Here is a 55,765-nt window from a genome sequence, read left to right on the forward strand (position 1 = left end):
CCGAACGTGATGCGCCCGTACGTTGAGCGCGGCACGGTGAAGGCCTTCGGCCTGTGGGACGTGGTGCAACAGGGCAAAATTGCGGTCAATGTCGCCGATCGTTTGCTTAAAAAAGGCGATCTTAACGTCGGCGACAGCGTGGACGTAAAAAACATCGGGGCGCTGAAGGTCGAGCCGAACAGCGTGCAGGGCTACCAGTATGAGGCGAAGGGCAACGGCATCGTGCTGCTGCCGGAGCGGGTGGTGTTCACCAAAGAGAACATCAGCAAATACGATTTCTGACGGGGGAGCAAATGGCTGATTTAGACGACATCAAAGACGGCAAGGATTTTGGCATCGGCACGCCGCAGCAGAATGTGCCGTTCACGCTGAAGGGCTGCGGCTCGCTGGACTGGGGTATGCAGTCGCGGCTGGCGCGCATCTTTAACCCAAACAGCAACCGCACGGTGATGCTGGCCTTTGACCACGGCTATTTTCAGGGGCCAACCACTGGCCTTGAGCGTATCGATCTCTCCATCGCGCCGCTGTTTGGTGAAACCGACGTGCTGATGTGCACCCGCGGCATCCTCAGGAGCCAGGTACCCGCCGCGACGAACAAACCGGTGGTTCTGCGCGCCTCCGGCGGTAACTCGATTCTGGGCGAACTCTCCAACGAGTGCGTGGCGGTGGCGATGGAAGACGCGTTGCGCCTGAACGTCTGCGCGGTGGCGGCGCAGGTGTACATCGGAAGCGAGTTTGAGCATCAGTCGATCAACAACATCATCAAGCTTGTCGATGCAGGGGCGCGCTACGGCATGCCGACGCTGGCGGTAACGGGCGTGGGGAAAGAGATGGCGCGTGACGCTCGGTATTTCTCGCTGGCAAGCCGCATCGCCGCCGAAATGGGGGCGCAGTTCGTTAAAACCTACTACGTGGACGAGGGCTTTGAAAAAGTGACCGCCAGCTGCCCGGTGCCGATCGTCATCGCCGGGGGCAAAAAGCTGCCGGAGCACGAGGCGCTGGAGATGTGCTGGCGCGCGATCGACCAGGGGGCATCCGGCGTGGACATGGGGCGCAACATCTTCCAGTCCAGTGCGCCGCTCGCCATGCTGAAGGCGGTGAAGAAAGTGGTGCACGATAACTGGAATGCCCGTGATGCGTTCCAGTTCTGGCAGGAAGAGAAACAGGGAGAAGCAAAATGAACGTGACGCTGGTAGAGATCAACATTAAGCCCGAGCGGGTGGACGAGTTTCTGGAGGTGTTTCGCGCCAACCACGAGGGCGCAATCCAGGAGCCGGGGAACCTGCGTTTTGACGTATTGCAGGACCCGAGGGTGAAAACCCGGTTCTTTATCTACGAAGCCTATAAAGACGAAGAGGCGGTGCTGGCGCACAAGCAAACCCCGCACTATCTGGCGTGCGTGGACAAGCTTGAGGAGCTGATGTCGGAGCCGCGTAAAAAGCGCAGCTTTGTTGGGCTGTTGCCGGAGTAACAGGCGTTATAAAAGTGTTGTAGGCCGGGTAAGCGCAGCGCCACCCGGCATTTTTCAAACCAGCTCCAGATGGGCAAGTAATCTCGCGAGCGCTTCACGTGGCTCACCCTGAACCGTCTGCAACGGGAACGGCAACGCGGGTGCAGCCACTTTTCCCATCATCTCTGCCGCCGCCGCGATAACCCGTAAGCTGCCATAGCGACGGAACAATTCCCACAGTGGCTCTAACCGCTCGGATTGGGCAGTCTCTTTCGAACGCGCAATCGCCAGCGCTGTTTGCGGGAACAATCCGCCGAGCACCGAGTACCAGACGTCAAACCCGGCCTGCAGGGCAGAGGCCGCTCGCCAGTCGCCGGCGATGCCCAGCGTGACTGTCTCAGGAAGACGGTCGCGTACCTGCGACAGGTCTTCCGGCACGCGACCAAGCTTAATGGATCCTACATTCGGCAGGCCCGCGACGGCAAATAACAATTCATCGCTAAACGCAAACCCGGTGGTGGCCGGATTATCGTAAATGCACAACGGTATGGAGAGCTGGCGGGTCACCGTTTCATAGAGATTAAACACTTCGTCTTCCGTTAATCGCTGGTAGGACACGGGGGCCATCAGCACGCCGGAGACACCTGCCGCCTGCGCGTCGTCAGCCAGACGCAGTATATCGTCCCGCCGGAGTGCGCCAATGCTGACGATGACCGGAATATTATCAGCATGCGCCACCGCGCAGCGTGCGATCCGACCGCGCTCTTCTACAGTCAGATAGGCATAGCTTCCCGTTGAGCCGAGAATGCCCAGAGAATCCACGCCAGCGTCGACCACGGGGCGCAGAAGATTGATGAAGGATTGCTCGTCAAACGTCCCCTCTTTCAGGGGCGTTAACGGAAAAGCGCTTAACCCGTAAAACATCGTGTTGTCCTCTTACAGCGTCAGCATCTGAACCTGAGCCGTGGCCCCCGGCATCAGCCGCTGCAGGTTGTTGACCAGCTCATCTCCTGCCTCTTCCAGCGCCGCAAGCGGCATCGACGGCAGGCTTTCAAGAATAAACCACATGGATTGCGCCTGGCTATCAAGGCGCGTCCGTATCCCCTGGCGCCAGTTCCAGCGGCGGCAGGTAACGCCAGTATCGTCGCGCCAGATAACCTCGCCCGGTTCCGGATGTTCCACCACCGGTTGTCCCTCTTTGAAGGTATCAAATGGCTCGCTGCCGTCGGCAAGCGTCAGACGCGGCGTGCCCGAATAAGCCGCGAGATTTTCTCCGCCGACCGGAATGGCGTAGCGAATACTCACCGCGTTATAGATATCCACCACCGGATCCAGCGGCGGCAGCGAGCCATCTTTCAGGACCCGCTTACGCAGGGCGGATGCCGAGCAGGGCGTGCGTTTCGGTTTCGCGCCGAAGGCTTTAAACACTTCATCCCAGCCTGAAAGGTGTGCATCAGCCCAGGGCACATCATCATTAATCATCTGCTGGCAGGCCTGCGCCAGCGCGGCAGCCGCCACCTCCGGGTGGGTAATTGGCGCAGCTTCAACCAGAATGCTCAGCGCCCGAAAGCCTGGGGCAATCCCGGCAAGACGTGAGTCTATTGACGGCGTAACGAGAGACATAAATAATCCTGTATTGACTGTTTTATACCATGGTAGTGACCAATGACTGATAAAGTCAATATAATGACTGCGCACGGGGCCGATGTTGCCCAGGTAAGCCTGGCCGTGGCGAACCGCATACGCAACTGGCGCAAAGAGAAAAAGCTATCTCTGGACGAGCTGTCCCGCCGCGCAAGCGTCAGCAAAGGCATGCTGGTAGAGATCGAAAAGGGCGCAGCCAACCCCAGTATCGCCATCTTGTGCAAACTGGCTGCCGCGCTCGGTATCTCAGTGGCGGATATCGTTAACGTCTCCAGCGAGCCGCTGGTGCATGTTATCGAAGAAGAGACTATTCCGGTGCTGTGGCAGGGCGCACAGGGTGGACGCGCCAGACTGCTGGCGGGAACGGCAGGCCCGGATATGATTGAGTTATGGCAATGGGAGATGCAGCCAGGGGAGCGTTTTACCTCTCCGGGGCACCCGGCGGGAACCTTTGAGCTGTTGCACGTGAACGAAGGCGTTTTAACGCTGACGGTGGATGAGACGGTAACCCAGGTTAACGCTGGCGCATCGGCTGTGGCGAAAACGGAAGCGGCGCACGGCTACGCCAATGAGGGCGATACCGTGCTTCGCTTCACCATGACGGTGGCGGAATTTCACCGCTAAAAAACCGGGCCTACAAACGCCTGTAGGCCCGGTGATTTTTTACGCCTCTTCCACGCTCACCCGCAGCGCTGCCAGCGCTTTACGCGCCGCTTTCAGCACCTGCTCGCACTGCTCAATCGTCAGAGTCAGCGGCGGTTCAATGCGGATGGTTTTCGAGTTGTTGAGCGTTCCGGCCACCAGCACCCGCTGGCGGAACATCTCGCTCGCAAAGCTGTAGCCGATTTCGTTGTCGACAAACTCAATCGCCATCAGCATCCCTTTGCCGCGCGCCTCCTGTACAAGGTCAGGGTATTCCCGGCCCAGCTGGCGGAAGCCGTCCAGCAGCATGTCGCCTTTTTGCTCCGCCTGCGCGGGCAGGTTTTGTTCCAGCAGCACGTTGATGGTCGCAAGCGCCGCCGCGCAGGCCAGCGGGTTACCGCCAAAGGTGGTGGTATGCAGGAACGGGTTGTCGAACAGCACCGAGAACACCTCTTCAGTAGCAACCGTCGCGCCAATCGGCATCACGCCGCCGCCAAGCGCCTTCGCCAGGCACAGTATGTCCGGCTGCACGTTCTCGTGCTCGCAGGCAAACATCTTGCCGGTGCGCCCCATCCCGGTCTGAACTTCGTCGAGGATCAGCAAAGCGCCAAACTCATCGCACAGCTGACGCACGGCAGGCAGATAGCCCTGAGGAGGGAGGATCACGCCGCCTTCACCCTGAATCGGCTCCAGGATCACCGCCGCCACGTCATCGCCGGTTTTACGGCATTCACTGAGCACGGTGCGCATGGCGTTAATGTCGCCGAACGGCACGTGGCGGAAGCCCGGCAGCAGCGGCATAAACGGTTTGCGGAACGTGGATTTCGCGGTCGCCGACAGTGCGCCCAGGGATTTACCGTGGAACGCGCCGCTGGTAGCGATAAAGGTGAATTTCCCGCGCGGCGACTGGTACGCTTTGGCGAGCTTAATCGCCGCTTCGACCGATTCCGTGCCGCTGTTGCTAAAGAAGCTGTATTTCAGTTTGCCGGGCGTTAAGGCCGCCAGCGTTTTCGCGAGCATGGCGCGAAGCGGGTCGAGCAGTTCCTGACTATGGAGAGGTTGTTTCGCAAGTTGATTCTGTACGGCGGAAACCACAACTGGATTACGGTGCCCCACGTTGAAGATACCAAAACCACCAAGGCAATCGATAAACTCCTGTCCCTGGGTGTCGACAAGCGTGTTAAGACTCCCCGCTTGCCACTCTACGGCTCCGTAATCCCCGCCGGCGGTAACAGATTTGCGATACTCCAGAAACCCTGGATTGACGTGTTCTTTAAAGTAATCGATGACCTCTCGGTTAAGTTGTTTCATCTCCTCATGATCAAGCGTTCGCTTCTCAATGAGATTCAGTGCGTGCGCGGTACAGGCAAGAGCCGAGGCGCTGGAAGGTAACCTGTTCAAAATGTGCTCCCGGGGATCGCGTATCACATGATACTGGTTTAAGTATTGCAGGGATTACGCCACTTCAGATGCCTTAACGAAAATCGGGATAAACGCCAGGTTAAAATAATGTTGCACAATATTTAATCATGCCGAAGCAACCGAAACGGGATTTAGCGGTACAGGACAGATAAAGATAATTGGGGGCGAAAAAGCGCAACTGCACTAAAGAAGTGCATTCGGTGCAACTTAAGTGGGCGTTAACTGGTCATGCTTTATAGGTAATTTCTTTGCGAAAGTATTTGAAATCAATGAATTATAAAATCGTACAAAAAGTATGGTTTAAGTGAAATCTGCGATCTTCATCAAGTTTAACAACTAAAGATAAATTGTTTACCGCCGAAAAAACATTGACCCACAAAATTAACATTCAAATAACCTGCAAGGGATGCCCACGATGTCCTCTCCAACCTATGTCACCCAGAATGAATATCCTCTGGACGATGACACCACCTTAATGTCTACCACAGACGTCCACAGCTACATCACTCACGCCAACGACACTTTTGTGCAGGTGAGCGGCTACCAGCTTGATGAGCTGACGGGCCAGCCGCACAACCTGGTACGCCACCCCGACATGCCAAAAGCCGCGTTTGCCGATATGTGGTACACGCTGCAGCAGGGCGAACCGTGGAGTGGGATTGTCAAAAACCGGCGCAAAAACGGCGATCACTACTGGGTGCGTGCTAACGCAGTGCCGATGGTGCGCCACGGGCAGGTCACGGGCTATATGTCCATTCGCACCAAAGCCACGGCGGAAGAGATTGCCACCGTGGAACCGCTCTACCGGGCGCTCAACGACGGGAGCTGTAAGAAACGTGTGCACAAGGGGCTGGTGGTTGGAAAAGGCTGGCTGGGCAAACTGCCAGCCATGCCGCTGCGCTGGCGCGTGCGCAGCGTGATGGCGGTGCTCTTTGCCCTACTCGCCTCCACCCTGGCGGTGACCTCCGCCGGGTGGATGCCGCTCGTTGCTGCTGCGGTGGTGATGCTGCTGGGGACGCTGCTCTTTGAGCAACAGATTGTCCGCCCGGTAGAGAATGTGGCGCGACAGGCGCTGAAGGTCGCAACCGGTGAGCGCAACAGCGTGCAGCATCTGAACCGCAGCGACGAGCTGGGGCTGACGCTGCGCGCGGTAGGGCAGCTTGGCCTGATGTGCCGCTGGTTGATTAATGACGTGTCGAGCCAGGTGGTTAGCGTCCGCGACGGCAGCGACAGGCTGGCGCAGGGAAATGAAGATCTGAACGATCGGACGCGTCAGACCGTAGCGAACGTGCAGCAGACCGTCGCGACAATGAACCAGATGGCCGCATCCGTTCAGAGTAACTCCGAAACCGCCGCCGAGGTGGACAAACTCTCCGTGGCCGCGAGCAGCGCGGCGACAAAAGGAGGCAATGCGATGCAGACCGTCGTTAAAACGATGGATGATATTGCCGACAGCACGCAGCGAATTGGCTCAATTACCTCCCTGATTAACGACATCGCTTTCCAGACCAATATTCTGGCGCTGAACGCGGCGGTTGAAGCGGCTAGGGCAGGCGAGCAGGGCAAAGGTTTTGCCGTGGTCGCGGGCGAAGTCCGCCATCTCGCCAGCCGCAGCGCCAGTGCCGCGAATGATATTCGTAAACTCATTGATGCCAGCGCCAGCAAGGTGCAGTCCGGCTCTGAGCAGGTGCATGCCGCAGGCCGTACGATGGATGATATTGTGGTACAGGTGAAAAACGTGACGCAGCTTATCGCCCAGATCAGCCACGCGACCTCCGAGCAGGCAACCGGACTCTCTGAGCTGACCCGCGCGGTGGCTGAACTCGACAGCATTACGCAGAAAAACGCCGACCTGGTCGAGGAGAGCGCACACATTTCTGCGATGGTGAAGCATCGCGCCGGACGTCTCAAGGATGCGGTGACTGTGCTTCATTGAGCCAGTAATGTTCCAAAAAAAGCCGTTTATTTCGTAAGGAATAAACGGCTTTTTATTTTCTGCTTGTGACTATTAATGTATTTTATTGTTAATCTAATATTAAATAACTAAAGAAAGTACCTCAGTTATTTATCCCTGCCTAAGTCAATTATCCAGAAGGCTATTTTGAAAAATGCCTCTCTGGTGGTCTGGTAACGATCAATGGGGCAATATTAATAGTCTCTACCTATCCATTGTGTGGGTTATGAAATAAAAAAACGATCAAACTCATAAAGTTAGCGAAATCGTTACCGATAACAGCGATCGTCTGAGAAATAATCACATCGATGGAGAAAATATGTTCTTACATGACGTAAAGATCGGCACGAAATTATTTCTGGCGTTTGGGTTCTTTATTGTCCTGATGGCGATCAGCGCGAGCCTGTCTCTGCTGAGTCTGAACCGGGCTAATAACGGGATGCAATCCATTATTACCAGTGATTATCCGACCACGGTAAAAGCGAACCAGTTAATTGATAACTTCCAGGAATTTATTAGCACTCAACAGCTGATGCTGCTGGACGAGCAGGGCACCTACACTGGGCAATCTCAGCAGCGCCTGAAAGAGATCAGCGAGCATATCACGGTGATCCTGGGAGAGCTGAACACCGCGTTGCAGGATCAAAAGTCTCAGCAGGTGCTGGCGGAGATCCGCAGCGTGCGTCAGCAGTATCTGGACTCGCGCTACCGCATTTTGCAGGCGGTGCAGAACAACAATCGTGCGGGCGCCATTCAGGAGATGATGACCACCACCCTCGCCGTGCAGCAGGCTTATAAAGCGAAGGTGAAGGAGCTGATTACCATTCAAAACAGCGAGATGCAGAGCGCTGGCGCGCAGGTGGAAGGGGATTTCCGGTCTAACCGCCTGCTGCTGATACTGATCACCCTCTTTAGCGTCGCGGTCGGCAGCCTGATTGGCTGGTTCATCGTGCGTGCTATCACCCGCCCGCTCGGCGAGGCGGTGCATTTTGCTAAAGCGATTTCAGAGGGCGACCTGACCGGCAGCATCACGCCGCACGGCAAAGACGAAACGGGTCTGCTGCTGCACGCGCTAATGGAGATGAAAACGCGACTGCTGGACATCGTGCAGCAGGTGCAAACCGGCTCGGAGAATATCTCCAGCGCCGCCGCGCAGATTGTCGCCGGGAATCAGGATCTGGCTGCGCGCACGGAAGAGCAGGCAAGTTCCGTTGAACAGACCGCCGCCTCGATGGAGCAGATTACCGCGACGGTGAAAAATACCGCCTCGCATACCGGGGAAGCGACCAACCTCTCGGCTGATGCCGCCACGGTGGTCAAAAACAACGGTGAGATGATGAAGCAGGTGACCAGCAAAATGCGCCTGATTAACGAGACGTCCAACCGGATGTCCGACATTATCGACCTGATCGACGCCATTGCTTTCCAGACCAACATTCTGGCGCTCAACGCGGCGGTGGAAGCGGCGCGCGCCGGTGAGCACGGTCGCGGTTTTGCGGTGGTGGCCGGTGAAGTGCGTCAGCTTGCCCAGAAGAGCGCGTCGTCTGCCAGCGAAATCCGCGAGCTGATTGAGAGCTCTACCAGCCAGACCCAGGACGGGATGAACCTGGTTGAAAAAGCGAGTGCGTTGATCAACGGGATGGTCGGCAACGTAGAAGAGATGGACGTGATTCTGAGGGAAATCCGCCAGGCTAGCCACGAGCAGACGGAAGGTATCTCGCAGATTAACAGCGCGATTGGCCTGATTGATGCCACCACCCAGCAGAACTCCGCGCTGGTGGAGGAGTCCGTCGCGGCGGCGGCATCGCTTAATGAACAGGCGATGCACCTGAAAGAGCTGGTACGCGTCTTCCGCGTGAGCGAGCACGCTCCGGCTTAATCCAGCTGGGAGATCTCCAGCGCCGCGCGGTCAATCACGCCGATAATCTGCTTGAGCTGCGCGTCGCTGAGCTCTCCCTGATTCACCTTCAGGTCTAACACCGCTTTGAAGTTATCCAGCGCCCGCTTCATCTGCGGGTTTTTGCGTAGCTGAAAACCGACAGAACGCGCTTTGATACGCACCTGGATCTGTTCCAGCTGTTCCCGGTTTTCGTCCAGCCAGCGTTGTCCTTCAGCGGTAATCGCAATCTTCTTACGACCGTTCTCTTCTTCCGTAATGGTGATAAACGTCTGATCCTGAAGATAATCCAGGGTTGGATAGATGACCCCTGGGCTCGGGGTGTAATTCCCTTGGGTCAGGTTCTCAATCTCTTTGATCAGCTCGTAGCCGTGGCTCGCGTTGCGGGTCAGGATATCCAGAATCACCAGCCGCAGATCGCCGTGGCCGAAAAAGCGCGGCCGCCGCCCGCCGCCCTCATGTTCGTGTCGCATAGTATGCCCTTCATTTTGATATATCTAAAGTGTATCTAAGATATATTCAGATGCAATCTAAAAGATCTTGCATTTTTACTTATTAGTAATCATTATCATTTGAAAATTGATTTAGATATATCGTATTCACCAGAGAAGGGGCTAAAAATGGCAACTACCCGTTACCCACAGCGCGTTCGTAATGACCTGCGTTTTCGCGAGCTGACGGTACTCCGCGTTGAGCGCGCCAGCGCGGGTTTCCAGCGCATTGTTTTAGGCGGCGAGGCGCTGGAGGGCTTTAGCTCCCGCGGTTTCGACGACCATACCAAAGTCTTTTTCCCGGCACCCGGGGCGACGTTCGTGCCGCCGGTGGTTACCGAAGAAGGCATCGACTGGGGCGACGGCGTGCGTCCGCAGGCGCGCGACTATACGCCGCTCTACGACGAGGCAAATCATGAGCTGGTTCTCGATTTCTTCATTCATGACGGCGGCATTGCCAGCAGCTGGGCGATTGAGGCGAAAGCGGGAGACAAGCTGACCATCGGCGGCCCGCGCGGCTCGCTGGTGGTGCCGGAGGATTACGCCTGGCAGCTGTACGTGTGCGATGAGTCCGGTATGCCCGCGCTGCGTCGACGCTTAGAGAGCATTGCGCAACTGCCGGTTCGCCCGGACGTTCACGCGGTCGTGACGGTTGGGGATGAATCCTATAAGGACTATCTGGCGCACCTGAGCGAGTTCAACATCACCTGGGTGGTGGGCCACAGCGAGCAGGCAGTCGCAGATCATCTGGCTGCGCTGACCGTTCCGGGGGACGATTACTTTATCTGGCTGACCGGGGAAGGAAAGGTGGTGAAAAGCCTGAGCCGTCAGTTTGAAACCGACGCGATTGACCCTCAGCTGGTGCGTGCCAGCGCATACTGGCACGCCAAATAGTCACGCGGCGGAATCCAGCTGCGCTTCGCTCACCTGATGTTCGAGCGAGGCGCGGACCTCGTGCAGCGCTTTCTCCTGCTGAGCGAAGTACGCTTCCATATTGCTCAGCGACGAGACCAGAAGCCAGGACTCCTCTTTCTCCAGCTCCGCCAGCTCGTTCACTAAAATGTCGATCTGCTCGCGGACCTGCGCCATTTTTTTGCGGATACGTTCCAGATCGTTCAGCCTGTCGCTTGCCATCAATGGCTCGAAGCCCTGCTGCAGGCGGGCCACCAGCGAACGAATGGCTTTCACATCGCCGCGCTGCTTCGCCTGGTTAAGCTGTACCATCATGTTGTTGGCTTCTTCTTTCAGATCGTCTGCCACCAGATCCGGGTGGCAGAGCTTGCTCGCCTGCCGCCAGAGACGCTTGAGTTCGTTCTGATCTTCTTCCGAAAGATGATTTCCTTTACGCAGCCGCACTTCGGCATCGTGATGCTGTTCGCGATACTTCTCGTACTCTTCGTTGGCCTCGTCGCGAGCCTGACGCGCAGGCTCTTCTTCACGCGTTAAGCCGCTCTCCAGCTCCAGCGCTTCGGCCAGCAGGTTGGCGATGAGATTACTTTGCTGCTCCAGATGTTTACGCGCCTCGGCTGCCTGCACGGAGTCGGCCGGGAGATCGCGCCAGCGCTGGGTAAGCGTCGCCAGTACTTCTACCGCCTGCGCCATATAGCGCTGGCAGCGACGGTAATCTTCCTCGCGACGACGCGCTTCCGCCTGCTGACGACGCAGGTTAAGCTCGGCCAGGGTTTTACGCAGGGCGAGGATCTGCTGCATCAACGGCCCGAGGCGGGAGAAATAGAGATCGTTGAATTCATCAAGCTGCTGCACGCGGGCGTTGCGGCGGTCAATCAGATCGCGCAGGCGCTCTTCCAGCGCCTTCAGCTCGAGCTTGCTGGCCGCCACCTGCGGATCGCGCCACTGGGTCACGGCGCGCTGGCCCTGCAGCCAGGCGGTAATGGCCGCCATAGCCTCGGTGTAGTTTTTTCCCTCAAGCGCCACGACGATTGCCTGTAGCTCATCGTCAAACGCTTCATTTTTCAGGCGTGTCAGCTGGCTCTGGATGATGTCGTCATCTTCCAGCTCAATGGCATTTTTAATGATTTCTAGCCGTTTGATCGGTGTGCTCATGATGCCTTTCGCTTTGGCGCTTAAGTATTTGAGTTAAGGTTAGTTGTTGTAAAAGCTACAGGAAATAATACACACGGATGATGATCGGCGCGATGGGGGATTTCTTTAGAATTTACAGAGTGTGAAGATGGGTGCTTAACAGGAGAATAAGAGAGTTGCTTTTTAAGGTTAAATATAAGCAATTGAAATATAAGGTGATAATCTCTAAAGCAAGGCGGATCCCTACGCAAAATACGCAAGTAAAGGCATTACGGTTCGGTAAAATATCTGCAGATTAGGCAGTAGGCCAAAGAGATGGGTACTAGATGGATACCAGTTCCCGTCTTGGGGGGCGGGCAGTGTTGGGGTAAGACAAGGAATACTCAGGCAGCAGGCAGGACAATCCTGGCCGTGAATACGGCTTGCGTAAAATTATCTTATTTCACGTTAGATCCAGGCATAGCTACACGCCAGTTGAGCATCTGTATATCGATTGAAGGCACATATCGTTTCTAACGAATCTATGCTGGACATGCGTGAGTGTTTTAACATGGTGAGATTGTCGCAGCTTTAAGATAGGGCCAACCCCTGGAGATTACGGGGTTGGCTTTTTTTTGCGCGCGTGAGGGCTGTTGATTTCCCTGCTCCCATCAGAACCAACGATTATGTTTTACATAAAAATAGGTAACAATGATGATCCATGCAAAGGTAAGAATGCCAAAATAGTCAGGCAGGAAACGTGCGAATATATAAGCACCAGCAACGATGAGTGCTATAGGGATGTAATAGATATAGGACTGCAGAAACCATAATATTGCTCGTTTCATCTTTTTAATAACTCATATAAAGCATCCCCAATTATTTCCTCATTGTTTCCACCTGATTCAACTTGATAAATTATTTTTGTCATTTGTGGTTCAATAAGAAAGTAAAGCATCTCAAGATTCTGTTGGTACAAGGCCTGATAATATGCTGAATCCTGGAATTTTAGCTTATTAGCCGCTAATGCAGCTACCTGCGCTTTCGAATAGATTATGGCGCCGTTAACATACATTGATGATAATGAATTGACCATTCTGATATGCGACTCATGAAAATCACCACTACTGATTATCAGTTTTGCAATAGTTAAGGACAGAGCTAGTTTGCTGGATTTTTCGGCGTACTCATAAGCCTTATCGCCTAATTCCCTTTTAAGAAAGACAGCGAGATTGCTACTTTTTTCTCTCCAAGTATTTTAAGAGTTTTCCGAAAGTAAATCTCAACCATATCAAGAGCAACATCGTTTCGATTATAGATTTCAGCAAGTGCTAATGTTAGACGGCGGTCCTCATTTATTAGCTCGCGACAGGCATTGCGGTAGTAATCGTCTGGTATCAAGCATGAGCCATAGTTGATTAAACGCTGTGTACCAAGCTTCAGATTTTCGATAGTGCTCATATTGGTGGCTTGTATTTCTCGCAATGCTTTGGCTAGCGCCAGAGCTAAATTCCTTTCTGATTGCAGCTTCATTTTTGCATAGCCGTCTGCTATTGTAATTTCCCTTGTTGTAACATGGCCCTGTCAATAATTGATCATCATTGTCATAGGGGGCAAGGAAGATAATGAAAAAAAGCGGTAGGGTGGCAATTTATGTTCTGGTAGTAATTATTTTCTTTCTAACTATTCCAGAGATCGTCGTTCGTGTACTCACTCCGGAGCAGTTTGCACGATTGAGTGATTTCACAAGCTTTGGCGGCTTGTTCAGTCATCTCCTTTCTTTAGTAATTTTCCTTGGCTTAGCTTCAATTCTCCTGGGCGTACTCGCCATTTTGGCAACGAAAAAAATTTACCGGCATTTCACTCGCTACAAAAGCTAATCATAAAACTGACCCACAAGGTGGTCGTCGAGGCGAAGTTAAGCCTGTTGTGCTCTGCATCATACAGTGGGGTCTGGATTGGGAACGGGCTCAGTTAAGAAGGAGGGGGACGATAAAGGGCAGCTGTCAGTAACATAGAAAAAAGCCACTCGCTGGAGTGGCTTAATCATATGATTCTACAGCTTAAATTTGGTGGCCCCTGCTGGACTTGAACCAGCGACCAAGCGATTATGAGTCGCCTGCTCTAACCACTGAGCTAAGGGGCCGTGGCGGTGAATTATAAAGTAACTCCCCGCAGCAATCCAGCCATTCGCACCTGCCTGCTGTTTTTATAAACAACGCATAATCAATCCTTTATACTTCCATAACGATGTATCAGCGGGAGTAAAGATGATCAACGATATTCTGGCCCCTGGCCTGCGGGTGGTGTTCTGCGGAATTAACCCGGGCAAGTCCTCGGCGCACACCGGTTTTCACTTCGCCCATCCGGGGAATCGCTTCTGGAAGGTGATTTACCAGGCCGGGTTTACCGACAGGTTACTCAAGCCCGAAGAGGAACAGCACCTGCTGGATACGCGCTGCGGAATTACCATGCTGGTCGAACGTCCGACTGTACAGGCAAGTGAGGTCAACCTCCATGAGCTGCGAAGCGGCGGGCGTGAGCTGGTGAAGAAAATAGAAGACTATCAGCCGGCCGCGCTGGCGATCCTCGGTAAGCAGGCCTACGAGCAGGCTTTCAGCCAGCGCGGTGCTAAGTGGGGTAAGCAGAACATTACTATCGGTGTAACGCAGGTCTGGGTGCTGCCGAATCCGAGCGGGCTCAACAGGGCGACGCTGGATAAGCTGGTGGAGGCGTACAGGGAGCTTGATGAGGCGCTGATGGTGCGGGGGCTTTAATCCTCTGCTGCCTGATGCTCTCACCCCTGACTTTCTTCCACAGGGAGAGGGAATAAACAAAAAAAAAGCTCCCCGAAGGGAGCTTTTTTACGGTCAGGACAGGTTAGTCGTCCAGGAAGCTACGCAGCACTTCAGAGCGGCTTGGATGACGCAGCTTACGCAGCGCCTTCGCTTCGATCTGACGGATACGTTCGCGGGTAACGTCGAACTGTTTACCCACTTCTTCCAGCGTGTGGTCGGTGTTCATATCGATACCGAAACGCATACGCAGGACTTTCGCTTCACGAGCGGTCAGGCCAGCCAGAACGTCGTGTGTCGCAGCACGCAGGCTCTCGGTGGTGGCAGAGTCCAGCGGCAGCTCGAGGGTGGTATCCTCGATGAAATCACCCAGATGCGAATCTTCATCATCACCGATTGGTGTTTCCATGGAGATTGGCTCTTTGGCGATCTTCAGAACTTTACGGATCTTGTCTTCCGGCATCAGCATGCGCTCGGCCAGCTCTTCCGGCGTCGGCTCGCGGCCCATCTCCTGCAGCATCTGGCGGGAAATACGGTTGAGCTTGTTGATGGTCTCAATCATATGCACCGGAATACGGATGGTGCGCGCCTGATCCGCGATAGAGCGGGTGATAGCCTGACGGATCCACCAGGTTGCATAGGTGGAGAACTTGTAACCACGACGGTATTCAAACTTATCTACCGCTTTCATCAGACCAATGTTGCCTTCCTGAATCAGATCCAGGAACTGCAGGCCACGGTTGGTGTATTTCTTGGCGATAGAGATAACCAGACGCAAGTTCGCTTCAACCATCTCTTTCTTCGCACGGCGAGCTTTCGCTTCACCGATGGACATACGACGGTTGATGTCTTTTACCTGCTCGATGGTCAGGCCGGTCTCTTCTTCAATCTGATGCAGTTTCTGCAGGCCGCGATGCACATCGTCCTTCACGTCGTGCAGTTTTTCAGACCACGGCTTGTTCATCGCGATAGCCGCGTTGAACCAGGTTTCGCTGGTTTCGTTACCGGTGAAGAGGGTGATGAAGTTCTTCTTCGGCATTTTGCACTGCTCAACGCACAGCTTCATGATGATGCGTTCCTGGGTGCGTACGCGATCCATCATCACGCGCATGCTGTTTACCAGGTAGTCGAACTGTTTTGGCACCAGGCGGAACTGTTTGAATACTTCAGACAGCTTCAGGATCTCTTCCTGAGCGGCAGCGTGGCTGCGGCCTTTCGCTTTGATGGTGTCACGCGTCACTTCGTACTGGGTACGCAGCTCGGCAAACTTCTCACGTGCCAGCTCCGGGTCGATGCTGTTGTCATCGTCCGCGGTGTCGTCGTCGCTCTCTTCCTCATCTTCGTCTTCGTCATCATCCATCTCTTCCTGAGACAGTTCAGAACCGACGTGAGTGGCGGTAGGCGCCATATCTTCTTCAGCGTTCGGGTCGACAAAACCGGTGATCAGGTCAGACAGGCGCGCTTCTTCCGCTTCAACGCGATCGTACTGCTCCAGCAGATAGGTGATCGCTTCCGGGTACTCGGCGACAGAGCACTGAACCTGGTTGATCCCGTCTTCGATGCGTTTTGCGATGTCAATTTCGCCTTCGCGGGTCAACAGTTCAACGGTACCCATTTCGCGCATGTACATGCGGACCGGGTCAGTGGTACGCCCGATTTCAGATTCCACGCTGGACAGTACCTGTGCAGCAGCTTCTTCCGCATCTTCGTCAGTGTTGTTGGAGGTTTCAGCCAGCAACAGATCATCGGCATCCGGTGCTTCTTCCATCACCTGAATGCCCATGTCATTGATCATTTGGATGATGTCTTCGATTTGATCTGAATCGACGATATCTTCCGGCAGATGGTCATTGACCTCGGCATAGGTCAGATAGCCTTGCTCCTTACCACGTTGGACAAGAAGTTTCAGCTGTGACTGCGGGTTTTGCTCCATAAGACGGTATCCACACTTAATTCGTTTGATTGGTGTCGGCGATGGGGCTGCCAACCTTTAAAGCGAGGGCGTACTTATATTTTTGCCGCTGCCTCTCAGTGCGGCTGCCGGGGGCTTCCCGATCGATATTCGGCACTTAAGCCGTTAAATACTTTTGCTTTTGACTTATTTCTTCGCCAGTTCCTGGTTAATCATCCAGAGCTCCCGGCGTTCTTCGCTGCTCAAACCGTGTGTGCGCTCGCGAGCTATCAACTCTTCCTGGCGCAGCTCAAGCATCGAATCAAACATATGGTTGAGTGAGTCGGTGAACGTTTTTTCTGCAATGTCCTTATCTGCTATATCGTCCCACATCGACAATTTTTCAAGGGTAGCGGCCTCTTTTGTGCCGCGATAATGCTCTAAAAGTTGTCCGGTGGTCAGACCTGGCTGTGACAAACACGTGTTGACCAGTTCTGAAAATAAGCCAAGTCCGGGCAATTTTTCGTGGTTCAAACCCGCCAGCGACGGCACCTGCGGCGCAAGCTCGGGGTTTTGGACCAGTAACCCTATCAGTATACGCATGGTTGTGCGTTTTAGCTGAGGCGCGGGGCGAACCGTGCCGTTTTCAGCCTGTTTAGGCATTAAACGTTCAAGCTGGCTGTCATCCAGAATGCCGAGCTTGTTGCCTAACTCCTGACGCAGGTAGATGCGCAGCGTTTCGCCGGGCACCTGACTGATTAACGGCAGCGCCAGCGTGCTGAGCTGCGCGCGCCCGTCAGGGGTACTCAAATCGACCTGCGGCATCAGGCTGTTAAACAAAAACGTGGAGAGCGGCTGAGCCTGCTCCATCCGCGCTTCAAACGCCGCTTTGCCCTCTTTACGCACCAGCGTATCCGGGTCTTCACCGTCGGGCAGGAACATAAAGCGTAGCTGACGCCCGTCGGTCATATAGGGTAGCGCGGTTTCCAGCGCACGCCAGGCGGCGTCGCGTCCTGCACGGTCACCGTCGTAACAGCAGATGACGTTATTGGTCACCCTGAACAGCAGTTGAATATGATCGGCGGTGGTGGACGTACCTAACGACGCAACCGCGTAGTTAATGTCGTACTGCGCCAGCGCAACGACGTCCATATAGCCTTCGACGACCAGAAGACGCGGAGGTTCCGCGTTATCCTGCTGCGCCTCATAAAGACCGTAAAGCTGGCGGCCCTTATGGAAAATATCGGTTTCCGGGGAGTTAAGGTATTTCGGCAGGGCATCACCCAGCACGCGACCACCAAAACCAATTACCCGGCCTCGCTTGTCGCGGATCGGAAACATCACCCGTTCGCGGAAGCGGTCGTAGCTTCGTCCCTGGTCGTTGGTGACCAGCATGCCTGCATCGATGAGAGATTTACGATCTTCGCTATTGCCGCCAAAACGCTTTAACACGTTGTCCCAGCCGGGCGGGGCGTAACCAATAGCGAAACGCGCAATGACATCGTCGCTCAGTCCGCGCTTGTTCAGATACTGACGCGCAGGCTCAGCCGCAGAGTGCTTAAGAGACTGTTGGTAAAACGAATTCAGGCCATCCATCAGTTGATACAGCGTTTGCCGTTGATGGCGCTCGATCTGACTTGGCCCACTGCCTGCTTCATACGGCACTTCAAGGTTATGCATTGCCGCCAGCTCTTCGACGGTTTCAACGAACTCGAGCTTGTCGTAGTTCATTAAAAAATCAACGGCATTACCGTGAGCACCACAGCCGAAGCAATGGTAAAACTGCTTTTCACCGTTTACGGTGAAGGAGGGGGTTTTTTCGTTATGGAACGGACAGCACGCATGGTAATTCTTGCCCTGTTTTTTCAGCTTTACCCGCGCGTCGATGAGATCGACGATGTCGGTTCTGGCAAGCAGGTCATTGATGAAAACGCGTGGGATTCTTCCGGCCATATGCCCCAAAAATTTAAGCGACTTATAAACGAAAACAAGCCGCGCATTCCTTCCGGAAGCACGGCCTTACGACTATTACTCTGTCTGTCAATTGAGGGCTGAGGCCCTCAACCAATTAGTACAGACGAGTACGGCGTGCGTTTTCGCGAGCCAGTTTCTTCGCGTGACGTTTCACAGCGGAAGCTTTAGCGCGCTTACGTTCGGTCGTTGGTTTTTCATAAAACTCACGACGACGAACTTCAGCCAGAACACCTGCTTTCTCGCATGAACGTTTGAAGCGACGCAGTGCTACGTCGAACGGCTCGTTTTCACGTACTTTAATTACCGGCATGTAACTCTCACCTTTAATAAATTCGGTTTGCCGCTGGCATCAACGCCAGCTTATTTCAAAATGGTGCGGAATTTTACTGCAAATGCTGCTGCTTTGTAAAGCACCGATGCGATTTTGAAAGGGACTTTAATAAGGGTGAGGAGTATACACGAGCCTTCTTCCAGGGGCGAACAAAGTTTTACATCAACCCGCCCAGGCTCTACACTGCGCGGTATTGAAACGAGGTAAAACAAGTCATGCGTGTACTGGGTATTGAAACATCCTGCGATGAAACCGGCATCGCCATTTACGACGACGAAAAAGGACTTCTGGCCAACCAGCTGTATAGTCAGGTGAAATTGCACGCTGACTACGGCGGCGTCGTACCTGAACTGGCCTCTCGTGACCACGTGCGTAAAACGGTTCCCCTGATTCAGGCGGCGCTGAAAGAGGCCGGGTTGAGCTCAACCGATATTGATGCCGTGGCCTATACCGCAGGCCCGGGCCTGGTCGGTGCGCTGCTGGTTGGCGCAACCGTTGGTCGTTCGCTGGCCTTCGCGTGGGACGTGCCGGCCATCCCGGTTCACCATATGGAAGGGCATCTTCTGGCGCCGATGCTGGAAGAGAATCCGCCTGAATTCCCGTTTGTTGCGCTGCTGGTTTCCGGCGGCCATACGCAGCTGATTAGCGTAACGGGCATTGGCAAGTACGAGCTGCTGGGCGAGTCGATCGACGACGCCGCCGGTGAAGCGTTCGATAAAACCGCCAAGCTGCTGGGTCTGGATTACCCGGGCGGCCCGATGCTGTCAAAAATGGCGTCGCAGGGAACGGAAGGGCGCTTTGTCTTCCCGCGTCCGATGACCGACCGTCCGGGGCTGGACTTCAGCTTCTCCGGGCTGAAAACCTTCGCGGCGAATACGATCCGTAATAACGATGACAGCGAGCAAACCCGCGCCGATATCGCCCGCGCGTTCGAAGATGCGGTAGTGGACACGCTGATGATCAAGTGCAAGCGCGCGCTGGATCAGACCGGGTTTAAGCGTCTGGTGATGGCGGGCGGCGTGAGCGCTAACCGCACGCTTCGCGCGAAGCTCGCCGAGATGATGCAAAAGCGTCGCGGGGAAGTGTTCTATGCCCGTCCGGAATTCTGTACCGATAACGGGGCGATGATCGCCTACGCCGGGATGGTGCGCCTTAATGCGGGGGCAACGTCCGACCTGAGCGTGTCCGTGCGTCCGCGCTGGCCGCTGGCGGAACTGCCGGAGGCGTAATCCCTCACCCTACCCCTCTCCCAAAGGGAGAGGGGATCGTTTGACTACACCCGCAACATCCCTTTCTCTTCCAGAAACGCAATAATCGTCGCAAGACCGTCACCCGCCTTCAGGTTGGTAAAGGTCCATGGGCGCTCGCCGCGCATGCGGTTGGTATCGCGCTCCATCACCTCCAGCGACGCCCCCACGTACGGCGCGAGATCGGTTTTGTTGATGACCAGAAAATCGGATTTGGTGATCCCCGGCCCGCCCTTGCGCGGGATTTTTTCCCCTTCGGCCACGTCAATCACGTAAATGGTCAGATCCGCCAGCTCAGGACTGAACGTCGCGCTGAGGTTGTCACCGCCGCTTTCAACGAAGATCAGGTCCAGATTGCCGAACTTCTCGCTCAACGCTTCCACCGCCGCCAGGTTCATCGAAGCATCTTCCCGGATAGCGGTATGCGGGCAGCCGCCCGTCTCCACGCCCACGATGCGCTCTGGCTCCAGCGCGCCCGCTTCGGTCAGGATGCGCTGATCCTCTTTGGTGTAGATATCGTTGGTGACCACCGCAAGATGATAGGTATCGCGCATCGCCTTGCAGAGCGCTTCCAGCAGCGCGGTTTTGCCCGACCCTACCGGGCCGCCCACGCCCACGCGCAGGGGATGTTTGTAATCAGCCATGTTGACTCCTCAGGAACGGAATAGTCGTGAATATTGGGTTTCGTGGCGCGCCGAGGCGATGGCGGACAGCGGCGTTGCTGCCCCCAGCGCGTCGTCGCTACGTAAAAATGCCTGTTCAAACCCGGCGGCGTAGTGGTCGCTCAGTTCGATAATCAGCTGCTGCGCGGCCTGTTGCCCAAACGGCACCAGCTTGACGCCCGCCATGACCGCGCTCTCCATCCAGCTGTAGCCCAGACTCAGCGCCAGTTCGTGCGCGCTAATGCCCCAGCGAACGCCGAGCCACGCCATGCCGCAGAGCTGGCTTTGCATAAACAGCGGCAGCCATTCGGGCGGACAGTCAGGTTCCCAGCTCTTAATCAGCCGCGTAAAGGCCGCCCCGCGGTTGCGCTCTTCTTCTCGTAGCTCGCGCGTTTCCCGACATGCGAGCAGGTATGCCGTCCAGCGTTTTGCATTTGTAAGAGAGCGTTGCTCACAGGCCTGATAAATACGGATAAACAGCGGCAGGTCGACGCAGAAAAAGCTCTGCTCCATCTGCTGGATTTGCCAGCGTTTAAAGGCGTTGGCGTCCGTGACCCAGCCCGCCTCAACGGCCCACTCCAGCCCCTGTGACCAGGTAAACGACCCGACCGGCAGGCTGCTGCTGGAGAGCTGCATCAGGCGCAGCAACTGGCGGGAATGATCCATCAGCTCATCAGTGCCAGCAGGGCGGAGACGATCAGCCCGCCGCCGAAGGTTTTACGCAGGCCGTCGTGACGGCGCAGCAGCAGCCCTGCGGCAAAGCTGGCGCACAGCACCGTGGCGCTGGCGAGCATAAAGCCGCTGGTGAAGAGCCAGAAGCTGTGGCCGGACATCTCCACGCCGTGCGCCCAGCCGTGGAACATCGCCAGGGCAGGCACTGCCAGCAGCAAGCGATTTTCAGTTTTAAACATCATCACGCCGCAGACCGCCAGCGAGGCGATAATCAGCATCTCCATGCCGCTGAAGCCGCCGAGCAGGCTGCCCGCAATAGCGCCAACGAGCATCATGCCGAGGGTGGCAAACGGCAGCAGGAGCTTGCGGCCGCTCAGTGCCGAGAGCACGCCTGCACCCGCCAGCATCAGCAGGTGATCGAGTCCGGTCAGCGGATGGAGAAAACCGGCCTGGAAGCTGTCGGCGCCGTGGCCGGGATGCGCGAGCGCGGGAACGGAAAAAGCCAGCAGTAACAGAGGGAGTAACTTGCGCATGATTAATCCTTAATGTGAATGAGCGTGAGAATGGCCGTGGCTGTGGGCACCGCTGGTGTAAGCGCCCGCTTCCGGTTCAAACGGCAGGCTGGCGTAGGTCACGTCCAGCCCGAACTGGCGCAGCATGTCGTCGAGAACGTGATCGTGGTGATAGCGCAGCTCGCCGGGCATAACCTGCAGCGGCACGTGGCGGTTGCCCAGGTGGTAGCAGGCGCGGGCGAGCAGGAACGGATCGGCACAGCGCACCACGGAGACCGACTCCGGAGCGGCGATCACTTCGATGACTTCGCTACCGTCGTCGGTGGTCAGCAGGTCGCCCCCGCGCAGCAGCAGGCCGCGCGGCAGCATCAACCCGGCTTCACGACCGTCGTTAAGCGCCACGCGGGCGCGGCTTTTCACCCGCACGTCAATCGGCAGCGTGACGCTGGCGGTAGTCGGGTGCGCGTGGTCCAGACGTTGGGTCAAATAAATCATCATCACTCCTTAAAACAGGAAATAGCGTTGCGCCATCGGCAGAACGTCAGCCGGTTCGCTGGTAATCAGTTCGCCGTCGACGCGCACCTCGTAGGTTTGCGAGTCGACAGTGATATTGGGCTGCAGGCCGTTGTGGATCATGTCGGCCTTTTTCACCGTCCGGCAGCCTTTTACCACCGCCGTGGCGCTCTGCAGGCTGAGCTGCTGCGGGATGCCGTTCTCACTGGCGGCCTGCGAGATAAACGTCAGCCGGGTGGCGTGGCGCGCGGCGCCCAACGCGCCAAACATCGGGCGGTAATGCACCGGCTGCGGCGTGGGGATCGAGGCGTTGATATCGCCCATCGGCGCGCAGGCGATCATCCCGCCCTTGACGATGGCGGCGGGTTTGACGCCGAAGAACGCCGGGGACCAGACCACCAGATCCGCCAGCTTGCCCGCCTCAATCGAACCGACCTCATGGGCGATACCGTGGGTCAGCGCCGGGTTTATGGTGTATTTGGCGACGTAGCGCTTCACGCGGAAGTTGTCGTTATCTCCAGTCTCTTCCGGCAGCGCGCCGCGCTGGACCTTCATGCGGTGCGCGACCTGCCAGGTGCGGATAATCACTTCCCCGACGCGGCCCATGGCCTGCGAGTCTGACGAGGTTAGCGAGAACGCGCCGATATCGTGCAGGACATCTTCGGCTGCGATGGTCTCCCGGCGAATGCGGGATTCGGCAAACGCTACGTCCTCGGCGATATCCGGATCGAGGTGATGGCAAACCATCAGCATGTCGAGATGCTCGTCGATGGTATTCACCGTGTAGGGCAGGGTCGGGTTGGTGGAGGAGGGCAGAATATTCGGGTGCGCGCAGGCGGTGATGATATCCGGTGCGTGGCCGCCGCCTGCGCCTTCGGTATGGAAAGTGTGGATGGTGCGCCCTGCGATGGCTGCCAGCGTGTCTTCGACAAACCCGGACTCGTTCAGCGTGTCGCTGTGCAGCGCCACCTGAATATCCATCTCTTCGGCCACCTCCAGCGAGCAGTTGATCGCCGCAGGCGTCGCGCCCCAGTCTTCGTGGATCTTCAGCCCGATAGCGCCGGCGGCAATCTGCTCGCGCAGGGCGTCCGGGTTGGAGCCGTTACCTTTACCGAGCAGGCCGATATTCACCGGCAGCGTATCGGCTGCCTGCAGCATGCGGGCGATATACCACGGCCCCGGCGTGCAGGTGGTGGCGTTGGTTCCCGCCGCGGGGCCGGTGCCGCCGCCGATCATGGTCGTGACGCCGGAGACCAGCGCCTCTTCCGCCTGCTGCGGGCAGATCCAGTGGATGTGGGTGTCGATTCCGCCCGCGGTGACGATCTTCCCCTCGGCGGCAATCACTTCCGTTGCCGCGCCAATCGGGATCGTCACGCCGGGCTGAATGTCCGGATTACCGGCTTTGCCGACGGCGAAGATCCGCCCGTTCTTTACGCCGATATCGGCTTTTACGATCCCCCAGTGATCGACGATCAGCGCGTTGGTGAGAACCAGATCCACGCAGTCGTCTACGGTCATCTGCCCCTGACCCATGCCGTCGCGGATCACCTTTCCGCCGCCGAATTTGACCTCTTCGCCGTAGACCGTGAGATCGTCTTCCACTTCGATCCACAGCTCGCTGTCGGCCAGCCGCACTTTATCGCCGGTGGTGGGGCCGAACATATCGGCATAGGCCCGGCGTGAAATCTCAGCCATGTTTCACCTCGCCCATCACCTCGCCGCGAAAGCCGAAAATGCGCTGCGCGCCCGTGACCTGAACCAGCGTCACCTCACGCTTCTGGCCGGGCTCGAAGCGCACGGCGGTGCCCGCCGGGATATTCAGCCGGAAGCCTTTGGTGGCTTCCCGCTCGAACTTCAGGGCCGGGTTGACCTCGTAAAAGTGGTAATGCGATCCGACCTGGATCGGCCTGTCGCCGTGATTTTCGACAACCACGCTTTGGATTTCACGCCCGACGTTGATCGCAATCGTTCCGGGCTGGATCTGGTATTCACCTGGGATCATCGCGCGCTCCTTAGACGATCGGGTTATGGACGGTGACGAGCTTCGATCCGTCCGGGAAGGTGGCTTCGACCTGAATATCCGGGATCATTTCCGGCACGCCTTCCATTACCTGATCGCGCGTCAGGACGTGGCGGCCCGCCTCCATCAGCGAGGCGACGGTTTCGCCATCGCGCGCGCCCTCCATGATGAAGGCGCTGATCAGCGCGACCGATTCCGGGTAATTAAGCTTTACCCCACGCGCAAGGCGGCGTTCGGCAACCAGCGCGGCGGTGAACAGCAACAGCTTGTCTTTTTCTCTGGGGGTCAGTTCCATAACGTTTCTCTTATGTCTGCCAGATACGCGGCGAACAGGCGGTTTTGGTGGTGAGAAGCGGGCGAAGCGACTGCCAGACGTCACGCATCACCCGCTGGCAAATCAGGTTGTCATCGGAGAGAAAACGCACCGAAAGCAGATCGTCGGTGAGCGTTGCCCCCGCAAACTTTTCCAGCGGCGCGAGCCGTTCGCGTACCGTGTCGAGATGTTCTTCATTGGCCGGATAGAACAGCAGCGTGCCGAGCCATGGATATCCGGCGACGGGAGTGAGATCGCCGTCGGCAAGGTGCTGACGCTCAATCAGGCGCGGTTCATCCTCAACCCAGACTTCAAGGCGGCTCTCCAGCGTGCCGTGGCTGAAGGTCTCATTGATCACCGGGCGCCCCAGGCAGTACAGCTCCCACGCCAGCAGCGTGCTGGAGGTCTTCAGGTGGAAGACGGAGCGCAGCGCGGCGTTCGCACCCGGGAAGATAATAGTGTCCTGCGGTAGCCACTCCAGCGTGGATTCATCACCGAGATAAAAGTGCTGATTCAGGCGAGCCTGCGGGCCGCTGCTGCGATAGAACTTGCTGGCGCCGGGCATCGTGATAAGCACATGGCTTTTGGCGTCCAGCCGAACGGAAATGTCCAGCGTATCGCCGCCCACAATTCCGCCGGGCGGGTGCAGCAGATAAAGGTGGCAGGTTTCCCCTTCGGGATAAAATGGACGCTGAACGGTAAGCGGCCCGACGTGATGAGCGGAGTGCAGGAGGGTTTTCTCAGGGGTGTGACAAAACTGCAGGGCAAGCGACGCCTGCCAGCCTTTGTACGAATTATCAGTGACCTGAGCTGCTAACATGCTGCATCCATCTGCTCATCATCGGGGTCGTTTCAGTATGCCCTGGCAGAAATGAAGGCTGTCATATGAGTCGCTTATGGATGGCGGTTAAGACGAAACAAAAAAGCACGCCCCGGGGGCGTGCTGTCTGACAAACATCGCGATGCCGTTATTTCAGGTGCTCATGCAGCGCTGCGCCTGCCTGCTCCAGGGCAACTTTAACCGTTGGCTCCTGGCTCAGCGGGTTAAGCAGGCCGTAATCGTGGATCATGCCGTTATAGCGCGTGACGGTCACCGGGACCCCAGCTGCATCCAGCTTACGCCCGAATGCTTCACCTTCATCCCGCAGAACGTCCAGCTCAGCTGTCTGAATCAGCGTCTCGGGGAAACCTTTCAACTGCGCTGCGCTGGCGCGAAGCGGAGAGGCCAGGATATTGTTGCGGTCGGCAGCGCTGGTGGTGTAGTTATCCCAGAACCATTTCATCATGTTTTTCGACAGGAAATAGCCGTTCTCAAACTGGTTATACGAGGCAGTATCAAAATTCGCATCGGTCACAGGCCAGAGCATCACGTTGTAGCGAATTTTGGGCCCATTGAACTGTTTTGCCTGCAGCGCAACGGAAGCCACCATATTGCCGCCCACGCTGTTACCGACCAGACCCAGACGGCTACCGTCCACGCCAATTTCCTGACCGTTTTCGGCTACCCATTTTGTCGCTTCATAGGCCTGATTGATGGCCACCGGGAAATGGGCCTCAGGTGACGGCGTGTAATCAACGTAAACCGCTGCGGCGCCTGATGCGCGAACCAGATCGCGGATTAAGCGTTCATGGGTTGGGTAATCGCCCAGCACCCAACCGCCGCCGTGGAAGAACATAAATGCCGGGAGAGTGCCGGTCGCGTTTTCAGGTTTCACTATTTTCAGTTTGATCGCCTGACCATTTACCTGGATCGTTTTTTCTGAAACCTGAGCGGGCGGCAGTTTTGCGCCTTGCTGCGCGCCGATCAGTACCTGGCGGGCCTCCTGCGGGGTCATCTGTTCCATTGGCTTACCCTTGCCGGAATTCAGAATATTAAGAAATGCCTGTACGCCTGCGGTCGGAGCTGGGGTATTGGTGGTTTGAGCGGATGCCGCAGCTGACGCGAAGACGGAAGAAACCAGGATGGCGGTTAGTGTTTTCATGGTGGTACCTCTTTAAGCGCATTTGATCGGATGAGATAACTAAATAGTGTGCTACTTAGTTGCTGGTATAATACTTGCGCGCAAGATACTTTTAGTCAAACATTATTTATAATTTTTTTTAGGCAACAGATTCGGAGTTGATAGAAAAATGAAAGAAAACAAAACGCTAGATGATTTACTTTGCTTCTCGCTGTACTCGGTCACCAATGCGTTTGTTCGCCAGTATCGTCCCCTACTACAAGAGATGGATTTGACCTACCCGCAATTCGTTGTTTTGATGGCGCTTTATGAGAAAGACAACATTCCACTTCGCGATCTCAGCGATAAGACGTTTTTTGATTCGGGCACATTGACGCCGCTTGTACAAAAGCTTGAGGCAAAAGGATTCCTCAACCGTATCGCGGTTGTGGGGGATGAAAGGATGAAAAATGTCGTACTGACCGATAAGGCGAATGAACTGAAAAAACGGGTGATGGCATTGCCGGACCAGATTCGCTGCAGCATGCGGATGAACGATGAAGAGCTTGATATGCTAAAAAAACTCTCCCGAACGCTGCTGGACGATTTGTAAGAACCCTTCGGTGGGGGAGAACCCACCGAAGCGATGTGTCGTTACCGATAGTCCTCCGCATCCACATCATACCCGGACGGCTCCCAGCGGATCGCCAGCAGCGATGCCAGGCCGATAAACGGCGCCAGCGCAATCGCCCAGAACACGGCGGTGTCGAGCGACGCCACCAGCAGCGGGAACAGGAACAGCGACAGCGTAGAACTACTGCGCATCAGCGTCTGGTTGAGACCCACGCCCACGCCGCGCAGCGAGGTCGGGTAGCTCAGCGAGGCGAACGTCATGGTATGCGCGCCCGGGCCAAAGCCCTGACCGAAAAGGAATAGCGCCAGCATCGCCACGGCAAGTACGCCTTCAGAGGCACCTTCCGGTCGGCCAATCAGCGCCAGGCCAAGCAATGCGACAAGCTGGCAGGCATAACCCGCAAGCGACATCCGCCAGGCGCCGAAGCGCGGCACATAGCGTACCGCCAGCAGTCCGCCGACGAAGGCAAACAGCAGGTTAAGCGCCAGAGAAATGAGAATGGTGGTGAGCATCGACTGGACAAAGAAGCTGGAGATGATCACCGGCAGACCAAACGCCACGGCGTTGTAGGCGAACGAGGAGACGACGGACAGCAGCGTGGCGAGCGTCGTGCGGCGTAAGTAGACGCCGCGAAACAGGTTCAGATAGTTTGACCATTTCGCTTTATTCACGACGGGTGCAGGCTGGCCGAGCGCATCCTGCGGGACGTGGGCGTTAATATTGTACGACTGCCGCAAAATCGACGCCGCCTCCTTCAGATTGCCCTGATTCGCCGCCCATACCGGCGATTCGCTCATATAGCGGCTGCGGATGGCGATAATCACCAGCGCTGGCACTGCACCAAAGCCGAGAATTAAACGCCACAGCCAGTCGCTGTGGCTTTCCGGCAGCACGGCGTAGAAGAACAGCACCAGCAGGTAGGAGACGCTGATGGCGGCATACCAGGTGGGGCACCACATCGCGACGCTGGAGGCTTTGTTTCCCGGACCTTTCAGCCTGGCGAACTCGCTTAAAAACGCCATCGCCACGGGAAGGTCGATCCCGACCCCAAGCCCCATCACAAAGCGGGCACCCGCCAGCACATATTCGTTCGGGGCCAGCGCACAGGCGATGGCGGCCACCACGAAGAACACCATATCAGCCATAAAAACGCGGTAGCGCCCGATTTTATCCGTGAGGTAACCGCCGAGCAGCGCCCCGACAATCGCGCCAAAGGTAATTGCCGAGGCCACCATACCGGTCCCGGCGGGCGTCAGGTTAAATTCGCGGGTGATATCTTTTATGCCGAAGGCCAGCGCGCCCAGATCGTAAGCATCGAGGAAAATCCCGCCCAGCGCGATACCGACCACGATGCGGGCATTGGCCCGGCCCTGTGAGCCGTCATTAACGAGGCGTGATACATCCGAAGCGCTGCGCACCCACTGGATGTCGCCATCGGGGTGTTTTTCTGCCGTTGAAAGGGGAGTTGTTTCTGTGATTTCAGCCATTTTCTTCTAATGTGGTTGTGTTGTGTCATTAACAGTTACCACAGGCAGAAGGTGACCAAAATCACATTTGGCTATAAGGCATAACTAACCCTTACGGCGCGTCTTTTTTCTTCCTCTTGAGCTTCGTCCAGATTTTGGTCTCCTGACGACGCCACAGGCGCTGAATATTATCGTGATGACGCAGCAGGATAAGGCAGGAGAGCATCGACACCGGGAAGGTGAACTGAGGTTTAAACCACCATACGTAGAACGGGGCGATCAGCGCGCTGACGATGGCGCCCAGCGAGGAATAGCCGCTCAGCAGAATGGTCAGTAGCCAGGTCCCGGCCATCACGCCGGTTAGGTCCCAGCCGATAGGCGCAATGGCACCAAAGGCGGTCGCCACGCCTTTGCCACCTTTAAAACCGAAGAATACGGGCCAGATGTGGCCGACACAGGCCGCAATAGCAATAAGCCCCAGCCAGAACGGCGTGACGCCCAGCGCATACGCGCCCCAGACGGGCAGCATCCCTTTCAGAACATCAAAAATCAAAACCGCTACGGCTGCTCCCTTGCCACCAATTCGTAGTACGTTGGTCGCCCCCGGATTCCCGGAACCATTTTCACGCGGGTCGGGTAACCCGGCAATGCGGCAGACCAGAATGGCGCTGGAGATTGAGCCGCAAAGATAGGCGAGGAGGATCATTCCAGGCGCGATTGCACTCATAACGCTGTTCCGTTTTGAAAATGTATCTGTATTCTCAGCATCTGTGGATAATACGCATAATTCGCCGGAAGTGGTATCCGGTTTAGCCAAAAAGCAGGCAGGTCGTGATGGATATTGTATTTATAGAGCAACTTTCGGTAATCACCACAATTGGTGTTTACGACTGGGAACAGACCATCGAGCAGAAGCTGGTGTTCGATATCGAAATGGGATGGGATAACCGCAAATCGGCAAAAAGCGATGACGTGAACGACTGTCTCAGCTATGCCGACATCAGTGAAACGGTCATTGCCCACGTTGAAGGGCAACGTTTTGCGCTGGTCGAACGGGTGGCTGAAGAAGTCGCAGAATTGCTGCTGAAAAAATTCAACTCACCGTGGGTACGCATCAAGCTGAGCAAGCCGGGCGCGGTGGCGCGAGCCGCCAACGTTGGCGTCATCATTGAGCGTGGCACAAATCTGAAAGGCAAGAATTAACGTCATAATTGCTAAACCAATTTAGGTTATACCGGTCTTAAAGCTGTATCTTTCACGGTAGCCGTTGGGGCGACCGTTTTTTTATATCTTTTTAGGGGTTTATAGATGAGCGATATGCACTCGCTGCTGGTGGCGGCAATACTGGGTGTGGTCGAAGGATTGACGGAGTTTTTACCGGTTTCCAGTACCGGCCATATGATTATCGTTGGCCATCTGCTGGGCTTTGAAGGCGATACCGCCAAAACGTTTGAAGTGGTTATCCAGCTGGGTTCGATTCTGGCGGTGGTGGTGATGTTCTGGCGCCGTCTGTTTGGCCTGATCGGTATCCATTTTGGCCGTCCGCCGCAGCACGAAGGGATGAGTAAAGGTCGCCTGTCGCTGATCCATATTTTGCTCGGGATGATCCCGGCGGTGGTGCTGGGTCTGGTTTTCCACGACGCCATCAAATCGCTGTTTAACCCGATTAACGTGATGTACGCGCTGGTGGTGGGCGGCTTCCTGCTGATCGCCGCGGAAGTGCTGAAGCCAAAAACGCCGCGCGCGGAAGGGCTGGACGATATGACGTATCGTCAGGCGTTTATCATTGGCTGCTTCCAGTGTCTGGCGCTGTGGCCGGGCTTCTCGCGTTCAGGCGCAACCATCTCCGGCGGGATGCTGATGGGCGTAAGCCGTTACGCCGCGTCAGAGTTCTCGTTCCTGCTGGCGGTGCCGATGATGATGGGTGCCACCGCGCTTGACCTCTATAAAAGCATCGGTTTCCTCACTACGGGCGACATTCCGATGTTTGCCGTTGGCTTCATCACCGCGTTTATCGTGGCGCTGATTGCCATCAAAACCTTCCTGCAGCTGATTAAGCGTATCTCGTTCATTCCGTTCGCGATCTATCGCTTTATCGTTGCCGCTGCGGTGTACGTGGTCTTCTTCTGACCGATAGCCCTCAGTCTTTTGGCTGAGGGCAGTGTTTTTCCTTCCAGTCAGACACCGCCTGAATTCGCCGTTTCGTGAGTTCTTCGCGAATTTCCGGACCTTTGAATCCCGCCTCGACAACGTCCTTCGTCGGCACCGCTTTCGCTACCTCCCAGGCTTTTCGCAGTAAACGCCCCTGCGGATAGTCGCACGCCTCAAACCCGGTACGCCCGCGCACGTCAGCTTCGCTGGTCAGCGCGATTTGCTCCACGCGCTGCGGTTTACGCCAGGCGTCGATGTTATCGAACAGCTTAACGATGGTGGCCGGTTTCAGGATCGGGAAGGTGTGGATCAGGTCGTGAAATTCAGCGACCAGTTTCGCCAGATCGCGGATTTCGTTCGGCACGCGCAGGCGCTGGCACAGCCCTTCGACAAGCTTCACCCCTGCTGGACCGTGCCCGTGATGCCGAGGCCAAAGCTCTTTTGGCGTTAAGCCTTTGCCGAGATCGTGGCACAGGGTGGAAAAGCGCACGTCCACGTCAGGGCTGAGCATGGCCGCCATGCTCAGGGTCATCAGCGTGTGTACGCCGGTATCAATTTCCGGGTGCCATTTCGCCGGAGCAGGCACGCCAAACAGCGCGTCTATTTCCGGGAACAGCACCTTCAGCGCGCCGCAGTCGCGAAGGACCTGGAAAAAGACCTGCGGGTTGCGCGTTGTGAGAGCATTTTCCGTTTCTTTCCAGACGCGCTCTGGCGTCAGGTGTTCAAGCTCGCCCGCCTCGGTCATGGCGGTCATCAGCGCCATGGTTTCATCGGCAATACGGAAGCTGAGATGGGCGTAGCGTGCGGCAAAGCGCGCCACGCGCAGGACGCGGAGCGGATCTTCAGAAAACGCCGGGGAGACGTGACGTAAAAGACGGTTGCGCAGATCGTCCTGGCCGCCATAAGCGTCAACGATCTGGCCGTTCTCGTCCTGCGCCAGCGCGTTGATGGTGAGATCGCGGCGCAGAAGATCTTCCTCCAGCGTGACGTCCGGCGCGGCATAGCAGGTAAAGCCCGTGTAGCCCGAACCCGATTTCCGCTCGGTACGCGCCAGTGCATATTCTTCACGACTTTTCGGGTGGAGGAATACGGGAAAATCGCGGCCTACCTGCTGGTAGCCCGCGTCGAGCATCTCTTCCGGGGTGGCGCCAACCACCACCCAGTCTTTATCTTTGACCGGCAGACCTAACAACGCATCACGTACCGCACCACCGACCAGATAACTTTTCACGCCCAACTCTCCCGTTTTCTCTTTTCCAGAATGATACGTAAGTCTGGCAGAGAAGACGAATTAGTTCATCCAGCGGTCTTTACGCTTACGGCTTGGGATCAGGTGCGGCAGAACCAGGCCCAGCACCAGACCGACGCCCAGCACGCCGCCGCCATACATAAACCACTGCATGATGATGGTGCGCTGTTTATCGTCGAGCTGCAGATTGGCGGCATTCACTTTCTTCTGCGCGACAATCAGCTCGTTTTTCAGTTTCTGGTTCTCTTCTTTCAGACCGTTAATCACACCGTCGCTTTGCGCTACTTTCTGCTGCATTTCAGCGGTGCGCTGGTTCCAGGTGCCGTCGATGTTGTTCAGCTTGTCGGTCAGGGTCTTTACCTGGTTTTCCAGATCGGGAACGCGCGTGCGCAGGCTTGGCACGGTGCTGAGCTCTTTCAGCGGGATCCAGGAAGTACGACCGGTACTGTCGCGAACCTGACCGTAATTGGTGTCCGCGTTGGTCTGTAACAGGGTGACTTCCTCGCCGGCATTCACCGTGCCCACGAGGCGGTAATTATCTCCGGGGCCACTGCGTACCCAGGTGTTCAGTTCGTCAGAAACGTAACGCTTTTCTTCAGCGTGCACTGCGGTTGCGGCGCTAAAAGCGAGTAAAGTAAGTCCAATCAGGCGTAATTTAAGCATCATTAGTCGTTATTTTCATAAATAGTGGAACGATAGTAGTGGCAACAGTGTCTCTACGCAAAGCATTCGTCAGCAATCAGAATCATCTGTGTCACGACTCTACACATTTACGCCCGACAAATTGCTCATTGCATGGCAATTTGGCGCAAAATACTATGTACTGACAAACAAATGGCGAGGAAGTTCGCCCTCATTGACGCGTCTGTGACGCCCGCAAAAGTACAAGGCTATGGCTCAGGAAATCGAATTAAAATTTATCGTCGAAAAAGACAGCGTTGACGCACTCCGCCAGCATCTGCATACGCTTTCCGGCGAACACCATGCACCGGTACAACTGCTTAATATCTATTACGAAACGCCAGACAACTGGCTGCGCCGCCACGATATGGGGCTGCGCATCCGTGGCGCGAGCGGGCGCTACGAGATGACGATGAAAATTGCCGGCCGCGTGGTCGGCGGTTTACATCAGCGCCCGGAATACAATATCGACATCAGTAAGCCAGAACTTGAGCTGGAACGTTTCCCGGCGGAAGTCTGGCCGGAAGGCGAGCTGCCTTCCGCGCTGGCGGAACAGGTACAGCCGCTGTTCAGCACAGATTTCTGGCGCGAGAAATGGCTGGTGACGGAAGGCAACAGCCGCATCGAAATCGCCCTCGATCTGGGTGAGGTGAAGGCAGGGGAATTCCAGGAACCGATTTGCGAACTGGAGCTTGAGCTGCTGGAAGGGGACGCAAATGACGTTCTGAAGCTGGCGCGCAGGCTGGTGAACCATTCCGGATTACGCCAGGGGAGCTTGAGCAAAGCCGCGCGGGGTTACCATCTGGCCGCCGGAAATGCGCCACGCGTGCTGAAAGAGACGACCATTTTGCACGTTGCGCCGAAAGCCAGCGTTGAACAGGGTCTGGAAGCCGCGCTGGAGCTGGCGCTTTCTCAGTGGCAGTACCACGAAGAGCTGTGGGTGCGAAATGTGAAAAACGCGAAATCCCACGTGCTCGCGGCGATTGCCCTGGTGCGCCATACCCTGGCGCTGTTCGGCGGTATCGTTCCTCGCAAAGCGAGCGCTCACTTACGCGATCTGCTGACGCAAACCGAAACGCTGATGCTCTCGGACGTCTCGGCGCAAACGGCGATCTACAGCCCGCAGGCCGCTTCGGCAAAACTGGCGCTGACCGAGTTTCTGGTGACGCGCGGCTGGCACGCCTTCCTGGATGCGAAAGCCGAGGCCAAAATCGCGGAAAACTTTAAACGTTTCGCAGATATTCATCTTTCCCGTCATGCGGCCGAACTGAAAAGCACCTTTGCGTATCCGCTCGGCGATAAGTATGGCGATCAGCTTCCCCGTCTTTCGCGCAACATCGACAGCATGCTGCTCCTTTCCGGTGCCTACGATGGTCCAAAGGCGCAGGCGTGGCTGGAAAACTGGCAGGGGCTGAAGCATGCCATCGAAACCCGTCAGCATATCGAGATAGAGCATTTCCGTAACGAGGCCATTTCGCAGGATCCGTACTGGCTGCACAGCGGAAAACGTTAACTCTGGCAAGGAACCCCTATAATGCCGCTTTCTTCAGCGTTACAGCAGCAGTGGCAGAACGTTTGCGAACGTCTGCCTGAGTCATTACCGGCGTCATCGTTAAGCGAGCAGGCGAAGAGCGTGCTCGCCTTCAGTGATTTTGTGCAGGAAAGCATCGCCGTCTACCCGGACTGGCTGGCGGAGCTTGAAAACGCACCGCCGCAGGCGGACGAGTGGCGGCACTATGCCGGCTGGCTGCAGGCCGCACTCGAAGACGTAGCGGATGAAGCGACGCTGATGCGCGTCCTGCGCCATTTCCGCCGTCGGGTGATGGTGCGCATTGCCTGGGCTCAGGCGCTGGAGCTGGTGAGCGAAGAGAGCACGCTGCAGCAGTTAAGCGAGCTGGCGCAAACGCTGATTGTCGCCGCGCGCGACTGGCTCTATGCCGCCTGCTGTAAAGAGTGGGGCACGCCGTGCAGCGAGGAAGGGGTTCCTCAGCCGCTGCTGATTCTGGGGATGGGCAAGCTGGGCGGCTGCGAACTGAACTTCTCCTCCGATATCGACCTGATTTTCGCGTGGCCCGAGAACGGCTCCACGCGCGGCGGTCGTCGCGAGCTGGACAACGCCCAGTTCTTTACCCGCCTCGGTCAGCGTCTGATTAAGGCGCTGGATCAGCCGACGCAGGACGGCTTTGTTTACCGCGTGGACATGCGCCTGCGTCCGTTTGGCGACAGTGGACCTCTGGTGCTGAGCTTTGCCGCGCTGGAGGATTACTACCAGGAGCAGGGGCGCGACTGGGAGCGCTATGCGATGGTCAAAGCGCGGATCATGGGCGACAGCGACGACGCTTACGCTAACGAACTGCGCGCCATGCTGCGCCCGTTCGTGTTCCGTCGCTATATCGACTTCAGCGTCATCCAGTCCCTGCGTAATATGAAAGGGATGATCGCCCGTGAGGTTCGCCGTCGCGGGCTTAAGGACAACATCAAGCTCGGCGCGGGCGGTATTCGCGAAATCGAATTTATCGTTCAGGTCTTCCAGCTTATTCGCGGCGGGCGTGAGCCGTCGTTACAGTCCCGCTCGCTATTGCCGACGCTGAGCGCCATCGAGCAGCTTCATCTGCTGCCGGACGGCGACGCGCAAACCCTGCGCGAGGCCTATCTTTTCCTGCGACGTCTGGAAAACCTGCTGCAAAGCATCAACGACGAACAGACCCAGACCCTGCCGGGCGATGATCTTAATCGGGCGCGCCTGGCCTGGGGCATGCGCGTGGATGACTGGTCTACGCTGACCGAACGGCTGGACGCTCACATGGCGGGCGTGCGCCGCATCTTTAACGAGCTGATCGGTGATGACGAAAGTGAATCGCAGGACGATGCGCTTTCCGAGCACTGGCGCGAGCTGTGGCAGGACGCGCTTCAGGAAGATGACACCACGCCGGTACTGACGCATTTAACCGACGACGCCCGCCATCGCGTGGTGGCGCTGATCGCGGATTTCCGTCTCGAACTGAACAAACGGGCAATCGGCCCGCGTGGTCGTCAGGTGCTGGATCACCTGATGCCGCATCTGCTGAGCGAGGTCTGCTCGCGGGCGGACGCGCCGGTGCCGCTGTCGCGCATGATGCCGCTGCTGAGCGGGATTATTACGCGCACCACGTATCTGGAGCTTCTGAGCGAGTTCCCGGGGGCGCTGAAGCATCTGATTACGCTCTGCGCCGCCTCGCCGATGGTGGCCAACAAGCTGGCGCGATATCCGCTGCTGCTGGATGAGCTGCTCGATCCGAACACGCTGTATCAACCCACGGCGACGGATGCCTACCGGGACGAGCTGCGTCAGTATCTGCTACGCGTGCCGGAAGAAGACGAAGAGCAGCAGCTGGAGGCGCTGCGCCAGTTTAAGCAGGCGCAGATGCTGCGCGTGGCGGCGGCGGACATCGCCGGAACGCTGCCGGTGATGAAAGTGAGCGATCACTTAACCTGGCTCGCGGAGGCGATCATCGACGCGGTAGTGCAGCAGGCGTGGGTGCAGATGGTGGCCCGCTACGGCCAGCCGAAGCACCTTGCTGATCGTGAGGGGCGAGGGTTTGCCGTGGTGGGTTACGGCAAGCTCGGCGGCTGGGAGCTGGGATACAGCTCCGATCTGGATTTAATCTTCCTGCACGACTGCCCGGTTGACGTGATGACCGACGGCGAGCGCGAGATTGACGGTCGCCAGTTCTACCTGCGCCTGGCGCAGCGCATCATGCACCTGTTCAGCACCCGCACCTCGTCGGGCATTTTGTATGAAGTTGATGCGCGCCTGCGTCCGTCCGGCGCGGCGGGCATGCTGGTGACCTCAACGGAATCCTTCGCCGATTACCAGAAGAACGAAGCCTGGACGTGGGAGCATCAGGCGCTGGTGCGCGCTCGCGTGGTGTATGGCGATCCTCAGCTCAAAACGCAGTTTGACGTCATCCGCAAGGAGGTTATGACTACCGTGCGTGATGGCAGCACGCTGCAAACGGAAGTGCGCGAGATGCGCGAAAAAATGCGCGCGCATTTGGGCAATAAACACCGTGATCGCTTTGATATTAAAGCCGACGAGGGCGGGATTACCGATATTGAGTTCATTACCCAGTATCTGGTGCTGCTTCACGCCCACGACAAGCCGAAGCTGACGCGTTGGTCGGATAACGTGCGCATTCTGGAACTGCTGGCGCAAAACGACATCATGGACGAGCAGGAGGCGCAGGCTTTAACCCGCGCCTACACGACGCTGCGCGACGAGCTTCATCACCTGGCGCTGCAGGAGCAGCCGGGGCACGTGGCGCTGGACTGTTTTGTCGCAGAACGCGCTCAGGTAACGGCCAGCTGGCAGAAGTGGCTGGTGGAACCGTGCGTAACAAATCAAGTGTGATATTATCGCGCGCAAATTGTGAATCTTTCTGGAGTCAGGAATGAAAGTAACACTGCCAGAGTTTGAACGTGCTGGAGTTATGGTTGTTGGGGATGTGATGCTGGATCGCTACTGGTATGGACCGACCAGCCGCATCTCTCCGGAAGCACCGGTACCGGTGGTTAAGGTCGACACCATTGAAGAGCGTCCCGGCGGCGCGGCAAACGTGGCGATGAACATTGCCTCTCTGGGCGCGCAGTCGCGTCTGGTGGGCTTGACCGGCATCGACGATGCGGCGCGCGCGCTGAGCAAGTCGCTGGCGGACGTGAACGTGAAGTGCGACTTCGTTTCTGTTCCGACCCACCCAACGATTACGAAACTGCGCGTGCTGTCGCGCAACCAGCAGCTGATCCGCCTCGACTTTGAAGAAGGGTTCGAAGGCGTTGATCCCGAGCCGCTGCACGAGCGTATCAACCAGGCGCTGGGCAATATCGGCGCGCTGGTGCTGTCCGACTACGCCAAAGGCGCGCTGGCGAGCGTGCAAACGATGATTCAGCTGGCGCGTAAAGCCAGCGTGCCGGTGCTGATCGACCCGAAAGGAACCGATTTTGAGCGCTATCGCGGCGCAACCCTGCTGACGCCAAACCTCTCCGAATTTGAAGCGGTGGCGGGCAAATGCAAAACCGAGGAAGAGCTGGTTGAGCGCGGCATGAAGATCATTGCAGACTTCGAATTATCTGCGCTTCTGGTGACCCGCTCTGAGCAGGGGATGACGCTGCTGCAGCCGGGCAAAGCGCCGCTGCATATGCCAACCCAGGCGCAGGAAGTGTACGACGTGACCGGTGCCGGTGACACGGTGATCGGCGTGCTGGCGGCGACGCTGGCAGCGGGTAATTCTCTGGAAGAGGCGTGCTACTTCGCTAACGCCGCGGCGGGCGTGGTCGTCGGTAAACTTGGGACCTCAACCGTTTCCCCAATCGAGCTGGAAAACGCGGTGCGTGGTCGCGCGGATACTGGTTTTGGCGTCATGACTGAAGACGAGCTGAAGGTAGCCGTCGCCGCCGCGCGCAAGCGTGGGGAAAAGGTGGTGATGACCAACGGCGTGTTCGACATTCTGCACGCTGGCCACGTTTCGTATCTGGCGAATGCGCGCAAGCTGGGCGATCGCCTGATTGTGGCGGTCAACAGCGATGCGTCGACCAAACGCCTGAAGGGTGAAACGCGTCCGGTGAACCCGCTGGAGCAGCGTATGATCGTGCTCGGTGCGCTGGAAGCCGTGGACTGGGTGGTGTCGTTTGAAGAAGACACGCCGCAGCGCCTGATTGCCGGTATTCTGCCGGACCTGCTGGTAAAAGGCGGGGATTACAAGCCGGAGCAAATCGCGGGCAGCGAAGAGGTCTGGGCCAACGGCGGCGAGGTGATGGTGCTCAACTTTGAGGACGGGTGCTCAACCACCAACATCATCAAGAAGATTCAGAAAGACAGTAAGTAAAAAAACGGGCCGTTTGGCCCGTTTTTTTTCACCCTCTCCCTGTGGGAGAGGGCTGGGGTGAGGGCATCAGGCCGCACTTACTCCTGGTCATCCACCGGCGGAATGGCCGGTGCCGGCTTCACTTCTTCCGGCGCATTGCGGTTTTCCAGCTCGGTCAGACGCTGTTCCAGCAGCGCCAGCTTCTCGCGGGTGCGCAGCAGAACCTGGGTCTGCACGTCAAACTCTTCGCGACTGACTAAATCAAGGCGAACCAACTGCGCCTGCAGCGTCTGGCGGATTTTCTTTTCTACGTCATCACCAAATTCACGAATGCCTTTTGGCATAGATTCATGAACCTGACGCGCGATCTGCTCAATTTTTTTCGGGTCAATCATTGTCGTTTCCCTTGATGGAAAGGTGTTAGTGTCCATTGTAGCGCGTCATGCCCGGGGTAAACAAAATTGTTTGATGCTTATGCATTGCCCAGGATAATCAATAGCGTTATAGTTATCTCGCTTATTCTCAGGGCGGGGCGAAATTCCCCACCGGCGGTAAATCAGCGTGACGCTGAAAGCCCGCGAGCGCTTTGGGTGAACACTCAAAGGTCAGCAGATCCGGTGTAATTCCGGGGCCGACGGTTAGAGTCCGGATGGGAGAGAGTAACGATCAAGTCGGGCATGGGCCCGCTCACGTTATCTTTTTGCCGCTTATACGGCGCTCCTAAGACTGCCCTGATTCTGGTAACCATAATGTTAATGAGGTTTTTTTACCATGAATCAGACGCTACTTTCCTCTTTTGGCACTTCAACTCAACGTGTTGAACATGCACTGGATGCACTGCGCGAAGGCCGCGGTGTGATGGTGCTTGACGATGAAAACCGTGAAAACGAAGGCGATATGATTTTCGCCGCCGAAAACATGACCGTTGAACAGATGGCGCTGACCATCCGTCACGGCAGCGGCATCGTATGCCTGTGTATTACTGAAGATCGTCGTAAGCAGCTCGAGCTGCCGATGATGGTCGAAAACAACACGAGCGCCTTTGGTACCGGTTTTACCGTGACCATTGAAGCGGCGCATGGCGTGACCACCGGTGTGTCTGCGGCTGACCGTCTGACCACCGTTCGTGCAGCTATTGCCGATGGTGCGAAGCCATCCGATCTGCATCGTCCAGGCCACGTCTTCCCGCTGCGCGCGCAGGCGGGCGGCGTGTTGACCCGCGGCGGTCACACCGAAGCGACGATCGACCTGGTGACGCTGGCGGGCTTCAAACCTGCCGGTGTGCTGTGTGAACTGACCAACGATGACGGCACCATGGCGCGCGCGCCGGAGTGCATCACCTTTGCCCGTCTGCACAATATGCCGGTGGTAACGATTGAAGATCTGGTCGAGTATCGCCAGGCGCACGAGCGCAAAGCCAGCTGATAATAAAAACGCCGGGATGTCCCGGCGTTTTTTTACCCGATTCCTGCGGTCTGCAGCAGAACCAGACTTAATCCCATCACCGACATTCCGCACAGCACGCCATAGCTGGGGTTGTTGTTAGGATCGATCTCCTTCGCCAGCGGCATCAGCTCATCCACCGAAAGCGCAACCATGATCCCGGCAACCGCTGCCATAATCGCTGCCATCACTACCGGAGAGACCAGGCTACCAAGGATCAGCCAGGCCAGCACGCCGCCAAGGATTTCGGCCATCCCGGAAATACCGGCCCAGAACACCGCGGTGCGTTTCGATCCCGTTGCGGCATACACGGGTCCGGCAACGGCCAGTCCTTCAGGAATATTGTGTAAGGCGACCGCCAACGCGATGCCAAAGCCCATCTCAAGATTGCTGCTGGCCGTCACGTAGGTGGCGACGCCTTCCGGGAAGTTATGCAGGCTGATGCCAAGCGTTAACAGCACGGCGGTACGCTTGATATTGCGCGGCATGGGCGTCACGTTTTTTTGCATTAAATCCTGCGGATGGGCGTGCGGCAGCATTCGATCGAGGGCAAAGTATCCCAGCAGGCCAAAGACAAACATGCCGTAGCCCAGCAGCGGAGACATGCCTTCCGTGCCCAGCGCGGCAGGGAGCATTTCCATCAGGGAGATGAGCAACATGATCCCGGCAGCAAAGCCCAGTGAGAAGGCCAGCACGCGGTTAGAGGGCTTTTGGCCGAGCACGCCGAGAAGCGCACCGATGAAGGTCGCGGCGCCCGCCAGTATGGTCAGGATCAGAGGGACTGACATGCATTGCTCCTTATGATAATGATTCTCATTAATATAAATGATTCATTTCTGGCAAAGCGAGGGGGAAAACCCGGCTTTACACATTCCTTACATTCAAATTTCCTGATGATGATCTTCACGCTTATCTGCGTTCATCTTTGCCGGATTGCGCGTAATGTAGCACCATTAAATTGACACCTTTCGTAAGGATATCACCATGACTTCTTCACGTATGCCAGCCCTGTTTTTAGGCCACGGTAGTCCTATGAACGTTCTGGAAGACAACGTCTATACCCGCGCCTGGCGTCATCTGGGCGAGACGCTACCGCGTCCGAAAGCGATCGTGGTGGTATCTGCGCACTGGTTTACCCGTGGGACGGGCGTGACCGCCATGGAAGCGCCAAAAACCATTCATGATTTTGGCGGCTTCCCGCAGGCGCTTTACGACACGCATTATCCGGCCCCCGGCTCGCCCGAGCTGGCACAAAGGCTGGTGGATTTGGTGGCGCCTGTCCCTGTGACGCTGGATAAAGAGGCCTGGGGCTTTGACCACGGCTCCTGGGGCGTGCTTATTAAAATGTATCCTGATGCGGATATTCCGATGGTGCAGTTGAGCATCGACAGCACCAAACCGGCCGCCTGGCATCTGGAGATGGGCCGCAAGCTGGCGACCCTGCGTGATGAAGGCATCATGCTGGTGGCGAGCGGCAACGTGGTGCATAACCTGCGTACCGCACGCTGGCACGGTGAGAATACGCCCTACCCGTGGGCGACCGCCTTTAACGACTATGTTAAAGCGAACCTGACCTGGCAGGGGCCGGCTGAGGCGCATCCGCTGGTGAACTTTCTGGATCATGAGGGCGGTTCGCTTTCTAACCCGACCCCGGAGCACTTCCTGCCGCTGCTGTACGTACTTGGCGCGTGGGATGGTCAGGAGCCGGTTACGATCCCGGTCGACGGTATTGAGATGGGCAGTTTGAGTATGCTATCGGTGCAGGTGGGATAATAAAAGCAAAACGGCAACGTCAGGTTGCCGTTTTTAGTCTTTCCACCCTCTCCCTGTAGGAGAGGGCATCAGGCCGCAGTCTTACTCCACGAAAATGTGCGGATAGAACCGCGACAGATCCTGCGTGATCAGTGCGCGATCTTCGCGAATGCCAATTCCGGCAGGCTGATCGTTGATGAGCCAGCTGCCAATCAGCGTATAGCTGTCGCCAAATTTTGGAAGTTGATAGAACTCCTGGACGATCATCCCTTCTTCGCCGTACGGCCCTTCAACCGCTTCCAGCGTCTTGCCGTTTTCGATAATCGACACGTTCGCGCCTTCGCGGGAGAAGATCGGCTTAACGACGTACTTCTCCATTTGCGGGTAATCATCTTCTGCAAAGTACGCCGGCAGCAGGTTCGGATGGTTCGGGAACATCTCCCAGAGCATCGGCAGCAGGGCTTTGTTGGAGATAATGCTCTTCCATGCCGGCTCAAGCCAGCGCACGCCAGCATCTTCCAGCTTGGTGGAGAACATCTCGCGCAGCATGTATTCCCACGGGTAGAGCTTGAACAGGTTGCTGATCACCTGGTCCTGCATGTCCGTGAACTGACCTTTTTCACCCAGGCCAATATCCTCAATATAGAGGAACTCGGTCGCCACCTCCGCTTCAGCGGCGCAATCCTGCAGATACTGAACCGTGCCACGGTCTTCTTCCGTGTCGCGGCAGCAGGCGAGATGCAGCAGGTTGAAGCCAAACTGCTCGCGCAGCTCGGCGAAGCGCTCGATCAGCTTTTCCTGCAGGCTGTTGAACTGGTCGCTGCCTTCCGGCAGGTTTCCGGCATTGGCCTGGTCTTCCAGCCAAATCCACTGAAAGAACGCCGCTTCGTACAGGGACGTTGGGGTATCGGCGTTGTTTTCCAGCAGCTTCGGTTCACCTTTGCCGTCCCACGCCAGATCCAGGCGAGAGTAAAGCGAAGGCTGATTCGTTTTCCACGACTGGCGGACAAAGCTCCAGTTGTGCTTTGGAATGCGGAACTTTGCCATCAGCTCGTCGCTGTCGATGACTTTTTCAACCACCTTCAGGCACATCTGATGCAGCTCGGCCGTTACCTCTTCCAGCTTCTCAACCTGGGCCAGCGTGAGCTTGTAATAGGCGTCTTCACACCAGTACGGCTCGCCGTACATGGTGTGGAAGTTAAAACCGTACTCGGTGGCTTTTTCGCGCCAGTCCGGGCGCTCGGTGATACTGACTCGTTCCATGATCAGCCGCCCATAGAGCGAGTAGATGAGGTGCCTGTCGCGCTGCGCTGCATGCTGGTCTGCTTCGCCACAGACTCACCGAACCCGCCACGGGTGATGGTGCTGGTGGTCGCAGGCTTCGGCGCCATCGCCGTTTTCGGTACGGTCATGGTGCGGCCAGGGGTCGCTGCGCCGTAGCCTTTGCCGCTGGCATCGGTATATTGACCGTAAGCCGGGCTGGCCGGGTTTTTCGAGCTAAACAGCGGCTGCTGCTGGTAGCCTGCACCACCGCCCATCAGGCGGCCCATCATGTAGCCTGCCATCAGCGGCATCCAGAAGCTGCCGCTGGACTGCGCCTGCGCCTGATTTTCAGGTGCGGTGCCTGCCTGAGCCGGTGCCTGCTGGCACTGACCTTCACCAAACTCCGCCACGCAGTCTTCGCGTGAGGCATATTTCGGCGCGGTACGTTCCGCTTCTTTCAGCGCGCTGGTGTAAGCCGTTTTACATTCGGCGGCTTTGCCGGTTGCGGCAGAACAGTCGTCCGCGTTTTGATACAGCGAAACCGTTTCGTCATTTTTCTCACAGCCTGCCAGCATAAAGACAGCCGTGACCGCCAGCGCAACAGGGGTGAGGTGACGTGCGTTCCAGCTCTTGCGGAACGACGCGTGATTGATCGTTTTTGTCCGTTTCATCTTTGTCTTCCAGGACCCAGTGGTAATAACGCTCAGGATAGAGGATGAGTGGTTGAAAATGAAGCGAAGAGGGGCGGAATCAGGGGGATCTTTACGTTGACTTACGTTCGGATGTGATTCAGATGCGCCCTCTCCCTGTGGAAGAGGGCTGGAGTGAAGGCATCAGGCCGCAGTGGGCCTGATGACACTCTTAGTTACGGAACGGATTATTGCTCTTGCTGGCAGGCGCTGTGGTGCGCGCGGCAGCAGGCTGTGCAGCAGGGGTAGTGCCGTTAGCGTTGAAGTTATCAACCGCGGCAACCTGCTCCGGGTTCTCCGGTGCAACGCTGTCCGGAGAAGTGGAGACCGGTTTGCCCAACGCGCTGTTCAGCATCTGCAGGTCTTGCTCGTTCAGCGTACCCAGAGCCTGTTTGATGTTCAGCTGGTTAATCAGGTACTGGTAACGCGCGCTGGAGAGCTGCTGTTTCGCGTTGTACAGCGTGGTGGTCGCATCGAGCACGTCCACAATAGTACGTGTACCGACCGAGTAACCTGCTTCCATCGCGTCCAGGGAGCTCTGTGCAGAAACAACGGCCTGTTTATAGGCGTTGATGCTGCTGATTGAGGCGTTCACGTTGTTGAAGGAGGAACGTACGGTCTGCACCACGTTGCGGTGGGCGCTTTCCAGCTGCTCGCTCGCGCCAACAAAGTTGTACTGCGCCTGTTTCACCTGGGAGTTGACCTGACCGCCCTGATACAGCGGCAGGGAGAAGCTCAGGCCCACCTTGTTCTGGCCCATATTGCTGTCGTCATACTGGGACGTATTGGTTTTAGAGCCGCTGTAGGTTGTATCAGAGACACCGGTAGACGCGCTCAGGCTCAGGGTTGGCAGATGGCCGTCCTGCGCCTGACGAATTTGCTCGCGGGCCAGGTCCTGGCTCAAACGCGCCTGCAGCAGCGTCAGGTTGCGGTTTTCCGCCTCTTTCAGCAGGGCGTTAACGGCCTGCGGCTTATCCGTTTTGAAGCTGTCGACGTTCAGGGAGGCCAGCTCAGGATAGTAATTGCCGGTGACCTGACGCAGGGATTCCAGCGCGTTGTCGAGGTTGTTACGCGCGGTCACTTCGTTAGCCAGCACGGTGTCGTACTGTGAACGGGCGTTCTGTACGTCGGTGATCGCGACCAGGCCCACGTTGAAGCGCTGGGTGGTTTGATCTAACTGACGGTAAATGGCCTGTTTCTGCGCTTCGGTGTAGGAGAGTGCGTCAATCGCGCTCAGCACGTTGAAGTACGCCGTGGCGGTATTCAGGATCAGCGTCTGCTGGTCGGTCTGATAGGTCACATCCTGGATGCCTGCGCTCTTTTCCTGCAGGGTCAGGGCACGCCATTTGGACATATCAAACAGCGTCTGTGTTAATTGCAGTGAGGCGCTGGTAGCATTGGAGTTTACGCCGTTAGCGTCGCGGAAACCGTTGCTGTAGGTATAATCTGCACCTAAACCTAACTGTGGCAGCAAGGGGCTACGAGCTTCGTTAATCTTTTCAAACGCAGCATCACGATCGGCCGCTGATTTACGTAAATCAGGGTTGCCCAGACGTGCCTGCTGGTAGACCTGTAACAGGTTTTCCGCCTGGCTCATTGCACTGAAGCCCGTCAGGCTCAGGCCGATAAGGATGGGGAGCAATTTCTTCATTTGCATTCCTTGTTGTGAAGCAGTATTAGCGCTGATCTAATTAAAAAATAATTGCCGATTCTAACAGAATCATCCACACCAAAAGGTTGGCGTTACGTGCCATCTGGCGGTAATTTGCACCAATCTACCATATAGCCTTACAAACGGCAGCCAAACAGCCTTGAAATTCACAATTTCATCACCATTGCTACCAGGACTCGACTCATGCAAAAACCAGAAAAGTTGCCCGTGACATTCACCAAAAACGATGTAGAAATTATTGCACGAGAAACGCTTTATAGCGGTTTTTTTTCAATGGATCTTTACCGTTTCAGGCATCGCCTGTTCAACGGTGAAATGAGCGGCGAAATCAGACGCGAAATTTTTGAGCGCGGGCATGCGGCAGTCTTGCTACCCTTTGACCCAGTGCGTGACGAAGTTGTGCTGGTGGAGCAGATCCGCATCGCCGCTTATGACGTCAGTGAGAGCCCGTGGCTGCTGGAAATGGTGGCCGGGATGATCGAAGAAGGTGAGACGGTTGAAGACGTCGCCCGACGCGAGGCGCTGGAAGAGGCCGGGCTGGTGGTGGGCCGCACAAAACCGGTGCTGAGCTATCTGGCAAGCCCGGGAGGTACCAGCGAGCGCTTGTCCATTATGGTGGGCGAAGTGGACGCCACGACGGCGGAAGGGATCCACGGTCTGGCAGATGAAAACGAAGATATTCGGGTTCATGTGGTGAGCCGGGAACAGGCTTATCAGTGGGTAGAAGAGGGGAAAATCGACAACGCAGCGTCTGTCATCGCCCTGCAATGGCTGCAGCTGCATTATCAGACATTACGAAACGAGTGGAAAAAATGAAGCGCTATACGCCTGACTTCCCAGAAATGATGCGCCTGTGCGAAACCAATTTCGCACAATTGCGCCGCCTGCTGCCGAAAAACGACGCACCCGGCGAAACGGTAAGCTATCAGGTGAGCAACGCGCAGTATCGTTTAACGATAACAGAATCAACGCGCTACACTACGCTGGTGGAAATTGAGCAAACGGCACCCAGCATTAGCTACTGGAGCCTGCCGTCAATGACGGTACGCCTCTATCACGACGCGATGGTCGCTGAAGTGTGTTCAAGCCAGCAGATCTTTCGCTTCAAGGCGCGGTATGATTACCCGAATAAAAAGTTGCATCAACGCGACGAAAAGCATCAAATTAACCAGTTTTTAGCCGACTGGCTAAGATATTGTTTAGCACATGGAGCAATGGCGATTCCGGTTTGTTAGCGTCATAAACCTACCTAAGGACACCATTTGGAAAGCCTGTTGAACCTGACTGTTGCTGGTGGGGCGCCAGTCAGGATATTACAAATCACCGATACCCACCTTTTTGCCGAAAAGCATGAAACGCTGCTGGGGGTGAATACCTGGGAGAGTTATCAGGCGGTACTTAGCGCCATTCACGCCGAAAACCGTGCATGCGATCTGATTGTCGCAACGGGCGATCTGGCGCAGGACCAATCTTCCGCGGCCTACCAGCATTTTGCTGAAGGCATCGCGAGCTTTAGCGTGCCTTGCGTCTGGCTGCCAGGAAATCATGACTTCCAGCCCGCTATGTACAGTTCTCTCCAGGATGCGGGTATTTCTCCGGCGAAATGTGTTTTTGCGGGTGACCAGTGGCAGATCCTGCTGCTGGACAGCCAGGTGTTTGGCGTCCCGCACGGTGAGTTAAGCGAGTTTCAGCTCGACTGGCTGGAGACCAAACTGGCTGCTGAACCTGAACGTCACACGCTGCTGTTGCTTCATCATCACCCTCTGCCGGCGGGCTGTAGCTGGCTCGATCAGCACAGTCTGCGCAACTCCGCAGCGTTGGATCGCGTGCTGGCGAAGTTCCCGCGAGTGAAAAACCTGCTGTGTGGACATATTCACCAGGAACAGGATCTCGACTGGAACGGGCGCCGCATGCTGGCGACGCCGTCGACCTGCGTTCAGTTTAAGCCGCACTGCGCCAACTTTACGCTGGATACCATTGCGCCAGGCTGGCGCTGGCTGGAACTGCATGCCGACGGCACGCTGACCACGGAAGTCTGCCGTTTGACCGGTGCAAAATTCCGCCCGGATACCGCTTCAGAAGGCTATTGATGTCTACGCTCCTTTATCTGCACGGATTCAACAGCTCGCCGCGCTCCGCAAAAGCGACACTGTTTCGCCAGTGGCTGAGCGAGCATCACCCCGACGTTGAGATGATTATCCCGCAGCTGCCGCCTTACCCGGCAGAGGCCGCGGAGATGCTGGAATCCATTGTGCTTGCGCACGGCGGCGAAACCTTCGGTGTGGTCGGTTCCTCGCTGGGCGGGTATTACGCCACCTGGCTCTCACAATGCTTCATGCTACCTGCCGTTGTGGTTAATCCGGCGGTTCGGCCATTTGAGCTGCTGAGGGACTTTCTTGGCGAAAACGAGAACCCCTACACCGGGCAGCAATATGTGCTAGAGTCACGCCATATTTACGATCTCAAAGTTATGCAGGTCGACCCGCTTGAGGCGCCGGATCTCATCTGGCTGTTGCAACAGACGGGTGATGAAGTGCTGGATTACCGCCAGGCAGTGGCGTATTACGCCTCCTGCCGCCAGACTATAGAAGAGGGCGGAAATCATGCTTTCACGGGCTTTGAGAATCATTTCACCCAGATTGTCGATTTTCTTGGACTGCACAGCCACTGACAATCAATGCGAATTGCTAGTTTAAATCATGACGCAAACCTATAACGCTGATGCCATTGAGGTCCTCACCGGGCTTGAGCCGGTTCGCCGCCGCCCGGGGATGTACACCGATACAACGCGCCCAAACCATCTGGGCCAGGAAGTTATTGATAACAGTGTGGACGAAGCGCTGGCGGGCCATGCCAAACGCGTTGACGTTATCCTGCATGCCGATCAGTCGCTGGAAGTCATCGACGACGGGCGCGGCATGCCGGTGGATATCCATCCGGAAGAGGGCGTGCCTGCCGTTGAGCTGATCCTCTGTCGTCTGCACGCGGGCGGTAAGTTCTCCAACAAGAACTACCAGTTCTCCGGCGGCCTGCACGGCGTGGGGATTTCCGTCGTGAACGCCCTGTCCAAACGTGTGGAAGTGAACGTCCGTCGCGACGGCCAGATTTATAACATCGCGTTTGAAAACGGCGAGAAGGTGCAGGATCTGCAGGTTGTCGGCACGTGCGGCAAACGCAACACCGGCACCAGCGTCCACTTCTGGCCTGACGAAAGCTTCTTCGACAGCCCGCGCTTTTCCGTATCCCGCCTGACGCACCTGCTGAAAGCCAAAGCGGTGCTGTGTCCGGGTGTGGAAATTACCTTTAAAGATAACGTCAACAATACCGAGCAGACCTGGTGCTACGCCGATGGCCTGAACGACTACCTGTGCGAAGCGGTAAACTGCCTGCCGACGCTGCCGGAAAAACCGTTCGTCGGTAACTTTAGCGGCGATACCGAAGCGGTCGACTGGGCTCTGCTGTGGCTGCCGGAAGGCGGCGAACTGCTGACCGAAAGCTACGTCAACCTGATCCCAACCATGCTCGGCGGTACCCACGTCAACGGGCTGCGTCAGGGACTGCTGGACGCGATGCGCGAATTTTGCGAATACCGCAATATCCTGCCGCGCGGCGTGAAGCTGTCGGCGGAAGATATCTGGGACCGCTGCGCCTACGTGCTCTCCGTGAAGATGCAGGATCCGCAGTTTGCCGGTCAGACCAAAGAGCGTCTGTCGTCACGCCAGTGCGCGGCGTTTGTCTCCGGCGTGGTGAAAGATGCGTTTACCCTGTGGCTGAACCAGAACGTTCAGGCAGCAGAGATGCTGGCTGAAATGGCGATTTCCAGCGCCCAGCGTCGTCTGCGTGCCGCGAAGAAAGTGGTGCGTAAAAAGCTGACCAGCGGCCCTGCGCTGCCGGGCAAGCTGGCGGACTGTACCGCGCAGGATCTCAACCGTACCGAGCTGTTCCTCGTGGAAGGGGACTCAGCGGGCGGATCGGCCAAGCAGGCGCGCGACCGTGAATATCAGGCGATCATGCCGCTCAAGGGGAAAATCCTGAACACCTGGGAGGTCTCTTCTGATGAAGTGTTGGCCTCGCAGGAAGTCCACGATATCTCGGTGGCGATCGGTATCGATCCGGACAGCGACGATTTGAGCCAGCTGCGCTACGGCAAGATCTGTATCCTCGCGGATGCGGATTCCGATGGTCTGCACATCGCCACTCTGCTGTGCGCGCTGTTTGTGAAGCACTTCCGCACGCTGGTTAAGAATGGTCACGTCCACGTGGCGCTGCCGCCGCTCTACCGTATCGACCTCGGCAAAGAGGTTTACTACGCGCTGACGGAAGAAGAAAAAGCTGGCGTGCTGGAACAGCTGAAGCGCAAGAAGGGCAAACCTAACGTTCAGCGCTTTAAAGGGCTGGGCGAGATGAACCCGATGCAGCTGCGCGAAACGACGCTGGATCCGAACACGCGCCGTCTGGTACAGCTGACGATCAGCGACGAAGACGAACAGCAAACGAATGCCATGATGGATATGCTCCTTGCCAAGAAACGTTCGGAAGACCGACGTAACTGGCTGCAGGAGAAAGGCGATATGGCGGATATTGAGGCCTGATGCCCTCACCCTAACCCTCTCCCACAGGGAGAGGGAATGGATCGTAGGCCCGGTAAGCGTTAGCGCCACCGGGCTTTTTTACATCAAAACTCCATCTTCACCGTAAACTGCACTTCGCGCGGGTCGCCAATCTGATTACCCAGATTGTTGGTGGCGATAGATGAGGTGTAGTAGGTTTTATCAAACAGGTTCTTCACGTTCACCTGCAGCGTCACTGGATACTGTAGCTTCATCTTGTACGCCGCAAACGCATCCGCCACGAAATAGCCCGGCAGATAATAATCCGCACCGTTGGTTGCGGAACGACGGCTTACGCCGTGCCCGCCGCCGCCCAGCGTCAGGGTATTCCCGGCGAACGCATTGTGAATATCGTAGGTAAGGAACAGGGAGCCGGTATGGCGCGGCACGTTCGGCAGCGGTTTGCCCGCGTAGTCCGGATCTTCCAGCACCTTCGCGTCGGTATACCCATAGCTGGCGATAATATTGGTGTTCTCGGTCAGTGAACCGGCCAGATCCACCTCCACGCCCTGGGAGCGCACGCGGCCCGCCGTTTTGGCGATGGTTTCCCCTCCCACGCTTTCGTTGTACAACACGTTGCGTTTGTGAATATCAAACAGCGCGATATTGGCGGTAACCCCGTCGAACAGGTCGAACTTTGCGCCCACTTCGTAAGCATTCGACGTTTCCGGCGGCAGATCGCCGATGTAGCTCGCAATGGACGACTGCGGCATAAACGTTTGCGAGTAGTTGGCAAACAGCGAGACCGCTGGCGTGAGCTTATAAACCAGCCCCAGCTTCGGCGTCCACTGTTCGTCGCGGCTGTCGGTGTTGACGTTGAACGGGCGGCCTTTCCCCGCGTACTGGGTGTAATACTGGTAGCGCATGCCTGCGACGGCAATCCACTTATCGGTCAGGTACAGCGCGTCCTGCGCATAGGCAGAGTAGCTTTCCTGCTTCAGCGTCTGGTCGCTGTCGGACGCCGACACGGTGGTGCATTTGCCGAGTTTGCCATAGGTCGGGTGATAGATATTGAAATCCTTAACGTTCTTACAGCGGATCATGTCCGTGCGCAGCAGATCGTAATTCTCATACGACACGCCGGTCAGGATCTCATTGTAAAAGCCCGCGATGTCCACGTTTCCCTGCAGATCCGCGCGCGTCGTGTGCATACGCTGTGTCGAGCCCTGGGTCGCATCCACGCGGCGGGTCAGGTTGCCGGTTTTTGAATCGTAGGCCATCACGCGCGCCTGGTTATCGCTGTATTTATCCTGGCTGTAGCTGTAGTCAAACTTCGCGGTCCACTGGCTGTTGAGGCGATACTCCGCGTTGAGCTGAGCGAGATCGGACTGCCCGTCGGTGATGTTAAACGGTTCGTCAAAGCGGGTTTTGCGATCGACATCAACGGCTTTTTTAGTGTTGAGATCGAAGATCGTTCCGCGATCGAACGGCGTTTTATAGTCGCGATGCGAATAGAGCGCGGTCACGGTGGCGTCGTCGCCGAACCAGGTGAGCGACGGGGCGATAAAGGTGCTGCGTTCGTTGCCAAAATTACGCCAGTAATCCTCGTCCTGATATTCGCCCGTCAGGCGATACGCAAGGCGCGTGCCGTCAATCGGGCCGGTAACATCGATCTGTCCGGTGCCGCCGCCAAAGCTGGAAGAGGTGGCGGAAAGGGAGCCGCCGAAGGTCTTCTCCGGGCGTTTGGTGACAACGTTGATCAGGCCACCCGGATCGAGAATACCGTAGAGCGTCGAGGCCGGGCCTTTCAACACCTCCACGCGCTCGGTTGCGGCATTAAAGCTGCGCGGCAGGACGGTGCGCAGGCCGTTAGTCATGATCGAGCCGTCGCGGTTTGCGCCAAACCCGCGGCGCACGAAGGCATCCTGCGTACCGCCCAGGGTGTTGGTTTGCACCACGTTGCTGACGTTGTACAGCGCTTCATCCAGCGTGGTGGCGTGCTGATCCTCCAGCACTTTATCGCTGACGGTATTGACCACCTGCGGTATATCCAGCATCGGCATGTTGGTTAACGTCGCGGTGGAGGTGTTCAGCGGCTGATAGCCGTTGGTGGCTTCCGCCGTCGTATTTGGATCGGCGGTGACGGTAAGCGTTTCGCCGTCTTTAGCCGCGGTGTTATCTGCTGCCTGAACCAGCGGCGCCATAAACAGCAGAGAAAAGAGCGCGCGCCCTTTTACCCCAGAGAGTGAAGGTGTGAACGTAGCCATTACATCTGTTATCCCGAAATATCCCGCGAATGACGTTTCGCGGCAAACTGTGTGAGTCATTGCCCTTTACGGTCTGTCCGTTAGCCTGAATTAGCATCGGACATGTAATTGAGAATCATTCAATCATGCGTGAATGTAGTAGTAAATGGAAAAAAGAAAAAATCGACTACAACATTTAACCGTGCGTACAAGCGCAGCGGGATAATAATTAAGTCATTGAAATAGATGTTTTTACAAGCCGTCCAGTTTTCACTTTTACTCAGGCTTACCCCTGGTTTTTCCAGGGTGTTTCTTCGCTTGACTACTACATGGCGCGGCGTCAAACTCTCAAAAGAGAATGAGTTTTATTTTTATTTATTGGTTTTTCATTACGTTGGCGTTCACGTGGCTCACAACACACACAAACCGGGTCTGGTTCTGGAGAACCTCTCAGCGGGCTATCAGAAAAAAATCATCGTTGATGATATCTCCCTTGCGATCCCACAGCAGAAAATGACCGTGCTGGTAGGGGCGAACGGCTGTGGGAAATCCACGCTGCTGAGCACCATTGCGCGTTTGCTCCAGCCGCTTGGCGGCGCGGCAGTTCTCGACGGCAAGGCGATCCACGAGCAGCCCACCAAAGCGGTCGCCCGTCAGCTTGGCATTCTCCCGCAGTCGCCGCTGCTTCCGGAAGGGTTAACCGTTTTTGAACTGGTCTCGCGCGGGCGTTTTCCCTGGCAAAACTTTATGCGTCAGTGGAGCGACGAGGACGAGCGGGCGGTGGAAGAGGCCCTGCGCCTGACCGGCACGGCAGAGTTTGCCCATATGCCGGTGGAAAGCTTATCCGGCGGCCAGCGTCAGCGCTGCTGGATCGCCATGGCGCTGGCGCAGCAAACGCCGTATATCCTGCTTGACGAGCCGACGACGTATCTCGATCTCCGCTACCAGGTGGAGATCCTGGAACTGCTGCACGCCCTGACCCGCCAGCACGGGCGTACCGTGGTGGTAGTGCTGCACGATCTCAACTTCGCCGTGAACTACGGTGATTCGCTGGTCTTTTTGCGCCAGGGAAAAGTGGAGGGCGTATTGCACGAGGGCGACGTCTGCACGCCGGAACTGATCAAAACGGTGTTTGACGTGGACGTGCATATGTCCATTAACCCCTTGACCGGAAAACCGTTCTTTATGCCTTTTCGCCAGAGCCTTGAACAGCCATGATACGCGCTTCTCTGGCCCTCCTGATTATTATATTGCTGCTGGCGCTGGGTGCGATTACGCATCTTGGCATCGGCGCACGCTTTATCGCCCCGCAGACGGTAGTGGAGGCATTCATCCACTTCGACCCGCGCAATTTCGACCATAACGTCATTATCAAATTACGACTGCTGCGTCTCTGCGCCGCGATGGTGACGGGCGCCGCGCTCGGCGTGGCGGGCGTGCTGCTGCAGTCTGTGATCCGCAACCCGCTAGGCGAGCCGCATATTCTGGGGCTCAACGCCGGGGCTGCGCTGGCAGTGGTGATCGTCAGCGCGCTTGGCCTGTCGCTGCCGTTTGGTCGCCCGCTGATCGCCGCCGCCGGTGCTGCCGCGCTGTTTCTGCTGGTGCTGATGTTTTCCTCATCCGGTCGCACCGGGCTCACGCCGATGAAGGTCACGCTGTGCGGCGTGGCGATGTCGGCGTTTGCCTCGTCGATTACCGCCGCGGTGTTAATCCTGGATGAACAGACGCTGCTCGACCTGCGTACCTGGCTGGCGGGTGATATCGCCGGGGTCAACGCGCAGATGCTCCAGAGCGCCCTGTGGGCTGCAGCCGCTGGTTTTGTTCTTGCGATCGGGCTGTCGCCCTCGCTCAACATGCTGGCGCTGGGCGACAGAATGGCGCAGGGGCTTGGCGTGTCCCTGCTGAAAACCCGCCTGCTCGCCCTGCTGGCCATCGCGCTACTCTGCGGTGCGGCCGTCTCTATCGCCGGGCCGATTGGTTTTATTGGCCTGGTCGTGCCGCAGCTCATTCGCCGTCTGGTGTCAGTCGATTTACGCGTGATGGTGCCGCTATCTGCGCTGTGCGGCGCGCTGGTGCTGCTGCTGGCGGACATCGCCGCCCGCACGCTGTTTACCCCCTGGGAGCTGGCAACCGGCATCATGACCGCCCTGGTCGGCGCGCCCGTGTTCATCTGTATGGCGTCGAGGATGTTCAAATGAACCGGGCCGGATTCCGCGCGATCCGCGTTGGCCACCTGTCGGCGCTGATTCGCCCGCGGGCGCTGGCGTGCCTGTCGCTTTTCGCGCTGGCGGCGTTAAGCCTGCTGGGCTTTGGCCTGACGCACGGTTCTCTGCCTATTCCCACCTCCGCCATCGTGCGCGCGCTGTTTTCACCTGAAAGCCTGACGGCGGAGACGCGCTACATCGTGATGGATATCCGCCTGCCGCGCCTGCTGATGGCGGTGCTGTGCGGCGCGATGCTCGGCATGGCGGGGGCGGCAATGCAGTCCATCACCCGCAACGGCCTGGCTGACCCGGGGCTTATCGGCGTGAAGGAGGGCTGTAGCGCGGCGGTACTGCTGCTGATTTTTCAATTCCCGGGGCTGGGCCTGGCCTGGCGTCCGCTGGTCGGCATGGCCGGTGGGCTGCTCACCGCGCTGGTAGTTATCGCCCTGGCGCGCGATATCTCGCGCCCGCGGTTCATCCTGATCGGCATCGGCGTGTCATGGGCCTTTGCCGCTGCAATGGGCGTCTTTATCACTACTGCCGACGTGCGCGACGTGCAGACGGCGATGCTGTGGCTGGCGGGAAGCCTGCATGCGGCAAACTGGACGCTGGTGGGCCTGGCCGCGCTCTGGGCCGCTCCCGCTTTTGCGCTGCTGCTGTTTACCGCGCGGGCAGCGGACGTGGCGTTGCTCGGCAATCAGGCCGCAGCGGGTCTTGGCGTGCGCATAACGCGGCTGGCGCTGCTGCGGGTTCTCGCCCCGGTAGTGCTGACGGCGGCCAGCGTCTCGTGCGTGGGCAGTATAGGCTTCGTGGGGCTGATTGCTCCGCATATGGCGCGCCTGCTGCTGCGTGGTGGGCAAACGGCGCTCCTGACGGGAAGCGCCGTGCTGGGCGCGCTGCTGGTGCTGATAGCGGATAACGTCGGACGTCTTGCATTCCTCCCGCTGCAGCTGCCGGCGGGAATTGTCATTTCATTGATTGGCGGACCGTTTTTCCTGCTGCTGCTCTGGCAGCGTCGGGACAGATTTTAGGGGACTATAATGCGCGTACTGTTTTCGATGCTGTTGCTGGTGGGGTTCGCGGTAAGCGCGGCGGAGCCAACGCAGGTATTTACCGACGATTTGGGACGCAAGGTCGTTGTGCCGGTTTATCCGAAGCGGATTGTTTCCTTACACGATCTGGATATCACCATTCCGCTGATTGAGCTTGGCGTGCCGCCGGTGGCGAGCCATGGCCGCACGCGGCCGGACGGTAGCCACTTTCTGCGCTCCAGCGGCATGTTGACCGGCGTCGATTTCGATAATTCCGATATCAAATTTATCGGCACGGCCGATATCGACATCGAAGCCATCGCCGCCGCAAAGCCTGATCTGATCGTTACCGAGCCGACCCGCAACACCCCGGTGGAACAGCTGGCGAAAATTGCCCCGACGGTGAGCATCGATCATCTCGACGGCGGCGCGCCGGAAATCTACCGCAAGCTGGCTCAACTGACAGGAACGCAGGCGCGGCTCAAGGTTCTGGAGCGGCGCT

At 57.0% G+C, this 55,765-nt stretch carries 56 protein-coding genes, 1 tRNA gene and 1 riboswitch (2 of these 58 cut by a window edge); of the genes, 27 read left to right on the forward strand and 30 right to left on the reverse strand.

The window, feature by feature from the left end:
- The 3 genes in view from lsrB to lsrG are tightly spaced (at most 11 nt apart) and all read left to right on the forward strand, a layout consistent with a single transcriptional unit that may run on beyond the window.
- Window positions 1-282, forward strand: partial view of an autoinducer 2 ABC transporter substrate-binding protein LsrB gene (gene lsrB, locus F0319_RS19690; RefSeq protein ID WP_111964926.1) — the 3' portion only. 720 nt of this gene lie to the left of the window's left edge; 282 of the gene's 1,002 nt are visible here — the last part of the coding sequence; its start codon lies beyond the left edge, outside the window; the stop codon is at window positions 280-282.
- A gap of 11 nt (window positions 283-293) precedes the next feature.
- Window positions 294-1,181 (forward strand): 3-hydroxy-5-phosphonooxypentane-2,4-dione thiolase, encoded by an 888-nt coding sequence (gene lsrF, locus F0319_RS19695; protein WP_008503161.1) that lies wholly within the window; start codon window positions 294-296, stop codon window positions 1,179-1,181.
- Window positions 1,178-1,471: a (4S)-4-hydroxy-5-phosphonooxypentane-2,3-dione isomerase gene (gene lsrG / locus F0319_RS19700; protein ID WP_008503162.1), complete on the forward strand. Its 294-nt coding sequence runs from the start codon at window positions 1,178-1,180 to the stop codon at window positions 1,469-1,471. Before lsrF ends, lsrG begins: the two co-directional genes overlap by 4 nt.
- A gap of 54 nt (window positions 1,472-1,525) precedes the next feature.
- Here lsrG and F0319_RS19705 read toward each other — a convergent pair whose 3' ends face one another.
- Window positions 1,526-2,374 carry a dihydrodipicolinate synthase family protein gene (locus tag F0319_RS19705; protein WP_149367600.1) on the reverse strand — a complete coding sequence of 283 codons (849 nt, stop codon included), beginning with the start codon at window positions 2,372-2,374 and terminating at the stop codon, window positions 1,526-1,528.
- A 12-nt stretch (window positions 2,375-2,386) separates the two neighbouring features.
- A complete protein-coding gene (locus F0319_RS19710) occupies window positions 2,387-3,073 on the reverse strand; it encodes a B3/B4 domain-containing protein (RefSeq protein ID WP_136195056.1) in 687 nt (228 codons plus the stop codon).
- 42 nt (window positions 3,074-3,115) lie between these two features.
- Here F0319_RS19710 and F0319_RS19715 point away from each other — a divergent pair, with 42 nt between their 5' ends.
- Window positions 3,116-3,718: a helix-turn-helix domain-containing protein gene (locus F0319_RS19715; RefSeq protein WP_149367601.1), complete on the forward strand. Its 603-nt coding sequence runs from the start codon at window positions 3,116-3,118 to the stop codon at window positions 3,716-3,718.
- Window positions 3,719-3,757: 39 nt separating this feature from the next.
- On the opposite strand, the gene ygjG is transcribed toward F0319_RS19715, so the two are convergent.
- Window positions 3,758-5,137 (reverse strand): putrescine aminotransferase, encoded by a 1,380-nt coding sequence (gene ygjG, locus F0319_RS19720; protein WP_042715413.1) that lies wholly within the window; start codon window positions 5,135-5,137, stop codon window positions 3,758-3,760.
- A gap of 436 nt (window positions 5,138-5,573) precedes the next feature.
- On the opposite strand from ygjG, the gene F0319_RS19725 reads away from it, so the two are divergent.
- Together F0319_RS19725 and F0319_RS19730 are read left to right on the forward strand one after the other, a co-directional pair.
- Window positions 5,574-7,094 (forward strand): methyl-accepting chemotaxis protein, encoded by a 1,521-nt coding sequence (locus tag F0319_RS19725; RefSeq protein WP_133295167.1) that lies wholly within the window; start codon window positions 5,574-5,576, stop codon window positions 7,092-7,094.
- A 337-nt stretch (window positions 7,095-7,431) separates the two neighbouring features.
- Entirely contained in the window at window positions 7,432-8,991 is a 1,560-nt protein-coding gene (locus tag F0319_RS19730; RefSeq protein WP_111964919.1) for a methyl-accepting chemotaxis protein, read from the forward strand.
- Here the strand turns inward: F0319_RS19730 and F0319_RS19735 are convergent.
- Window positions 8,988-9,482, reverse strand: coding sequence for a PadR family transcriptional regulator (locus F0319_RS19735; protein ID WP_111964918.1), 495 nt, complete (start codon window positions 9,480-9,482; stop codon window positions 8,988-8,990). The two genes, F0319_RS19730 and F0319_RS19735, sit on opposite strands and share 4 nt — an antisense overlap.
- Before the next feature lie 147 nt (window positions 9,483-9,629).
- Here F0319_RS19735 and F0319_RS19740 point away from each other — a divergent pair, with 147 nt between their 5' ends.
- Window positions 9,630-10,394 carry a siderophore-interacting protein gene (locus F0319_RS19740; RefSeq protein WP_149367602.1) on the forward strand — a complete coding sequence of 255 codons (765 nt, stop codon included), beginning with the start codon at window positions 9,630-9,632 and terminating at the stop codon, window positions 10,392-10,394.
- On the opposite strand, the gene F0319_RS19745 is transcribed toward F0319_RS19740, so the two are convergent.
- From F0319_RS19745 to F0319_RS22450, 3 genes are all read right to left on the reverse strand, one after another.
- Window positions 10,395-11,564, reverse strand: coding sequence for a coiled-coil domain-containing protein (locus tag F0319_RS19745; protein WP_149367603.1), 1,170 nt, complete (start codon window positions 11,562-11,564; stop codon window positions 10,395-10,397).
- A gap of 802 nt (window positions 11,565-12,366) precedes the next feature.
- The gene (locus F0319_RS22445; RefSeq protein ID WP_240168121.1) at window positions 12,367-12,618 is read right to left on the reverse strand and encodes a hypothetical protein; all 252 of its coding nucleotides are present in this window, start codon (window positions 12,616-12,618) and stop codon (window positions 12,367-12,369) included.
- Between the two features lie 107 nt (window positions 12,619-12,725).
- Entirely contained in the window at window positions 12,726-13,055 is a 330-nt protein-coding gene (locus tag F0319_RS22450) for a hypothetical protein (protein ID WP_240168122.1), read from the reverse strand.
- Between the two features lie 92 nt (window positions 13,056-13,147).
- On the opposite strand from F0319_RS22450, the gene F0319_RS19755 reads away from it, so the two are divergent.
- Window positions 13,148-13,402 carry a hypothetical protein gene (locus F0319_RS19755; RefSeq protein WP_149367604.1) on the forward strand — a complete coding sequence of 85 codons (255 nt, stop codon included), beginning with the start codon at window positions 13,148-13,150 and terminating at the stop codon, window positions 13,400-13,402.
- Between the two features lie 190 nt (window positions 13,403-13,592).
- On the opposite strand, the gene F0319_RS19760 is transcribed toward F0319_RS19755, so the two are convergent.
- A tRNA-Ile gene (locus F0319_RS19760) sits at window positions 13,593-13,668 on the reverse strand.
- 124 nt (window positions 13,669-13,792) lie between these two features.
- On the opposite strand from F0319_RS19760, the gene mug reads away from it, so the two are divergent.
- The gene (gene mug, locus F0319_RS19765; protein ID WP_006812011.1) at window positions 13,793-14,299 is read left to right on the forward strand and encodes a G/U mismatch-specific DNA glycosylase; all 507 of its coding nucleotides are present in this window, start codon (window positions 13,793-13,795) and stop codon (window positions 14,297-14,299) included.
- Window positions 14,300-14,402: 103 nt separating this feature from the next.
- Here mug and rpoD read toward each other — a convergent pair whose 3' ends face one another.
- From rpoD to rpsU, 3 genes are all read right to left on the reverse strand, one after another.
- Window positions 14,403-16,250, reverse strand: coding sequence for an RNA polymerase sigma factor RpoD (gene rpoD, locus F0319_RS19770; protein WP_023309228.1), 1,848 nt, complete (start codon window positions 16,248-16,250; stop codon window positions 14,403-14,405).
- A 165-nt stretch (window positions 16,251-16,415) separates the two neighbouring features.
- Window positions 16,416-18,161 (reverse strand): DNA primase, encoded by a 1,746-nt coding sequence (dnaG, locus tag F0319_RS19775; protein ID WP_003862574.1) that lies wholly within the window; start codon window positions 18,159-18,161, stop codon window positions 16,416-16,418.
- 115 nt (window positions 18,162-18,276) lie between these two features.
- Window positions 18,277-18,492 carry a 30S ribosomal protein S21 gene (gene rpsU / locus F0319_RS19780; RefSeq protein ID WP_001144069.1) on the reverse strand — a complete coding sequence of 72 codons (216 nt, stop codon included), beginning with the start codon at window positions 18,490-18,492 and terminating at the stop codon, window positions 18,277-18,279.
- A gap of 236 nt (window positions 18,493-18,728) precedes the next feature.
- Between rpsU and tsaD the strand changes: the two genes are divergently transcribed.
- Entirely contained in the window at window positions 18,729-19,742 is a 1,014-nt protein-coding gene (gene tsaD, locus F0319_RS19785) for a tRNA (adenosine(37)-N6)-threonylcarbamoyltransferase complex transferase subunit TsaD (RefSeq protein WP_024906472.1), read from the forward strand.
- A gap of 44 nt (window positions 19,743-19,786) precedes the next feature.
- On the opposite strand, the gene ureG is transcribed toward tsaD, so the two are convergent.
- From ureG to F0319_RS19830, 9 genes are all read right to left on the reverse strand, one after another.
- A complete protein-coding gene (ureG, locus tag F0319_RS19790; protein ID WP_014071813.1) occupies window positions 19,787-20,404 on the reverse strand; it encodes an urease accessory protein UreG in 618 nt (205 codons plus the stop codon).
- Between the two features lie 9 nt (window positions 20,405-20,413).
- Window positions 20,414-21,088 carry an urease accessory protein UreF gene (locus F0319_RS19795; protein ID WP_149367605.1) on the reverse strand — a complete coding sequence of 225 codons (675 nt, stop codon included), beginning with the start codon at window positions 21,086-21,088 and terminating at the stop codon, window positions 20,414-20,416.
- A complete protein-coding gene (locus F0319_RS19800) occupies window positions 21,088-21,627 on the reverse strand; it encodes a HupE/UreJ family protein (RefSeq protein WP_111963303.1) in 540 nt (179 codons plus the stop codon). Before F0319_RS19800 ends, F0319_RS19795 begins: the two co-directional genes overlap by 1 nt.
- Window positions 21,628-21,636: 9 nt before the next feature.
- The gene (gene ureE, locus F0319_RS19805) at window positions 21,637-22,101 is read right to left on the reverse strand and encodes an urease accessory protein UreE (RefSeq protein ID WP_111963302.1); all 465 of its coding nucleotides are present in this window, start codon (window positions 22,099-22,101) and stop codon (window positions 21,637-21,639) included.
- Between the two features lie 9 nt (window positions 22,102-22,110).
- Complete coding sequence (gene ureC, locus F0319_RS19810; RefSeq protein WP_149367606.1) at window positions 22,111-23,814, reverse strand: urease subunit alpha; 1,704 nt, start codon at window positions 23,812-23,814, stop codon at window positions 22,111-22,113.
- Window positions 23,807-24,121, reverse strand: a complete 315-nt coding sequence (locus F0319_RS19815; protein WP_149367607.1) for an urease subunit beta — start codon at window positions 24,119-24,121, stop codon at window positions 23,807-23,809. The genes ureC and F0319_RS19815 overlap by 8 nt, the downstream gene beginning before the upstream one ends.
- A 10-nt stretch (window positions 24,122-24,131) precedes the next feature.
- Entirely contained in the window at window positions 24,132-24,434 is a 303-nt protein-coding gene (locus tag F0319_RS19820) for an urease subunit gamma (protein WP_003862556.1), read from the reverse strand.
- A gap of 10 nt (window positions 24,435-24,444) precedes the next feature.
- The gene (locus F0319_RS19825; RefSeq protein WP_149367608.1) at window positions 24,445-25,272 is read right to left on the reverse strand and encodes an urease accessory protein UreD; all 828 of its coding nucleotides are present in this window, start codon (window positions 25,270-25,272) and stop codon (window positions 24,445-24,447) included.
- A 148-nt stretch (window positions 25,273-25,420) separates the two neighbouring features.
- Window positions 25,421-26,434: an alpha/beta hydrolase gene (locus F0319_RS19830; RefSeq protein ID WP_149367609.1), complete on the reverse strand. Its 1,014-nt coding sequence runs from the start codon at window positions 26,432-26,434 to the stop codon at window positions 25,421-25,423.
- 148 nt (window positions 26,435-26,582) lie between these two features.
- Between F0319_RS19830 and F0319_RS19835 the strand changes: the two genes are divergently transcribed.
- Entirely contained in the window at window positions 26,583-27,005 is a 423-nt protein-coding gene (locus F0319_RS19835) for a MarR family winged helix-turn-helix transcriptional regulator (RefSeq protein ID WP_149367610.1), read from the forward strand.
- Window positions 27,006-27,046: 41 nt separating this feature from the next.
- On the opposite strand, the gene F0319_RS19840 is transcribed toward F0319_RS19835, so the two are convergent.
- A complete protein-coding gene (locus F0319_RS19840; RefSeq protein WP_149367611.1) occupies window positions 27,047-28,513 on the reverse strand; it encodes an MFS transporter in 1,467 nt (488 codons plus the stop codon).
- A 91-nt stretch (window positions 28,514-28,604) separates the two neighbouring features.
- Entirely contained in the window at window positions 28,605-29,219 is a 615-nt protein-coding gene (gene plsY, locus F0319_RS19845; RefSeq protein ID WP_111963295.1) for a glycerol-3-phosphate 1-O-acyltransferase PlsY, read from the reverse strand.
- A 107-nt stretch (window positions 29,220-29,326) separates the two neighbouring features.
- Here plsY and folB point away from each other — a divergent pair, with 107 nt between their 5' ends.
- Together folB and bacA are read left to right on the forward strand one after the other, a co-directional pair.
- A complete protein-coding gene (gene folB, locus F0319_RS19850; protein WP_023333447.1) occupies window positions 29,327-29,695 on the forward strand; it encodes a bifunctional dihydroneopterin aldolase/7,8-dihydroneopterin epimerase in 369 nt (122 codons plus the stop codon).
- Between the two features lie 105 nt (window positions 29,696-29,800).
- The gene (bacA, locus tag F0319_RS19855; protein WP_008502957.1) at window positions 29,801-30,622 is read left to right on the forward strand and encodes an undecaprenyl-diphosphate phosphatase; all 822 of its coding nucleotides are present in this window, start codon (window positions 29,801-29,803) and stop codon (window positions 30,620-30,622) included.
- Between the two features lie 10 nt (window positions 30,623-30,632).
- On the opposite strand, the gene F0319_RS19860 is transcribed toward bacA, so the two are convergent.
- Window positions 30,633-31,874 (reverse strand): multifunctional CCA addition/repair protein, encoded by a 1,242-nt coding sequence (locus F0319_RS19860; RefSeq protein ID WP_149367612.1) that lies wholly within the window; start codon window positions 31,872-31,874, stop codon window positions 30,633-30,635.
- A 60-nt stretch (window positions 31,875-31,934) separates the two neighbouring features.
- On the reverse strand, window positions 31,935-32,555 hold the full coding sequence (locus tag F0319_RS19865; RefSeq protein ID WP_024906484.1) for a TIGR04211 family SH3 domain-containing protein: 621 nt from the start codon (window positions 32,553-32,555) through the stop codon (window positions 31,935-31,937).
- A 229-nt stretch (window positions 32,556-32,784) separates the two neighbouring features.
- Between F0319_RS19865 and F0319_RS19870 the strand changes: the two genes are divergently transcribed.
- From F0319_RS19870 to hldE, 3 genes are read left to right on the forward strand one after another with little or no spacing between them, the layout of a single operon-like run.
- Window positions 32,785-34,086, forward strand: coding sequence for a CYTH domain-containing protein (locus F0319_RS19870; RefSeq protein WP_149367613.1), 1,302 nt, complete (start codon window positions 32,785-32,787; stop codon window positions 34,084-34,086).
- A gap of 21 nt (window positions 34,087-34,107) precedes the next feature.
- Entirely contained in the window at window positions 34,108-36,963 is a 2,856-nt protein-coding gene (glnE, locus tag F0319_RS19875; RefSeq protein WP_149367614.1) for a bifunctional [glutamate--ammonia ligase]-adenylyl-L-tyrosine phosphorylase/[glutamate--ammonia-ligase] adenylyltransferase, read from the forward strand.
- Between the two features lie 40 nt (window positions 36,964-37,003).
- Complete coding sequence (hldE, locus tag F0319_RS19880) at window positions 37,004-38,434, forward strand: bifunctional D-glycero-beta-D-manno-heptose-7-phosphate kinase/D-glycero-beta-D-manno-heptose 1-phosphate adenylyltransferase HldE (RefSeq protein ID WP_149367615.1); 1,431 nt, start codon at window positions 37,004-37,006, stop codon at window positions 38,432-38,434.
- 77 nt (window positions 38,435-38,511) lie between these two features.
- Here hldE and ubiK read toward each other — a convergent pair whose 3' ends face one another.
- A complete protein-coding gene (gene ubiK / locus F0319_RS19885) occupies window positions 38,512-38,808 on the reverse strand; it encodes a ubiquinone biosynthesis accessory factor UbiK (protein ID WP_014071796.1) in 297 nt (98 codons plus the stop codon).
- Window positions 38,809-38,927: 119 nt separating this feature from the next.
- A riboswitch (FMN riboswitch) is annotated at window positions 38,928-39,078 on the forward strand.
- Window positions 39,079-39,184: 106 nt separating this feature from the next.
- Between ubiK and ribB the strand changes: the two genes are divergently transcribed.
- Complete coding sequence (gene ribB / locus F0319_RS19890; RefSeq protein WP_010435670.1) at window positions 39,185-39,838, forward strand: 3,4-dihydroxy-2-butanone-4-phosphate synthase; 654 nt, start codon at window positions 39,185-39,187, stop codon at window positions 39,836-39,838.
- 32 nt (window positions 39,839-39,870) lie between these two features.
- Here the strand turns inward: ribB and zupT are convergent, their stop codons facing one another.
- A complete protein-coding gene (zupT, locus tag F0319_RS19895) occupies window positions 39,871-40,644 on the reverse strand; it encodes a zinc transporter ZupT (protein ID WP_033146665.1) in 774 nt (257 codons plus the stop codon).
- Between the two features lie 196 nt (window positions 40,645-40,840).
- On the opposite strand from zupT, the gene ygiD reads away from it, so the two are divergent.
- On the forward strand, window positions 40,841-41,629 hold the full coding sequence (gene ygiD / locus F0319_RS19900) for a 4,5-DOPA-extradiol-dioxygenase (RefSeq protein WP_149367616.1): 789 nt from the start codon (window positions 40,841-40,843) through the stop codon (window positions 41,627-41,629).
- A gap of 81 nt (window positions 41,630-41,710) precedes the next feature.
- Here ygiD and F0319_RS19905 read toward each other — a convergent pair whose 3' ends face one another.
- The 3 genes from F0319_RS19905 to tolC all read right to left on the reverse strand — a co-directional run bounded on the left by F0319_RS19905 (window position 41,711) and on the right by tolC (window position 45,211).
- Window positions 41,711-42,871 carry a glutathionylspermidine synthase family protein gene (locus tag F0319_RS19905; protein ID WP_149367617.1) on the reverse strand — a complete coding sequence of 387 codons (1,161 nt, stop codon included), beginning with the start codon at window positions 42,869-42,871 and terminating at the stop codon, window positions 41,711-41,713.
- 2 nt (window positions 42,872-42,873) lie between these two features.
- Window positions 42,874-43,542 (reverse strand): DUF1190 family protein, encoded by a 669-nt coding sequence (locus tag F0319_RS19910; RefSeq protein WP_149367618.1) that lies wholly within the window; start codon window positions 43,540-43,542, stop codon window positions 42,874-42,876.
- Window positions 43,543-43,732: 190 nt separating this feature from the next.
- The gene (gene tolC / locus F0319_RS19915) at window positions 43,733-45,211 is read right to left on the reverse strand and encodes an outer membrane channel protein TolC (RefSeq protein WP_111963287.1); all 1,479 of its coding nucleotides are present in this window, start codon (window positions 45,209-45,211) and stop codon (window positions 43,733-43,735) included.
- A gap of 204 nt (window positions 45,212-45,415) precedes the next feature.
- Here tolC and nudF point away from each other — a divergent pair, with 204 nt between their 5' ends.
- Genes nudF through parE form a run of 5 tightly spaced genes read left to right on the forward strand, consistent with a single transcriptional unit; the run spans window position 45,416 to window position 49,824 of the window.
- Entirely contained in the window at window positions 45,416-46,048 is a 633-nt protein-coding gene (nudF, locus tag F0319_RS19920) for an ADP-ribose diphosphatase (RefSeq protein WP_149367619.1), read from the forward strand.
- A complete protein-coding gene (locus F0319_RS19925; protein WP_014833293.1) occupies window positions 46,045-46,467 on the forward strand; it encodes a DUF1249 family protein in 423 nt (140 codons plus the stop codon). Before nudF ends, F0319_RS19925 begins: the two co-directional genes overlap by 4 nt.
- 27 nt (window positions 46,468-46,494) lie before the next feature.
- Entirely contained in the window at window positions 46,495-47,322 is an 828-nt protein-coding gene (gene cpdA / locus F0319_RS19930) for a 3',5'-cyclic-AMP phosphodiesterase (protein ID WP_111963286.1), read from the forward strand.
- On the forward strand, window positions 47,322-47,903 hold the full coding sequence (gene yqiA / locus F0319_RS19935; protein ID WP_047173609.1) for an esterase YqiA: 582 nt from the start codon (window positions 47,322-47,324) through the stop codon (window positions 47,901-47,903). Before cpdA ends, yqiA begins: the two co-directional genes overlap by 1 nt.
- A 28-nt stretch (window positions 47,904-47,931) precedes the next feature.
- On the forward strand, window positions 47,932-49,824 hold the full coding sequence (gene parE, locus F0319_RS19940; protein ID WP_149367620.1) for a DNA topoisomerase IV subunit B: 1,893 nt from the start codon (window positions 47,932-47,934) through the stop codon (window positions 49,822-49,824).
- Window positions 49,825-49,907: 83 nt separating this feature from the next.
- Here the strand turns inward: parE and F0319_RS19945 are convergent, their stop codons facing one another.
- Window positions 49,908-52,049, reverse strand: coding sequence for a TonB-dependent siderophore receptor (locus F0319_RS19945; RefSeq protein WP_111963284.1), 2,142 nt, complete (start codon window positions 52,047-52,049; stop codon window positions 49,908-49,910).
- A gap of 384 nt (window positions 52,050-52,433) precedes the next feature.
- Between F0319_RS19945 and F0319_RS19950 the strand changes: the two genes are divergently transcribed.
- The 4 genes in view from F0319_RS19950 to F0319_RS19965 are tightly spaced (at most 9 nt apart) and all read left to right on the forward strand, a layout consistent with a single transcriptional unit that may run on beyond the window.
- A complete protein-coding gene (locus tag F0319_RS19950) occupies window positions 52,434-53,246 on the forward strand; it encodes an ABC transporter ATP-binding protein (protein ID WP_149367621.1) in 813 nt (270 codons plus the stop codon).
- A complete protein-coding gene (locus F0319_RS19955) occupies window positions 53,243-54,226 on the forward strand; it encodes a FecCD family ABC transporter permease (RefSeq protein WP_149367622.1) in 984 nt (327 codons plus the stop codon). The genes F0319_RS19950 and F0319_RS19955 overlap by 4 nt, the downstream gene beginning before the upstream one ends.
- On the forward strand, window positions 54,223-55,263 hold the full coding sequence (locus F0319_RS19960) for a FecCD family ABC transporter permease (RefSeq protein WP_111963282.1): 1,041 nt from the start codon (window positions 54,223-54,225) through the stop codon (window positions 55,261-55,263). Before F0319_RS19955 ends, F0319_RS19960 begins: the two co-directional genes overlap by 4 nt.
- A gap of 9 nt (window positions 55,264-55,272) precedes the next feature.
- Window positions 55,273-55,765, forward strand: the 5' portion of a protein-coding gene (locus tag F0319_RS19965; RefSeq protein ID WP_149367623.1) for an iron-siderophore ABC transporter substrate-binding protein. It continues 458 nt past the right edge of the window; only the first 493 of its 951 coding nucleotides appear in the window; its start codon is at window positions 55,273-55,275; the stop codon falls past the right edge of the window.

Source organism: Enterobacter vonholyi, from assembly GCF_008364555.1.
GTDB lineage: Bacteria > Pseudomonadota > Gammaproteobacteria > Enterobacterales > Enterobacteriaceae > Enterobacter > Enterobacter vonholyi.

Excerpts from the sequence above, each read along its gene's own strand:
- lsrF (WP_008503161.1), top strand. The coding sequence starts at position 294 with ATGGCTGATTTAGACGACATCAAAGACGGCAAGGATTTTGGCATCGGC.
- lsrG (WP_008503162.1), top strand. The coding sequence starts at position 1,178 with ATGAACGTGACGCTGGTAGAGATCAACATTAAGCCCGAGCGGGTGGAC.
- F0319_RS19705 (WP_149367600.1), bottom strand. The coding sequence starts at position 2,374 with ATGTTTTACGGGTTAAGCGCTTTTCCGTTAACGCCCCTGAAAGAGGGG.
- F0319_RS19710 (WP_136195056.1), bottom strand. The coding sequence starts at position 3,073 with ATGTCTCTCGTTACGCCGTCAATAGACTCACGTCTTGCCGGGATTGCC.
- F0319_RS19715 (WP_149367601.1), top strand. The coding sequence starts at position 3,116 with ATGACTGATAAAGTCAATATAATGACTGCGCACGGGGCCGATGTTGCC.
- F0319_RS19725 (WP_133295167.1), top strand. The coding sequence starts at position 5,574 with ATGTCCTCTCCAACCTATGTCACCCAGAATGAATATCCTCTGGACGAT.
- F0319_RS19730 (WP_111964919.1), top strand. The coding sequence starts at position 7,432 with ATGTTCTTACATGACGTAAAGATCGGCACGAAATTATTTCTGGCGTTT.
- F0319_RS19735 (WP_111964918.1), bottom strand. The coding sequence starts at position 9,482 with ATGCGACACGAACATGAGGGCGGCGGGCGGCGGCCGCGCTTTTTCGGC.
- F0319_RS19740 (WP_149367602.1), top strand. The coding sequence starts at position 9,630 with ATGGCAACTACCCGTTACCCACAGCGCGTTCGTAATGACCTGCGTTTT.
- F0319_RS19745 (WP_149367603.1), bottom strand. The coding sequence starts at position 11,564 with ATGAGCACACCGATCAAACGGCTAGAAATCATTAAAAATGCCATTGAG.
- F0319_RS22445 (WP_240168121.1), bottom strand. The coding sequence starts at position 12,618 with ATGGTCAATTCATTATCATCAATGTATGTTAACGGCGCCATAATCTAT.
- F0319_RS22450 (WP_240168122.1), bottom strand. The coding sequence starts at position 13,055 with ATGAAGCTGCAATCAGAAAGGAATTTAGCTCTGGCGCTAGCCAAAGCA.
- F0319_RS19755 (WP_149367604.1), top strand. The coding sequence starts at position 13,148 with ATGAAAAAAAGCGGTAGGGTGGCAATTTATGTTCTGGTAGTAATTATT.
- mug (WP_006812011.1), top strand. The coding sequence starts at position 13,793 with ATGATCAACGATATTCTGGCCCCTGGCCTGCGGGTGGTGTTCTGCGGA.
- rpoD (WP_023309228.1), bottom strand. The coding sequence starts at position 16,250 with ATGGAGCAAAACCCGCAGTCACAGCTGAAACTTCTTGTCCAACGTGGT.
- dnaG (WP_003862574.1), bottom strand. The coding sequence starts at position 18,161 with ATGGCCGGAAGAATCCCACGCGTTTTCATCAATGACCTGCTTGCCAGA.
- rpsU (WP_001144069.1), bottom strand. The coding sequence starts at position 18,492 with ATGCCGGTAATTAAAGTACGTGAAAACGAGCCGTTCGACGTAGCACTG.
- tsaD (WP_024906472.1), top strand. The coding sequence starts at position 18,729 with ATGCGTGTACTGGGTATTGAAACATCCTGCGATGAAACCGGCATCGCC.
- ureG (WP_014071813.1), bottom strand. The coding sequence starts at position 20,404 with ATGGCTGATTACAAACATCCCCTGCGCGTGGGCGTGGGCGGCCCGGTA.
- F0319_RS19795 (WP_149367605.1), bottom strand. The coding sequence starts at position 21,088 with ATGGATCATTCCCGCCAGTTGCTGCGCCTGATGCAGCTCTCCAGCAGC.
- F0319_RS19800 (WP_111963303.1), bottom strand. The coding sequence starts at position 21,627 with ATGCGCAAGTTACTCCCTCTGTTACTGCTGGCTTTTTCCGTTCCCGCG.
- ureE (WP_111963302.1), bottom strand. The coding sequence starts at position 22,101 with ATGATTTATTTGACCCAACGTCTGGACCACGCGCACCCGACTACCGCC.
- ureC (WP_149367606.1), bottom strand. The coding sequence starts at position 23,814 with ATGGCTGAGATTTCACGCCGGGCCTATGCCGATATGTTCGGCCCCACC.
- F0319_RS19815 (WP_149367607.1), bottom strand. The coding sequence starts at position 24,121 with ATGATCCCAGGTGAATACCAGATCCAGCCCGGAACGATTGCGATCAAC.
- F0319_RS19820 (WP_003862556.1), bottom strand. The coding sequence starts at position 24,434 with ATGGAACTGACCCCCAGAGAAAAAGACAAGCTGTTGCTGTTCACCGCC.
- F0319_RS19825 (WP_149367608.1), bottom strand. The coding sequence starts at position 25,272 with ATGTTAGCAGCTCAGGTCACTGATAATTCGTACAAAGGCTGGCAGGCG.
- F0319_RS19830 (WP_149367609.1), bottom strand. The coding sequence starts at position 26,434 with ATGAAAACACTAACCGCCATCCTGGTTTCTTCCGTCTTCGCGTCAGCT.
- F0319_RS19835 (WP_149367610.1), top strand. The coding sequence starts at position 26,583 with ATGAAAGAAAACAAAACGCTAGATGATTTACTTTGCTTCTCGCTGTAC.
- F0319_RS19840 (WP_149367611.1), bottom strand. The coding sequence starts at position 28,513 with ATGGCTGAAATCACAGAAACAACTCCCCTTTCAACGGCAGAAAAACAC.
- plsY (WP_111963295.1), bottom strand. The coding sequence starts at position 29,219 with ATGAGTGCAATCGCGCCTGGAATGATCCTCCTCGCCTATCTTTGCGGC.
- folB (WP_023333447.1), top strand. The coding sequence starts at position 29,327 with ATGGATATTGTATTTATAGAGCAACTTTCGGTAATCACCACAATTGGT.
- bacA (WP_008502957.1), top strand. The coding sequence starts at position 29,801 with ATGAGCGATATGCACTCGCTGCTGGTGGCGGCAATACTGGGTGTGGTC.
- F0319_RS19865 (WP_024906484.1), bottom strand. The coding sequence starts at position 32,555 with ATGCTTAAATTACGCCTGATTGGACTTACTTTACTCGCTTTTAGCGCC.
- F0319_RS19870 (WP_149367613.1), top strand. The coding sequence starts at position 32,785 with ATGGCTCAGGAAATCGAATTAAAATTTATCGTCGAAAAAGACAGCGTT.
- glnE (WP_149367614.1), top strand. The coding sequence starts at position 34,108 with ATGCCGCTTTCTTCAGCGTTACAGCAGCAGTGGCAGAACGTTTGCGAA.
- hldE (WP_149367615.1), top strand. The coding sequence starts at position 37,004 with ATGAAAGTAACACTGCCAGAGTTTGAACGTGCTGGAGTTATGGTTGTT.
- ubiK (WP_014071796.1), bottom strand. The coding sequence starts at position 38,808 with ATGATTGACCCGAAAAAAATTGAGCAGATCGCGCGTCAGGTTCATGAA.
- ribB (WP_010435670.1), top strand. The coding sequence starts at position 39,185 with ATGAATCAGACGCTACTTTCCTCTTTTGGCACTTCAACTCAACGTGTT.
- zupT (WP_033146665.1), bottom strand. The coding sequence starts at position 40,644 with ATGTCAGTCCCTCTGATCCTGACCATACTGGCGGGCGCCGCGACCTTC.
- ygiD (WP_149367616.1), top strand. The coding sequence starts at position 40,841 with ATGACTTCTTCACGTATGCCAGCCCTGTTTTTAGGCCACGGTAGTCCT.
- F0319_RS19905 (WP_149367617.1), bottom strand. The coding sequence starts at position 42,871 with ATGGAACGAGTCAGTATCACCGAGCGCCCGGACTGGCGCGAAAAAGCC.
- F0319_RS19910 (WP_149367618.1), bottom strand. The coding sequence starts at position 43,542 with ATGAAACGGACAAAAACGATCAATCACGCGTCGTTCCGCAAGAGCTGG.
- tolC (WP_111963287.1), bottom strand. The coding sequence starts at position 45,211 with ATGAAGAAATTGCTCCCCATCCTTATCGGCCTGAGCCTGACGGGCTTC.
- nudF (WP_149367619.1), top strand. The coding sequence starts at position 45,416 with ATGCAAAAACCAGAAAAGTTGCCCGTGACATTCACCAAAAACGATGTA.
- F0319_RS19925 (WP_014833293.1), top strand. The coding sequence starts at position 46,045 with ATGAAGCGCTATACGCCTGACTTCCCAGAAATGATGCGCCTGTGCGAA.
- yqiA (WP_047173609.1), top strand. The coding sequence starts at position 47,322 with ATGTCTACGCTCCTTTATCTGCACGGATTCAACAGCTCGCCGCGCTCC.
- parE (WP_149367620.1), top strand. The coding sequence starts at position 47,932 with ATGACGCAAACCTATAACGCTGATGCCATTGAGGTCCTCACCGGGCTT.
- F0319_RS19945 (WP_111963284.1), bottom strand. The coding sequence starts at position 52,049 with ATGGCTACGTTCACACCTTCACTCTCTGGGGTAAAAGGGCGCGCGCTC.
- F0319_RS19955 (WP_149367622.1), top strand. The coding sequence starts at position 53,243 with ATGATACGCGCTTCTCTGGCCCTCCTGATTATTATATTGCTGCTGGCG.
- F0319_RS19960 (WP_111963282.1), top strand. The coding sequence starts at position 54,223 with ATGAACCGGGCCGGATTCCGCGCGATCCGCGTTGGCCACCTGTCGGCG.